General features: G+C 64.1%; 54 protein-coding genes and 7 pseudogenes (1 of these 61 cut by a window edge). 27 read left to right on the forward strand and 34 right to left on the reverse strand.

The window, feature by feature from the left end:
• Positions 1–35: 35 nt before the first annotated feature.
• Complete coding sequence (locus APH27_RS06935; protein WP_027919053.1) at positions 36–785, reverse strand: FadR/GntR family transcriptional regulator; 750 nt, start codon at positions 783–785, stop codon at positions 36–38.
• Positions 786–866: 81 nt separating this feature from the next.
• Positions 867–1,664: pseudogene (locus tag APH27_RS06940) on the reverse strand (cation:dicarboxylate symporter family transporter); the annotation flags it as partial.
• On the opposite strand from APH27_RS06940, the pseudogene APH27_RS25710 reads away from it, so the two are divergent.
• The 3 genes and pseudogenes from APH27_RS25710 to APH27_RS06950 all read left to right on the forward strand — a co-directional run.
• A pseudogene (locus APH27_RS25710) lies at positions 1,638–1,796 on the forward strand (GntR family transcriptional regulator); the annotation flags it as partial. The pseudogenes APH27_RS06940 and APH27_RS25710 overlap by 27 nt on opposite strands.
• Positions 1,797–1,961: 165 nt before the next feature.
• Positions 1,962–2,612: a DUF998 domain-containing protein gene (locus APH27_RS06945; RefSeq protein WP_060484395.1), complete on the forward strand. Its 651-nt coding sequence runs from the start codon at positions 1,962–1,964 to the stop codon at positions 2,610–2,612.
• A gap of 74 nt (positions 2,613–2,686) precedes the next feature.
• Positions 2,687–3,016 (forward strand): hypothetical protein, encoded by a 330-nt coding sequence (locus APH27_RS06950; protein ID WP_027918911.1) that lies wholly within the window; start codon positions 2,687–2,689, stop codon positions 3,014–3,016.
• Positions 3,017–3,069: 53 nt separating this feature from the next.
• Here APH27_RS06950 and APH27_RS06955 read toward each other — a convergent pair whose 3' ends face one another.
• Positions 3,070–3,540: an OsmC family protein gene (locus APH27_RS06955; RefSeq protein WP_027918910.1), complete on the reverse strand. Its 471-nt coding sequence runs from the start codon at positions 3,538–3,540 to the stop codon at positions 3,070–3,072.
• A 37-nt stretch (positions 3,541–3,577) separates the two neighbouring features.
• Positions 3,578–4,792 carry a YeeE/YedE family protein gene (locus tag APH27_RS06960; RefSeq protein ID WP_060484396.1) on the reverse strand — a complete coding sequence of 405 codons (1,215 nt, stop codon included), beginning with the start codon at positions 4,790–4,792 and terminating at the stop codon, positions 3,578–3,580.
• Positions 4,793–5,008: 216 nt separating this feature from the next.
• On the opposite strand from APH27_RS06960, the gene APH27_RS06965 reads away from it, so the two are divergent.
• Positions 5,009–5,917 (forward strand): LysR family transcriptional regulator, encoded by a 909-nt coding sequence (locus tag APH27_RS06965; protein WP_027918908.1) that lies wholly within the window; start codon positions 5,009–5,011, stop codon positions 5,915–5,917.
• On the opposite strand, the gene APH27_RS06970 is transcribed toward APH27_RS06965, so the two are convergent.
• The 4 genes from APH27_RS06970 to APH27_RS06985 form a co-directional block, all read right to left on the reverse strand.
• Positions 5,911–6,423, reverse strand: coding sequence for a DMT family transporter (locus tag APH27_RS06970; protein ID WP_027918907.1), 513 nt, complete (start codon positions 6,421–6,423; stop codon positions 5,911–5,913). The two genes, APH27_RS06965 and APH27_RS06970, sit on opposite strands and share 7 nt — an antisense overlap.
• Positions 6,424–6,632: 209 nt before the next feature.
• The gene (locus APH27_RS06975; protein ID WP_060484397.1) at positions 6,633–7,211 is read right to left on the reverse strand and encodes a hypothetical protein; all 579 of its coding nucleotides are present in this window, start codon (positions 7,209–7,211) and stop codon (positions 6,633–6,635) included.
• 280 nt (positions 7,212–7,491) lie between these two features.
• On the reverse strand, positions 7,492–8,781 hold the full coding sequence (locus APH27_RS06980; RefSeq protein ID WP_060484398.1) for a sorbosone dehydrogenase family protein: 1,290 nt from the start codon (positions 8,779–8,781) through the stop codon (positions 7,492–7,494).
• Positions 8,778–9,206, reverse strand: coding sequence for a DUF2231 domain-containing protein (locus tag APH27_RS06985; protein ID WP_027918904.1), 429 nt, complete (start codon positions 9,204–9,206; stop codon positions 8,778–8,780). The genes APH27_RS06980 and APH27_RS06985 overlap by 4 nt, the downstream gene beginning before the upstream one ends.
• 171 nt (positions 9,207–9,377) lie before the next feature.
• Between APH27_RS06985 and APH27_RS06990 the strand changes: the two genes are divergently transcribed.
• Positions 9,378–9,677, forward strand: coding sequence for a hypothetical protein (locus APH27_RS06990; protein WP_060484399.1), 300 nt, complete (start codon positions 9,378–9,380; stop codon positions 9,675–9,677).
• 3 nt (positions 9,678–9,680) lie between these two features.
• Here APH27_RS06990 and APH27_RS06995 read toward each other — a convergent pair whose 3' ends face one another.
• Both APH27_RS06995 and APH27_RS07000 read right to left on the reverse strand, forming a co-directional pair.
• Positions 9,681–10,463 (reverse strand): hypothetical protein, encoded by a 783-nt coding sequence (locus APH27_RS06995; protein WP_060484400.1) that lies wholly within the window; start codon positions 10,461–10,463, stop codon positions 9,681–9,683.
• 88 nt (positions 10,464–10,551) lie between these two features.
• A complete protein-coding gene (locus APH27_RS07000) occupies positions 10,552–12,738 on the reverse strand; it encodes an OsmC domain/YcaO domain-containing protein (RefSeq protein ID WP_027918902.1) in 2,187 nt (728 codons plus the stop codon).
• A gap of 343 nt (positions 12,739–13,081) precedes the next feature.
• Here APH27_RS07000 and APH27_RS07005 point away from each other — a divergent pair, with 343 nt between their 5' ends.
• Genes APH27_RS07005 through APH27_RS07020 form a run of 4 tightly spaced genes read left to right on the forward strand, consistent with a single transcriptional unit; the run spans position 13,082 to position 18,178 of the window.
• Entirely contained in the window at positions 13,082–13,537 is a 456-nt protein-coding gene (locus APH27_RS07005; RefSeq protein WP_027918901.1) for a (2Fe-2S)-binding protein, read from the forward strand.
• On the forward strand, positions 13,537–15,786 hold the full coding sequence (locus APH27_RS07010; protein WP_027918900.1) for a xanthine dehydrogenase family protein molybdopterin-binding subunit: 2,250 nt from the start codon (positions 13,537–13,539) through the stop codon (positions 15,784–15,786). Before APH27_RS07005 ends, APH27_RS07010 begins: the two co-directional genes overlap by 1 nt.
• Before the next feature lie 18 nt (positions 15,787–15,804).
• Positions 15,805–17,151 carry a cytochrome c gene (locus APH27_RS07015; protein ID WP_060484401.1) on the forward strand — a complete coding sequence of 449 codons (1,347 nt, stop codon included), beginning with the start codon at positions 15,805–15,807 and terminating at the stop codon, positions 17,149–17,151.
• Between the two features lie 13 nt (positions 17,152–17,164).
• Positions 17,165–18,178 carry an XdhC family protein gene (locus APH27_RS07020; protein ID WP_060484402.1) on the forward strand — a complete coding sequence of 338 codons (1,014 nt, stop codon included), beginning with the start codon at positions 17,165–17,167 and terminating at the stop codon, positions 18,176–18,178.
• 290 nt (positions 18,179–18,468) lie between these two features.
• Here APH27_RS07020 and APH27_RS07025 read toward each other — a convergent pair whose 3' ends face one another.
• From APH27_RS07025 to APH27_RS07055, 7 genes and pseudogenes are all read right to left on the reverse strand, one after another.
• Entirely contained in the window at positions 18,469–19,272 is an 804-nt protein-coding gene (locus tag APH27_RS07025; RefSeq protein ID WP_060484403.1) for an ABC transporter substrate-binding protein, read from the reverse strand.
• A gap of 144 nt (positions 19,273–19,416) precedes the next feature.
• Complete coding sequence (locus APH27_RS07030; protein ID WP_082435038.1) at positions 19,417–21,291, reverse strand: diguanylate cyclase domain-containing protein; 1,875 nt, start codon at positions 21,289–21,291, stop codon at positions 19,417–19,419.
• Between the two features lie 30 nt (positions 21,292–21,321).
• The gene (locus APH27_RS07035) at positions 21,322–21,858 is read right to left on the reverse strand and encodes a membrane integrity-associated transporter subunit PqiC (RefSeq protein ID WP_060484405.1); all 537 of its coding nucleotides are present in this window, start codon (positions 21,856–21,858) and stop codon (positions 21,322–21,324) included.
• A 28-nt stretch (positions 21,859–21,886) separates the two neighbouring features.
• Positions 21,887–23,527 carry an intermembrane transport protein PqiB gene (locus tag APH27_RS07040; protein WP_060484406.1) on the reverse strand — a complete coding sequence of 547 codons (1,641 nt, stop codon included), beginning with the start codon at positions 23,525–23,527 and terminating at the stop codon, positions 21,887–21,889.
• On the reverse strand, positions 23,511–24,155 hold the full coding sequence (locus APH27_RS07045; RefSeq protein ID WP_060484407.1) for a paraquat-inducible protein A: 645 nt from the start codon (positions 24,153–24,155) through the stop codon (positions 23,511–23,513). Before APH27_RS07045 ends, APH27_RS07040 begins: the two co-directional genes overlap by 17 nt.
• Positions 24,152–24,749, reverse strand: a pseudogene (locus tag APH27_RS07050) (paraquat-inducible protein A). Before APH27_RS07050 ends, APH27_RS07045 begins: the two are co-directional and overlap by 4 nt.
• Positions 24,750–25,045: 296 nt before the next feature.
• Entirely contained in the window at positions 25,046–25,366 is a 321-nt protein-coding gene (locus APH27_RS07055) for a hypothetical protein (protein WP_027918891.1), read from the reverse strand.
• Positions 25,367–25,634: 268 nt separating this feature from the next.
• On the opposite strand from APH27_RS07055, the gene APH27_RS07060 reads away from it, so the two are divergent.
• Together APH27_RS07060 and APH27_RS07065 are read left to right on the forward strand one after the other, a co-directional pair.
• Positions 25,635–26,297 (forward strand): TetR/AcrR family transcriptional regulator, encoded by a 663-nt coding sequence (locus tag APH27_RS07060; protein ID WP_060484408.1) that lies wholly within the window; start codon positions 25,635–25,637, stop codon positions 26,295–26,297.
• Between the two features lie 45 nt (positions 26,298–26,342).
• Positions 26,343–27,860, forward strand: a complete 1,518-nt coding sequence (locus APH27_RS07065; protein WP_060484409.1) for an MDR family MFS transporter — start codon at positions 26,343–26,345, stop codon at positions 27,858–27,860.
• A gap of 127 nt (positions 27,861–27,987) precedes the next feature.
• On the opposite strand, the gene ttdB is transcribed toward APH27_RS07065, so the two are convergent.
• From ttdB to APH27_RS07080, 3 genes are read right to left on the reverse strand one after another with little or no spacing between them, the layout of a single operon-like run.
• The gene (gene ttdB / locus APH27_RS07070; RefSeq protein ID WP_060484410.1) at positions 27,988–28,608 is read right to left on the reverse strand and encodes a L(+)-tartrate dehydratase subunit beta; all 621 of its coding nucleotides are present in this window, start codon (positions 28,606–28,608) and stop codon (positions 27,988–27,990) included.
• Positions 28,605–29,513, reverse strand: coding sequence for a L(+)-tartrate dehydratase subunit alpha (gene ttdA / locus APH27_RS07075; protein WP_027918887.1), 909 nt, complete (start codon positions 29,511–29,513; stop codon positions 28,605–28,607). The genes ttdB and ttdA overlap by 4 nt, the downstream gene beginning before the upstream one ends.
• 2 nt (positions 29,514–29,515) lie before the next feature.
• Positions 29,516–30,877: a dicarboxylate/amino acid:cation symporter gene (locus tag APH27_RS07080; protein WP_156335862.1), complete on the reverse strand. Its 1,362-nt coding sequence runs from the start codon at positions 30,875–30,877 to the stop codon at positions 29,516–29,518.
• A gap of 311 nt (positions 30,878–31,188) precedes the next feature.
• On the opposite strand from APH27_RS07080, the gene APH27_RS07085 reads away from it, so the two are divergent.
• From APH27_RS07085 to APH27_RS07100, 4 genes are all read left to right on the forward strand, one after another.
• Positions 31,189–31,665, forward strand: coding sequence for a YMGG-like glycine zipper-containing protein (locus tag APH27_RS07085; protein WP_027918885.1), 477 nt, complete (start codon positions 31,189–31,191; stop codon positions 31,663–31,665).
• Between the two features lie 243 nt (positions 31,666–31,908).
• Positions 31,909–32,874 (forward strand): aliphatic sulfonate ABC transporter substrate-binding protein, encoded by a 966-nt coding sequence (locus tag APH27_RS07090; RefSeq protein WP_027918884.1) that lies wholly within the window; start codon positions 31,909–31,911, stop codon positions 32,872–32,874.
• Positions 32,871–33,677, forward strand: coding sequence for an ABC transporter permease (locus APH27_RS07095; protein ID WP_060484411.1), 807 nt, complete (start codon positions 32,871–32,873; stop codon positions 33,675–33,677). Before APH27_RS07090 ends, APH27_RS07095 begins: the two co-directional genes overlap by 4 nt.
• Before the next feature lie 4 nt (positions 33,678–33,681).
• Positions 33,682–34,419, forward strand: a complete 738-nt coding sequence (locus APH27_RS07100; protein ID WP_050437216.1) for an ABC transporter ATP-binding protein — start codon at positions 33,682–33,684, stop codon at positions 34,417–34,419.
• A 28-nt stretch (positions 34,420–34,447) separates the two neighbouring features.
• On the opposite strand, the gene APH27_RS07105 is transcribed toward APH27_RS07100, so the two are convergent.
• Genes APH27_RS07105 through APH27_RS07120 form a run of 4 tightly spaced genes read right to left on the reverse strand, consistent with a single transcriptional unit; the run spans position 34,448 to position 38,200 of the window.
• A complete protein-coding gene (locus APH27_RS07105) occupies positions 34,448–35,239 on the reverse strand; it encodes a sugar phosphate isomerase/epimerase (protein ID WP_060484412.1) in 792 nt (263 codons plus the stop codon).
• The gene (locus APH27_RS07110) at positions 35,236–35,976 is read right to left on the reverse strand and encodes an SDR family NAD(P)-dependent oxidoreductase (protein ID WP_060484413.1); all 741 of its coding nucleotides are present in this window, start codon (positions 35,974–35,976) and stop codon (positions 35,236–35,238) included. The genes APH27_RS07105 and APH27_RS07110 overlap by 4 nt, the downstream gene beginning before the upstream one ends.
• Positions 35,973–37,331: an MFS transporter gene (locus tag APH27_RS07115; protein ID WP_027918879.1), complete on the reverse strand. Its 1,359-nt coding sequence runs from the start codon at positions 37,329–37,331 to the stop codon at positions 35,973–35,975. The genes APH27_RS07110 and APH27_RS07115 overlap by 4 nt, the downstream gene beginning before the upstream one ends.
• Positions 37,332–37,372: 41 nt before the next feature.
• Complete coding sequence (locus APH27_RS07120; protein ID WP_060484414.1) at positions 37,373–38,200, reverse strand: amidohydrolase; 828 nt, start codon at positions 38,198–38,200, stop codon at positions 37,373–37,375.
• Between the two features lie 146 nt (positions 38,201–38,346).
• Between APH27_RS07120 and APH27_RS07125 the strand changes: the two genes are divergently transcribed.
• Together APH27_RS07125 and APH27_RS07130 are read left to right on the forward strand one after the other, a co-directional pair.
• On the forward strand, positions 38,347–39,300 hold the full coding sequence (locus APH27_RS07125; protein ID WP_027918877.1) for a LysR family transcriptional regulator: 954 nt from the start codon (positions 38,347–38,349) through the stop codon (positions 39,298–39,300).
• A 111-nt stretch (positions 39,301–39,411) separates the two neighbouring features.
• Complete coding sequence (locus APH27_RS07130) at positions 39,412–40,113, forward strand: DUF3053 domain-containing protein (RefSeq protein ID WP_060484415.1); 702 nt, start codon at positions 39,412–39,414, stop codon at positions 40,111–40,113.
• Between the two features lie 145 nt (positions 40,114–40,258).
• Here APH27_RS07130 and APH27_RS27115 read toward each other — a convergent pair.
• A pseudogene (locus APH27_RS27115) lies at positions 40,259–40,399 on the reverse strand (two-component sensor histidine kinase); the annotation flags it as partial.
• Between APH27_RS27115 and APH27_RS27120 the strand changes: the two are divergent.
• The 7 genes and pseudogenes from APH27_RS27120 to APH27_RS07150 all read left to right on the forward strand — a co-directional run.
• Positions 40,392–40,487 (forward strand): annotated as a pseudogene (locus APH27_RS27120) (BamA/TamA family outer membrane protein); the annotation flags it as partial. The pseudogenes APH27_RS27115 and APH27_RS27120 sit on opposite strands and share 8 nt — an antisense overlap.
• A 225-nt stretch (positions 40,488–40,712) precedes the next feature.
• Positions 40,713–41,057: a hypothetical protein gene (locus APH27_RS07140; protein ID WP_027918874.1), complete on the forward strand. Its 345-nt coding sequence runs from the start codon at positions 40,713–40,715 to the stop codon at positions 41,055–41,057.
• A gap of 168 nt (positions 41,058–41,225) precedes the next feature.
• A complete protein-coding gene (locus tag APH27_RS07145; RefSeq protein ID WP_060484417.1) occupies positions 41,226–41,609 on the forward strand; it encodes a hypothetical protein in 384 nt (127 codons plus the stop codon).
• 112 nt (positions 41,610–41,721) lie between these two features.
• Positions 41,722–41,865 (forward strand): hypothetical protein, encoded by a 144-nt coding sequence (locus APH27_RS26340; RefSeq protein ID WP_156335864.1) that lies wholly within the window; start codon positions 41,722–41,724, stop codon positions 41,863–41,865.
• A 15-nt stretch (positions 41,866–41,880) separates the two neighbouring features.
• Positions 41,881–42,054, forward strand: a pseudogene (locus APH27_RS25715) (Rieske 2Fe-2S domain-containing protein); the annotation flags it as partial.
• Positions 42,055–42,160: 106 nt separating this feature from the next.
• Positions 42,161–42,334, forward strand: a complete 174-nt coding sequence (locus APH27_RS26345) for a hypothetical protein (protein ID WP_156335865.1) — start codon at positions 42,161–42,163, stop codon at positions 42,332–42,334.
• A gap of 117 nt (positions 42,335–42,451) precedes the next feature.
• Positions 42,452–43,072 (forward strand): TetR family transcriptional regulator C-terminal domain-containing protein, encoded by a 621-nt coding sequence (locus tag APH27_RS07150; RefSeq protein WP_033696191.1) that lies wholly within the window; start codon positions 42,452–42,454, stop codon positions 43,070–43,072.
• Here APH27_RS07150 and APH27_RS07155 read toward each other — a convergent pair.
• The 5 genes from APH27_RS07155 to APH27_RS07175 all read right to left on the reverse strand — a co-directional run bounded on the left by APH27_RS07155 (position 43,069) and on the right by APH27_RS07175 (position 46,782).
• Positions 43,069–43,806 (reverse strand): DUF2063 domain-containing protein, encoded by a 738-nt coding sequence (locus APH27_RS07155; protein ID WP_060484418.1) that lies wholly within the window; start codon positions 43,804–43,806, stop codon positions 43,069–43,071. The two genes, APH27_RS07150 and APH27_RS07155, sit on opposite strands and share 4 nt — an antisense overlap.
• Positions 43,799–44,644: a DUF692 domain-containing protein gene (locus APH27_RS07160; RefSeq protein ID WP_060484419.1), complete on the reverse strand. Its 846-nt coding sequence runs from the start codon at positions 44,642–44,644 to the stop codon at positions 43,799–43,801. Before APH27_RS07160 ends, APH27_RS07155 begins: the two co-directional genes overlap by 8 nt.
• A gap of 63 nt (positions 44,645–44,707) precedes the next feature.
• Positions 44,708–45,232, reverse strand: coding sequence for a hypothetical protein (locus APH27_RS07165; RefSeq protein ID WP_060484420.1), 525 nt, complete (start codon positions 45,230–45,232; stop codon positions 44,708–44,710).
• Positions 45,233–45,438: 206 nt separating this feature from the next.
• Complete coding sequence (locus APH27_RS07170) at positions 45,439–46,203, reverse strand: hypothetical protein (RefSeq protein ID WP_060484421.1); 765 nt, start codon at positions 46,201–46,203, stop codon at positions 45,439–45,441.
• A gap of 90 nt (positions 46,204–46,293) precedes the next feature.
• The gene (locus APH27_RS07175; RefSeq protein WP_027918868.1) at positions 46,294–46,782 is read right to left on the reverse strand and encodes an isochorismatase family protein; all 489 of its coding nucleotides are present in this window, start codon (positions 46,780–46,782) and stop codon (positions 46,294–46,296) included.
• 119 nt (positions 46,783–46,901) lie between these two features.
• On the opposite strand from APH27_RS07175, the pseudogene APH27_RS07180 reads away from it, so the two are divergent.
• Both APH27_RS07180 and APH27_RS07185 read left to right on the forward strand, forming a co-directional pair.
• Positions 46,902–47,526: pseudogene (locus tag APH27_RS07180) on the forward strand (diguanylate cyclase domain-containing protein); the annotation flags it as partial.
• A gap of 90 nt (positions 47,527–47,616) precedes the next feature.
• A complete protein-coding gene (locus APH27_RS07185) occupies positions 47,617–47,913 on the forward strand; it encodes a DUF3144 domain-containing protein (RefSeq protein WP_060484422.1) in 297 nt (98 codons plus the stop codon).
• Between the two features lie 3 nt (positions 47,914–47,916).
• On the opposite strand, the gene APH27_RS07190 is transcribed toward APH27_RS07185, so the two are convergent.
• Positions 47,917–49,542 carry a methyl-accepting chemotaxis protein gene (locus APH27_RS07190; RefSeq protein ID WP_060484466.1) on the reverse strand — a complete coding sequence of 542 codons (1,626 nt, stop codon included), beginning with the start codon at positions 49,540–49,542 and terminating at the stop codon, positions 47,917–47,919.
• Positions 49,543–50,051: 509 nt separating this feature from the next.
• Between APH27_RS07190 and mtlD the strand changes: the two genes are divergently transcribed.
• Complete coding sequence (mtlD, locus tag APH27_RS07195) at positions 50,052–52,226, forward strand: bifunctional mannitol-1-phosphate dehydrogenase/phosphatase (RefSeq protein ID WP_082435042.1); 2,175 nt, start codon at positions 50,052–50,054, stop codon at positions 52,224–52,226.
• Here mtlD and APH27_RS07200 read toward each other — a convergent pair.
• The 3 genes in view from APH27_RS07200 to hflC are tightly spaced (at most 37 nt apart) and all read right to left on the reverse strand, a layout consistent with a single transcriptional unit that may run on beyond the window.
• Positions 52,223–54,181 (reverse strand): heavy metal translocating P-type ATPase, encoded by a 1,959-nt coding sequence (locus tag APH27_RS07200; RefSeq protein ID WP_060484423.1) that lies wholly within the window; start codon positions 54,179–54,181, stop codon positions 52,223–52,225. The genes mtlD and APH27_RS07200 overlap by 4 nt on opposite strands.
• 37 nt (positions 54,182–54,218) lie before the next feature.
• A complete protein-coding gene (locus tag APH27_RS07205; protein WP_060484424.1) occupies positions 54,219–55,262 on the reverse strand; it encodes an SPFH domain-containing protein in 1,044 nt (347 codons plus the stop codon).
• Positions 55,249–55,351, reverse strand: the 3' end of a protein-coding gene (gene hflC / locus APH27_RS07210) for a protease modulator HflC (RefSeq protein ID WP_060484425.1). Its footprint extends 926 nt past the window's final position; 103 of the gene's 1,029 nt are visible here — the last part of the coding sequence; the start codon falls outside the window, past its right edge — the gene reads right to left on this strand; the stop codon is at positions 55,249–55,251. The genes APH27_RS07205 and hflC overlap by 14 nt, the downstream gene beginning before the upstream one ends.

Genomic DNA, 55,351 nt, shown 5'->3' on the forward strand with positions numbered 1-55,351 from the left:
CCCCGCCGCATCAATCACGGCAAACACCCTCAGCCTCATACCCCCTGCGCTTCGGCCTCTTCATGGGCCTGGCGCAAGCGCTCGCGGCTGTTGCTCAGGTGCATGCGCATGGCCATCTTCGCGCCTTCGCTGTCACGCCGGGCAATGGCTTCGTAGATCGCCTCATGTTCATGCATCAGGCGGCTCATGTAATGCGCCTGGTCATCATGGGCCAACCGTGCCGAATTCAGCCGGGTCCGCGGAATGATGCTGGTGCCCAGATGGTTGATGATATCGGCAAAGTAGTGGTTGCCGCTGGCCTGGGCAATACGCAGGTGGAACTGGAAGTCCGCCGACACCGCGTCAGTGGCATGCGCAGCACCCTCGTTGAGCTCGTCCAGTGCCGCGCGCATGCCGGCCAGCTCTTCGTCGCTGCGCCGTTGCGCCGCCAGGCCCGCCGACTCGATTTCCAAGGCGATGCGCAGCTCCAGCACCGCCAGCACCTCGCGCAAGGTCACCACGGTCGCCGGGTCGATGCGAAAGCCTCCGGTCGCCGGGGCATCCAGCACGAAGGTGCCAATGCCATGGCGCGTCTCGACCTGCCCGGCCGCCTGCAGCCGGGAGATCGCCTCACGCACCACGGTGCGGCTGACGCCCTCCTCGGCCATGATCTGCGATTCGGTCGGCAGCTTGTCGCCGCGCTTGAGCTGGCCGCTGCGAATGCGCTCGGTCAGCACCGTGACCAGTTCCTGGGCCAGACTGCGCGGTTTGCGCCGGGTCCTTGCCTGTACCTGCTGCTCTGTCATGCCCTGTATTTCACCTTGAAAGACAGCCGTCATGATAGCGCAAGCAGTTGTACGATCACATACACCCGACGCGGTATTTCATCAAAGCACTGCGCCAGGTGCACGCCCCAGCACGCGTGCGTATTCATCGCGAGCATTCTGCTCGGTGAACTCGCCCGCCCACTTCGCGACCACCACCGTCGCCACGCTGTTGCCGATGGTGTTGCACGCGGCCATGGCCATGGACATGAAGCGGTATACGCCAAACAACAGTGCCAGGCCTTCGACCGGCAATACCCCGATGGCGGTAACCGTGGCCGCAAACACCACGAAGCTACCACCCGACACTGCTGCCGCGCCCTTGGAGGTCACCAACATGATCGCCAGGATGCCCAACTGCTGCTCCCAGCCCAGCGGCACGCCGTAGGCATTGGCGATGAACAGCACGCTCAGCGACATGTACAGGGAGGTGCCATCGAGGTTGAAGGCATAGCCGGTCGGCAGCACCAGCCCCACGCTCTGCTTCGAGCAGCCGAACCGCTCGAGCTTCTGCAGCAGGCGTGGCAAGGCGCTTTCCGATGAAGCGGTGCCGAGCACGATGAAAATCTCGTCCTTGATGTACGCGAGGAAACGCAAGAAGCTGAAGCCGGACAACCGGCACACCGCGCCCAGCACCACGAACAGGAAAAACGCCACCGCGACATAGAACATCAGCACCAGGTTGGCCAGCGACATCAGCACCGCCGAGCCATTGCTGCCCACGGCGTAGGCCACCGAACCGAAGGCGCCCAGCGGGGCGAACTTCATGATCAGGTTGATGAACTCGAAGAAGCATTCCGAGACGCGGTTCAGCCCGTCCTCGATCACTTGCCGGCGCTCATGCTTGGGGCTGAGGCAGGCTCTCCGGGGCTGAAGATCATCCGCCATTACCGCGAAGAAAACGGCGACCTGATGGCGGTTTCCGAGACCGTGCACCCGGATGATCGCTTCACGCTGGTAACCCAGATGCGCCGGGACAAGGCGACTGGCTGAACGTTTTCATGGTCTGTCCTGGCCCGTTCGCAGGTAAACCCGCTCCCACAGCGATTGCGCAAACCGTGTGGGAGCGGGTTTACCCGCGAAGAGGCCGGGACAGGCCGCAACGATCGCGGTACTGTAAACGCTTGAACCGGCCATTCCACGGAAGGAAACCCGCTGATGAAACGTCTCGACCGCTGCCTGCTCACCTGCGGCCTGCTCATCCCATTCTGGCTGTTGTTGGGCGTCTGGCTCACCGCCCGCGCCTACCCCGGCTACGACCACCTGCAGCAGGCCATGAGCCAGCTTGGCGCGGTCGGTGCGCCCACCCAGCACTGGTCGCCCCTGCTCAATAACTTCCCGCTCGCGGTGCTGTTCGCCTTGTTCGCCTGGGGCCTTGCGCGGCGTTGGCAGGGTTCAAAACTCTCGATAACGAGTGCGGCATTGATACTGCTGCATGGCGTGGGCAGCCTGGGTACCGGCTGGTTTCCCTGCGACCAAGGCTGCACGCCTGCCCAACCTTCGCTTTCGCAGCAGCTGCATAACCTGTCGGGGCTGCTAATGTTCCTCTCGTTGACACTGGCCAGCGCGCTTTGGGTGTGGCTTGGCAGGCGCCTGGCCGGTTCGCCGGGCTTGGGCTGGTTTTCGCTGGTGTGCCTGGTTGCTGCGGTGGTGACCGTCGTGCTCATGGCCCAAGCCGCACAAAGCGGCCAGCTGTTCGGCCTGTACCAGAGGCTGAATTACGGCGTGTCGGTAGTATGGGTCGCCGGCTTGGCATTCGGTAGCCTGCGCCCCGCACTGGCAAATCGCAGCTGCATCGCCACTACCTGATGGGAAAATGCTGGCCCCCAGGCATCTGAAGCCAAGGCAAACTCCTTTCATCTTCAGATGCTTAGGACAGCAATATGCGAACAATTCTAGCTACGATGGCCGGCTGCCTGCTGGCCACTGTCGCCTTCGGTGCCCAGGCCAAGGCGCTGAACCAGAACGATCGCAACGTCTGTGGCTGGGGTTCGCAAATTGCCGCCGAAGCCCAGCAAGCCAAACTTTCCGGGGTCACCCTGTACGCAACGCGCAAGAAGCTGCAGGTACGCCGCTTCCCCAAGCCATGGATGCGCATGACCGCCTTCGGCATCACCGAACAGACCTATAACAGCCGGTCCAGGTTGCAGCCGGCGGCGATCAAGCAGACGTACTACGAACAGTGCGTACAGCACGCGGTAGCAAAGCGATAACTAAATAAAATCAACAAGTTAGATCATAAATCTGATCTAACTTGTTTAAGATTTCAGATGAGGTAAACGGGCTCGCAACGCACCTCGGTCTTCACCGAATTGGCGATGAAGCATTCCTCGTGGGCGAGGTGGTGAAGGTGCTCAAGCTGCTGCGCCGTAGGCTGGCGCTCGCCGGAGAATTCGACCCGTGGACGCAGGGTAACCACGGCCATGGCCATGCGCCCTGCCTCATTGCGCGCCATCACCCCCTCTGCGTCGTCGGCATAGTGCTCGACGCAAAAGCGCTGCTTGGCTGCCAGCGACAGGAACCACAGCATGTGGCAGCTGGACAGCGCAGCGATGAAAGCCTCTTCAGGGTCTACCGCGGTGGCATCAGACATCGGCAGTGGCACCACATGTGGCGATGACGACCCAGGCACTTCAATACCACCGTCGAAGCGCCACAGGTGCCGGCGGCTGTATTGGTTGCCGAGAAAGTCCTGGCCTTCTCGAGCCCAGGCCACGTGTGCGGTGTATTGCGCCATGCCAACCTCTTCAGTCAATTGATCGGGTGACTTCAGCTCAGCAGCCGTTGAGCGCCACCGGGCGGCGTTCGCCAGCGAAGAACAGCGGGCGCAGGCGCACACCGATCATGTTGCCGGCGTAAGCCGCGACCAGCCACAGCCAGCCGTGCACGCTACCCGATGCGATACCGCTGAAGTAGGCGCCGATGTTACAGCCATAGGCCAGGCGCGAACCATAGCCCAGCAGCAGGCCACCTATCACCGCGGCAATCAGCGAAGCCAGTGGGATCTTCAGGCTGGGCGCGAAGCGGCCCGCCAGGCCTGCCGCCAACAGGGCGCCGAGGACGATGCCGATATCCATCACCGTGGTGATGTCCTGCCACAGTGGAGCAGCCAGTGCCTTGGCATTGGCTGGAGCCTGCCAGAACACCCAGCTGCCGACGTCCACACCGAAGCTGGACAGCGTCTTGGCACCCCACAGCGCAAACGCCGAAGTGATACCCCAAGGGCGGCCGGCCAGGGCCAGAGTGGCGTAGTTCAGCAAAGCCAGAGCGACGGCGCCCCACAGCAGGGGCCACGGGCCACGCAGGAAACGGCGCAGGCCTTGGTGCTCGCTGGTGACCGGGGCTTCCAGGGCACCGTGGCGGCGCTTTTCCAGAACCACGGTGGCCCAGGCGATCAACGCGAATAGCGCCACGCTCACTGCCAGCGCCGGCCCAACACCCCACGCCTGCACGATTGAAGTGGCAGGGAACGACGGCAACGCAAACCACCAGTCAGCATGGTGCGTGGCCGTGACCGAGCCGATGATGAAGAACAGCAGGGTCACCAGCATCCGCGCATTACCGCCCCCTACGGTGAACAGCGTGCCCGAGGCACAGCCGCCGCCCAGTTGCATGCCAATGCCGAAGATGAAGGCACCGAACACTACCGACACGCCAGCCGGCGCGACCAGGCCGGTGACCGGGGTGCCGAACAGGCTACCGGCCGACAGTGCCGGGAAGAACAACAGCACGGCCAGGGTCAGCATGACCATCTGCGCGCGCAGGCCGGCGCCACGGCGTTCGTTGATGAATACACGCCAGGCCGAGGTGAACCCGAAAGCGGCGTGATAAAGCGTCAGGCCCAAGGCAGCGCCGACCATCAGCAGCAGCACCTGCTTGAAGCCGGCGTTGAGATTGAGGAACCAGGCGCCGGCCAGCAGTAGGACCAGGGCGATCAAGGGCGCACCGAGGCGGCGCGGTTCGGGTGTGGCGGTTGCGGAAAGACCCATTGGAGTACTCGGATTACAGTGAAACGGGGGGCGAGTATACCCTGCGCGTGCTGTGTATTGCCTGCACTGGCGCCTTCGCGGGCAAGGCCGCTCCCACTGATACTGCATAGACCTTGAAGCCAGAGGTAGTCCTGTGGGAGCGGGTTGCCCGCGAAGAGGCCGTTGCATCTGTTAGGCTGATAATCTTCTATTAAAGCCAGCCGAAGCATTCGCCCCATGGATGAACTGCGCAAGATCGACCTCAACCTGCTGCTGACCCTGCACGCCCTGCTCAGCGAAAAGCACGTGACCCGCGCCGCCCTGCGTCTGCACCGCAGCCAACCCGCGGTCAGCCACGCGCTGGCCCAACTGCGGGCACACTTCGACGACCCGTTGTTGATTCGCCAACACGGCCAGATGGCCCTCACCGCCCGCGCCCAGTCCCTCGCCAAACCCCTGCAGGACGCCCTGGGCAGCCTCAACGGCTTGCTGGCCGCTCCACAATTCGAGCCTGCCCAAGCCCGGCGCCGCTTCCGCCTGTCGCTGTCCGACTACGCCTCGCGCATCATCCTGCCGCCACTGGTCCGCCACCTGCGCCAGGTCGCCCCCGGCGTCGACCTGGCCATCAGCCAGGCCAGCCGCGAAACCATGCTCGCCCAGTTGGTTGACGGCGAACTCGACCTGGCCCTGGGCATCTTCCCGGACCTGCCAGCCGACATCACCGCCCAGACCCTGTTCGAAGACAGTTTCATCAGCGTCGCCGACCGCCAGGTGTTGCCGGCCAAGGGTGGGCTCACTCTGGATGACTGGCTGACGCGGGCGCATGTGCTCATGGCCATGCACCCGGATGCCCACGACGAGATCGAGCGCGCCTTGGCCGCACAAGGCCAACGCCGCCACATCGCCCTGGCGCTGCCGCACTGGAGCGCTGCCGTCGACGTGCTCGCCGGTACCGACCTGATCCTTACCGTGGCCCGGCGTGCGGTAGGCTCGATGCGCCAGCACCCCTCATTGCGCCAGTTCACTCCGCCGCTGCCGATCCCCGCCCTGGCCTATCAGCAGGCCTGGCATGCACGAAAGGACAGCGACCCCGGCCACCGCTGGCTGCGTGAAGCGGTCTGGGCCTGCAGCCAGCCCGGTCACTGATCAGCGCTCGACACAGCCTGGCCTGGCGCCGGGGTCGAGTTCCAGCCGCCCTGGACCAGCAACACGCCGCCAAGGATCAACAGCACGCCGGCAACCCTGGCCAGGTTCACCGGTTTGCTGGCAACCCCCATCAGCCCGAAATGGTCCACGATCACCGAGGTCAGGATCTGCCCTGCCACCACCAGTACCAGGAAGCCCGCCGTGCCCAGCTTGGGGGTCAGCGCTGCAGCGCCGGCCACATAGAGGGCGCCCAGCACGCCACCGATCCATAACCACCAAGGGCCCTGCACCGCCTTGCTCAGGTCTGGCATGGGTACGCGCAGGATCAGCAACGCCGTGATGACCACCACCGAGCTGACTGCCAACGAGGTGAAGGCACCCCACAGCCAGTGCCCCAGCGCACGACCGACGGCGGCGTTGCTGGCGGCTTGGTAGGGCAACACGAAGCCCGCAAGCAGGGCCATCGCCACGGGAAAGCATGCAAGCAGAAGGGTCTTGTAGGACATGGATGCACTCATCTGAAGACAGGATGAGCCCATGATGGTAAATCGACAGTGATTATGGAAATTGAAAAGGTGCACGCAGGGTATTCGTCACATGCATGTTGTTGCGTTGTCTGCACCGGCCTTTTCGCGGCTAAAGCCGCTCCTACAAGGATCGGCGGTTACCTGTAGGAGCGGCTTTAGCCGCGAAGAGGCCAGCCCTGTAGGCTATATCAGCGCCAGGTATCGACTCGTAGCACTTCGGTATAGATCGCATCGACGGTCTGGCCGACCTTGAGGTTCTTCATCCGCTTTTGCAGGTCAGGGTCTTCGACCTTGACCACCTGCAGCTTGCCTTCCGGCGGCAGCAGGCTGACTTCATGCTTTTTCAAGTCGATCTTCTTGATCTGCGAGGTCACCCGGACTTGGCGGAAGGCTTCGCCGCCAGGGTTGGGGTTGTCCTGGGTGGCACGGATTTCCCCGGATTCTTCAGTGGCCTTCGGCGCGCCACCCACGTCGCTGTTGAGCACATAGGCGATGGCCCGGGTGACGTAGATATCAACGTTGTCACCGACCTTCAGATTGGGCAGCGCCTTGGCCTTTTCCGTCAGTTGCAGGGTCACATCCTTGTCGTTCGGCCCCTTCACCGTGACTTGGCGGTTGGCCAGGTCGATGGCAGTGACCTGGGTTTTGACATGGCTTTCAAACGCCTTGCTGCCAATCGGAATCTCGGCAGCCTGCACCGTGAAGGTGGCAGCAGACATCAAGGTGGCGAGGGCAACAGCGCGAGCGAGCGTGCAAATAGGGTTCATAGGCCTGCTTCCATGTGATCAAGACCGGGTTGTGGGTGACATGTTCATGCGCAAACAAGCATAGCCATAACCCGCCACTCTGCTGGGCAGCGCCCCGCCCGCGATACCTTTCAACCCATTTGCGTCAAGGCCGGCCTTGTTTTGGCAAACATGAACCTGACGGTAAGGTGCTCTGCTTCGGCGCACGGTGCGTTGGCCCTGATCACCTTGGAAGGCTTGCACGCTACCGCTGCAGGAGCGGCCTTGCCGGGTCGCCGGACCGGCAAGGCCGCTCCTACACTCAGTTACGCGTCACACGCCAGACGGTGTTGGCCAGGTCGTCGGCGATGATCAACGCGCCACGCGGGTCAACCGTCACCCCTACTGGCCGGCCTCGGGTCTTGCCATCCTCCCCGCGGAACCCTGTGGCAAAATCGATCGGCTGACCGGCCGGCTTGCCCTCCTTGAACGGCACGAAGATCACCTTGTAACCCACAGGATTCGGGCGATTCCAGCTACCGTGCTCCCCCACGAATACCCCGTCGGCGAAGCGTTCGCCCATGGCCTGGCTGGAGAAATCCACCCCCAGCGCGGCAACGTGCGAACCCAGGCTGTAATCGGGCTTGAGCGCGGCGGCCACCTTGTCCGGGTTCTGCGGCCTGACCCGCTCATCAACGTTCTGCCCCCAGTAACTGTAGGGCCAGCCATAGAAGCCGCCCTCTCGTACCGAGGTGAGGTAGTCCGGCACCAGGTCCGGGCCCAGCTCGTCACGCTCGTTGACCACTGCCCACAGCTGCCCGCTGCCCGGTTGAATGGTCAGCGCCGTCGGGTTGCGCAAGCCGGTGGCGTAAGGCCGGTGCGCGCCGGTCACAGCGTCGATCTGCCAGACCATGGCGCGGTCCATCTCGACTTCCATGCCACGCTCGGTGATGTTGCTGTTCGAGCCGATGCCCACGTACAGGTAGCGGCCATCAGGGCTGATGGTCAGCGCCTTGGTCCAGTGGTGATTGATCTCGGCCGGCAAGTCGGTGACCTTGGTTGGCGGGCCGCCGGCCTTGGTCTGGCCGTCCTGGTAATCGAAACGCACCAGCGCATCCTGGTTGGCGACGTACAGCTTGCCGTCGGCAAACGCCAGGCCGTAAGGCGCGTTGAGGCCCTCGGCGAACACCGTCTGCAGCTCGTACGCGCCATCGCCATCGGCATCGCGCAGCAGGGTCAGGCGGTTGCCGCCCTTGACCTGGGTATTGCCCTTGGCCTTGATCTGGCTGGCGATCACGTCCTTGGGCTTAAGCTTGGCGGCACCGCCACCCCGCCCTTCGGCGACCAGAATATCGCCATTGGGCAGCACCAGGCTCTGGCGCGGGATCTTCAGGCCAGTGGCGATGGCAGTGATACTGAAGCCCTCGGGCACGGTGGGTTTGCGCTCACCCCACTGCGCCGGTTGCGCGATTTTCATGCTCGGCAGCAGGCCGCGCTCGGGCGCAGGCAATTTCGGGTCGGGGCCCAGGGCCTGGGTCGGCTCGCCGTCACCGCCACAGGCGGCCAGCAGCAGTGCCACGCTCAACAGCGACCCTCCATACAACGGCTTCATGCCTCACCTCCCGAACGCAGATTGCTCATGCCCAGCCATGCGGCCACACAGGCCAGTACGCTGACGATCAGCGACAGCACCAGGCCCGCCGGCATCACTGCCCAGGCGTCCTTGGCATGTTCGAAGGCATTGATCAGCCCCAGCCCCCAGGTCACCAGCAACAGCAGGAAGTACAGCGTCGGCCGCCCGCCCTTGCGTGGGGCGCGGATCAGGTTGGCCAGGGCAAATAACAGCGCCAGGCCGCAGAACAACAAGCCACCGGCAATCAGCCAGGCGGCGAAGTTGCTCCACTGGATCTGGTAGCTCTTCAAATAGGCAATGTCGCTCAGCAGCGCGCCGAGAAACAGCGGGACCGTGCCGGCCAGCAGGATCGCGTGCAGCGGGCTGGGCGTGCATCGGTAGAGGGTTTGCTCTGTAGCGGTCACGGCGCCTCCTTATCAGTCGGTGACCCGGGGCTGACAGACTGGCGCGGGGCCTGGTCCATCAGGCGTGCGCAGGGTGCGCTTAAGAAAGGATCACCTTGACGTTCGGATAGTTCACCGCTTGGCTTGATAGAAATATCCTGAAAGACTCTGCGCGTCGGAACGAGGGATACCATGAGAACTTGCAGCACACGACCTTATGCGTACTGGACCGCGCACGCCTTTCTGGCCATCAGCCTGGTGCTCAATGCCGGCTGTTCGAGCAAAAACAGCAAGGCGCGCCACTACGCCGCCGCGCCGGGCTCCAACTGTTATGCCAAGGCGCTGCCGAGCACAGGCGAAGGCGGCCTGGCTTGGGGCAACACCCTGGGCATTGCCAAGCAGAAGTCACTGAACAACTGCATCCGCTATGCCGGCCGCTCCGGTGGCACGCCAGACACGTGCCAGGTGGTGCTGGCCAAGTGCAAGAACTGACGGCTACGTCGGTTCTATGCTGTCGAGCAGCGCGTCGAGAACGCCTTCGAGTTCTGCCAGCTCGATTTCAGCCAACGCCCCCGCTTGCGCGTAGCGTTGGTCACAGTCGATGACTGCCTGCACGCTCCGGCGTGCCTGGTTTCCCGGGTATTTGCGCAACGTCAGCTCGACCGTCCCTGCGCTGAGCCAGGTGTCGCTGTCCACCGACCAGCGATTGTCATGGAATGCCAACAGGCAGGTCCCCTGCCTTGTATCGATGATCCGCGGCTGGTAGACCCAGTGCGTGTTACCTGCCTCCCAAGGGGTGAGCAACAGACGGTAGCGACCATCTGCCGAGCGCGATTGAATCTCCGTCTCGTCAGCGGGCACGCCGTTGGCAGCAACGTAGCGTTCGAACGCCTCGACCTGGGCACCGATGCGCCCCGTCCCCCGGTAGTAGTCGACATGCTTTCTGTATCCCGCGAATGCCGCAGACTCCGGGCCGTCGGCATGCAGCGAGACAATGGCGGCACACTGCACCAGCCAGTAGATTTCATCGGACAGTTCGTGGGCCTTGCTACTGCCCAGGTCGATCGCCTTTGACAGCAGCTCCCCGGCCAGTTGCTGGCCGAGCTCACGCAACCCAGCTTCATTCACCGACGGCCGTGTTTTCACAGCCTGAGCGACAAATGCCGCATAGCGCTGTTGCAGTGAATCGCCTGCCAGGCTCAGCACAGGGCATAGCGGCGGTGGCAGGTCGAGTGGTTCGAGCATGCTGTTGCGCGGCAGGTGGGAAAGGTTGATCACCGGTGACTTCCTTGTGAGGTACTGGACACCCGTCATGCTACCTCAAGCACCGCGAAGGGGGCGCAACGCGCCCCCGGGGGGGGGGCTGTCAGGCAAACTTGGCCCGGGCAGCATGCAGCTTCTTGTAGCTCTCGATCAGGCGCAGATGGCGGTCCAGCCCTTCGAGCTTCATGCTGGTCGGGGTCAACCCATGGAAGCGCACGCTGCCGTCCACCGAGCCCAGCACCGCGTCCATCCGCGGGTTGCCGAACATGCGGCGGAAGTTGGCCTCGTAGTCGGCCATTTCCAGCTCTTCATCCAGCTGCACTTCCAGCACCACGTTCAGCGCCTGGTAGAACAGGCCACGCTCGACCGTGTTGTCGTTGAACTGCAGGAACGCCTCGACCAGCTCCTTGGCGTCCTCGAAGCGCTTGAGCGCCAGGCAGATCAGCAGTTTCAGCTCAAGAATGGTCAGCTGGCCCCACACCGTGTTCTCGTCGAACTCGACGCCGATCAGGGTGGTGATGGTGGTGTAGTCATCCACCTCGCAGTTGTCCAGGCGCCGGCGCAGGGCGCGCAGGGCGCGGTCGTCGAGGCTGTGCAGGTTGAGGATGTCGGCACGGAAGTCCAGGGCGCGGTTGGTGTTGTCCCAGATCAGGTCCTCGACCGGGTAGATCTCGGAATAACCTGGCACCAGGATGCGGCAGGCGGTGGCGCCGAGGTTGTCGTACACAGCCATGTACACCTCTTTGCCGAGGTCTTCGAGGATGCCGAACAGGGTCGCGGCTTCCTGGGTGTTGGAGTCCTCGCCATGCCCGGAGAAGTCCCACTCGACGAATTCAAAATCGGCCTTGGCGCTGAAGAAGCGCCACGACACCACACCGCTGGAGTCGATGAAGTGCTCGACGAAGTTGTTCGGCTCGGTCAGCGCATGGCTCTCGAAGGTCGGCTGCGGCAGGTCGTTGAGGCCCTCGAAGCTGCGCCCTTGCAGCAGCTCGGTGAGGCTGCGCTCCAGCGCCACCTCAAAGCTTGGGTGGGCGCCGAACGAGGCGAACACGCCGCCGGTGCGCGGGTTCATCAAGGTTACGCACATCACCGGGAATTCACCGCCCAGCGAGGCGTCCTTGACCAGCACCGGGAAGCCCTGCTCTTCCAGGCCCTGGATGCCAGCGAGGATGGCTGGGTACTTGGCCAGCACCTCCTGCGGGACATCCGGCAGGGCCAGCTCACCTTCGAGGATTTCGCGCTTGACCGCGCGCTCGAAGATTTCCGACAGGCACTGCACCTGGGCTTCGGCCAAGGTGTTGCCGGCGCTCATGCCGTTGCTTAAGAACAGGTTTTCGATCAGGTTGGACGGGAAGTACACCACCTGTTCGTCGGACTGGCGCACGAACGGCAGCGAGCAGATGCCGCGCTCGGTGTTGCCCGAGTTGGTGTCGTACAGGTGCGAACCGCGCAGTTCGCCGTCCGCGTTGTAGATTTCCAGGCAGTTTTCGTCGAGGATTTCCGCCGGCAGCGCGTCTTTCGGGCCTGGCTTGAACCACTGCTCGTTCGGGTAATGCACGAACGGCGCATTGGCGATGTCCTCGCCCCAGAACTGGTCGTTGTAGAAGAAGTTGCAGTTCAAGCGCTCGATGAACTCGCCCAGTGCCGAGGCCAGTGCGGCCTCCTTGGTCGAACCCTTGCCGTTGGTGAAGCACATCGGCGACTGCGCGTCGCGCACATGCAGCGACCAGACGTTGGGCACGATGTTGCGCCACGAGGCGATTTCGATCTTCATGCCCAGCCCGGCGAGGATGCCGGACATGTTGGCGATGGTCTGCTCCAGTGGCAGGTCCTTGCCAGGGATGTAGGTGGTGGTGTCGGCCACCGGCATCAGCAGGCCCTGGGCATCGGCGTCGAGGTTGTCGACTTCTTCGATGATGAACTCGGGGCCGGTCTGCACCACCTTTTTCACGGTGCAACGGTCGATGGAGCGCAGGATGCCCTGGCGGTCCTTCTCGGAAATATCCTCGGGCAGCTCGACCTGGATCTTGAAGATCTGGTTGTAGCGGTTCTCCGGGTCGACGATGTTGTTCTGCGACAGGCGGATGTTTTCGGTGGGGATATCGCGGGTCTGGCAATACAGCTTGACGAAATACGCCGCGCACAGGGCCGACGAGGCGAGGAAATAGTCGAACGGGCCCGGGGCCGAGCCATCGCCTTTGTAGCGGATCGGCTGGTCGGCGATCACCGTGAAGTCGTCGAACTTGGCTTCAAGACGAAGGTTGTCGAGAAAATTGACCTTGATTTCCATGCGGGGATTACCGTGATTTAAGCGTGCAAAACGAAATTGAGCGGCATTATCCGGGTTTTCGCCCCGGAAGTCCTCTGCGTAACTCTATGGGAGCGGGTTTACCCGCGAACACGGGCAAGGCCCGTGCCATTCTCCGCGGCGCTTGCTTCGCGGGTAAACCCGCTCCCACAGGGACTGGGTCAGCAACGCTTGCGCATTTCAACGAATTGCTTGCCTGATCCTCTGAACCTGCACTCCCCACCAGACCAGTGGTCGTACCACTGTGCTAGCGTTTCTGGATTGGGGAACAACGTATTCCCCAGCAGACAGCAAACGCCATCAACCGATGATCAGCAGGTGAACCATGGAACTTCTTATCAACCAGAAGACCTATCAGGTCGATGCCGATGCCGACACACCCCTGCTGTGGGTGCTGCGTGACGACCTGGGCATGACCGGCACCAAATACGGTTGCGGCCTGGCCCAGTGCGGCGCCTGCTCGGTGCTGGTGGACGGCAACGTCGTGCGTGCCTGTGTCACCCCCGTGGCCGGCGTGGTCGGGCGCGAGGTGACCACCATCGAAGCCGTAGAGGCCGACGCGGTAGGCAAACGCGTGGTGGCGGCCTGGGTCGAGCACCAGGTGGCGCAGTGCGGCTACTGCCAGTCCGGCCAGGTGATGGCGGCCACGGCGTTGCTCAAGCATACCCCCAAACCCAGCGATGAGCAGATCAGCGCGGCGATGGTAAACCTCTGCCGCTGCGGCACCTACAACGCCATTCATGCCGCCGTGCATGCACTCGCCCAAGGGGAGCAGGCCTGATGAATACGCCCGTCGATACCCCCGCAGAACTGCTCAGGCTGCAGCTGGGCGAAACCGTCAACCTGTCGCGTCGGCGCTTCCTGGCCAGCACTGCAGTGGGTGCCCTGGTGCTGGGTTTCGGCCTGCCAATGGGTTCGGCCCGGGTGCAGGCAGCGGCGGCAGCCACGCCCGAGCGCGGCACCCAGGTGCCGGCGTTTCTGGAGATCCGCCCGGACGGCAAGGTGCGCCTGCTCAGCCCGTTCATGGAAGGCGGCCAAGGCCCGTTCACCGCCATGGCGCAAATCGTCGGTGAAGAACTGGACGTCGACCCGGCCAACTTCCTGGTCGACAGCGCACCGCCCGGTGAAGCCTATGTGGTGATGGAGAACGGCATGCGCATTACCGGCGGCAGCATGTCGGTGCGCATGAGCTACCCGACCATGCGCCGCCTCGGTGCACTGGCCCGGGCCATGCTGCTGCAGGCTGCTGCCGAGCAATGGAAGGTACCGGTCAGCGAGCTGACCACCGAGCCTGGCAAGGTCATTCACACTGCCTCTGGCCGTTCCCTGGCCTACGGCGAACTGGCCAGCCGTGCCATGGACCTGCCCGTGCCGGACCCCGCCAGCGTCAAGCTGCGCGACCCCAGCCAGTTCCGCTGGATCGGCAAACCGGTGCGGCGCCTGGACGCCTACGACAAATCCACGGGCAGGGCCCAGTACTGCATCGACATCCAGGTCGACGGCATGCTCCATGCCGCCGTGCAACACGCGCCACGCCTGGGCATGACCGTGGGCAGCCTGCGCAACGAGGAACAGGTCAAAGCCATGAAGGGCGTGCATTCGGTGCACCCATTGCCAGGCGCCGTGGCGGTGGTCGCCGAACGCTGGTGGCACGCCAAGCGCGCGGTCGAGGCAATTCAGGTGGACTGGCAAGAGCCGGGCGCCGACAGCAAGGTGCGGCCGATGCCAGCGGACTTTTCCAGCGACGGCTGGCGCGAGCACCTGGCCACCGTTGAAGGGCCGGCACGTGACGAGGAAAACGAAGGCGACATTGCCAGCGCCCTGGCCAATGCCAAGACCAAGGTCGAGGCCAGCTACCACAACCAGTACCTCAACCATGCCCAGCTTGAGCCGCCGTCCGCCCTCGCCCGCTTCAACCCCGACGGTACCTTGGACGTCTGGCTGCCCAATCAGGCACCCGACATGTTCCGCGACGACATCGCCAAGCGCACTGGCCTGGACGCAGCGCAGATCACCTTGCACTCGCCGCTGCTGGGTGGGTTCTTCGGCCGCCACTTCCTGTATGACTCGGCCAACCCGTACCCGCAAGCCATCGCCCTGGCCAAGGCGGTCGGCCGCCCGGTCAAGCTGATCTGGAGCCGCGAGGAAGAGTTCCTGCGCGACGTATTGCGCCCGGTCGCAGTGGTCAAGTTCCGCGCCGGGCTGGATGCCGACGGGCTGCCGGTAGCCATCGAGGCGGTCAGCGCCACCGAAGGCCCGACCGAAGCCCTCGCCGGCAAGCAAGGCGACAAGATCGACCCCACGGCCCTCGAAGGGCTGTCGGGCAAGTCCTACGCCATCGCCAACAAACGCATCGCCCAGATCTACGTCAAAGGCCCGGCGATGCTCGGCTACTGGCGCTCGGTGGGCAATTCGCTGAACGACTTCTTCTACGAGTCGTTCCTCGACGAACTGGCCGACAAGGGCGGCAAGGACCCTTACGAACTGCGCCTGCACCTGCTGCGCGACAATCAGCGCCTGACCAACCTGCTGCACGCGGTAGCCGAGTTGTCCGGCGGCTGGAAACGCGGGCCGTTCACGGCAGAAGACGGCAGCAAGCGCGCCCGTGGTATCGCCATGGCTTCACCGTTTGGCTCCGAGGCAGCGGCAATCGCCGAAGTGTCGATCGAGAACGGCCAGGTCAAGGTGCATGACATCTGGCAGGCGATCGACCCCGGCAGCATCGTCAACCCGGCGATCATCGAGCACCAGGTCAACGGTGCGGTGGCCCTGGGGTTGTCGCAGACGCTGGTGGAGGAAGCGGTGTTCATCGACGGCAAGCCCCGTGCGCGCAATTACGACCTGTACCCGATCCTGCCGCCCTCGCGCATGGCCCGGGTGCATGTGCGCATTGTCGAGAGCGGCGCGAAGATGGGCGGTATCGGCGAGCCGCCGCTGCCAGCGGTGGCGCCTGCCGTGGCCAACGCCGTGGCGCAACTGACCGGCCAGCGGGTGCGTAGCCTGCCGCTGAGCCGCCATACCTTCAGCTGACCGGACAAGGACTGCCCCATGACCCACAGTCGTTTTGCCAGAACCGCTGGCTGGCTGGCAGTGCCGTGCCTGGTCGCGGCCGGCCTGCTGGCCTGGTATGTGACGCGCGAGCCCGCATCCCCCTTCACCGCAGCACAGCCCGCAAGCTTCGACCCCGCACTGGTCAGCCGCGGCGAGTATGTCGCCCGGCTGAGCGACTGCGTGGCCTGCCACAGCCTGCCTGACGGCAAGCCATTTGCCGGTGGCCTTGAAATGGCCACGCCACTGGGTGCGATACACGCCACCAACGTCACGCCTGACCGCCAGACCGGCATCGGCAATTACAGCCTGGCCGATTTCGATCGCGCCGTGCGCCATGGCGTGGCGCCGGGTGGCCGGCGGTTGTACCCGGCCATGCCCTACCCGTCTTACGCCAAACTCAGCGATGACGATGTGCAGGCGCTGTACGCTTTCTTCATGAAAGGCGTACAGCCGGCGCAGCAGGCGAACGTCCCCAGCGATATCCCCTGGCCGTTGAACCTGCGTTGGCCTATTGCCCTGTGGAACGGCCTGTTCGCCGCCGATGCGCCTTATGCCAGCAAAACTGGCCAGGACGCACTGTGGAACCGCGGCGCCTACATCGTCCAGGGGCCCGGCCACTGCGGCAGCTGCCACACGCCACGGGGGCTGGCGTTCAACGAGAAGGCCCTGGATGAAGCCGGTGCGCCGTTCCTCGCTGGCGCCCTGCTCGATGGCTGGTACGCACCCAGCCTGCGCAGCGACCACAACACCGGGCTCGGCCGTTGGAGCGAGGCCGAGATCGTGCAGTTCCTCAAGACCGGGCGCAATCAGCATGCCGTGGTATACGGGTCGATGACCGAGGCGTTCAACAACTCCACGCAGTTCATGAGCGATGACGACCTGGGCGCCATCGCCCGCTACCTCAAGTCGCTGCCCGGTGACCCGCAGCGTGACGGTGCGCCCTGGCAATACCAGGCGGTTTCCGCGGCCACGCGCCTGGACAGCCCTGGCGCTCACACCTACGTCACACGCTGCGCCAGCTGCCATGGCCTGGACGGCAAGGGCCAGGCCGAGTGGATGCCACCGCTGGCCGGTGCGACCTCGGCACTGGCGCGGGAAAACGCCTCGGCAATCAACATCACCCTCAACGGCTCGCAGCGTATCGTCGCCGCCGGCATGCCGGATGCCTACCGCATGCCGGCGTTCCGCGAGCAGCTGTCGGACCAGGAGATCGCCGCAGTGCTGAGCTTCGTGCGCAGCACCTGGGGCAACTCTGGTGGAGCGGTGGATGCACAGGCAGTGGGCAAGCTGCGCGGGCACACCGACCCGGCCAGCAGCAGCCCGATCATCCTGCACATGCGCTGAGGAGGTACGGCCCATGGAAAGCATCGACCTGCTGGTCTTGCGCACCGCCCGTGACTGGCTGCTGGCCGGCGAACACGTATTGCTGGCCACCGTCGCCCGCACCTGGGGGTCATCGCCACGGCCAGTGGGTTCGATGATGGCCTTGCGCGGCGATGGCCGGGTGGTCGGCAGCGTCTCTGGCGGCTGCATCGAGGACGACCTCATCCACCGCTACACCACCGCCTACCAGGGCGACGGCATGCCGGCGGGCCTGCCGCAGGTGGTGCAATACGGCGTCAGCGCCGAAGAAGCGCAACGCTTCGGCCTGCCGTGCGGCGGCACCCTCGAACTGGTCCTAGAGTTTGGCCCGGCACTGGCGAGCCTGGAGCAACTCCTGCCGTTGCTGGACAGCGGCAACCTGGTACGCCGCGAACTGGATCTGCAAAGCGGCCAGGTTCAACTGACCACCAGCCGCGCGCCAGAGCAGTTCAGCTTCGATGGCCGACGCATGCTCAACACCCTGGGCCCTGGTTATCGCATGTTGCTGATCGGTGCCGGAGTGCTGGCCGAGTACCTGGCGACCATGGCGCTGTTCAACGGCTTCAAGGTGGCGGTCTGCGACCCGCGCCCCGAGTACATGGGCGGGTGGAATGTGGCTGGCGTGGAGAAGATCGTCGGTATGCCGGATGACGTAGTGCGCACGTTCGCCCCGGACCTGCGCAGCTGCATCGTCGGCCTCAGCCACGACCCCAAGCTGGACGACCTGGCCCTGCTCGAAGCCTTGCAGAGCCCTGCGTTCTACATTGGCGTGATCGGTTCGCGGCGTAATAATCAGATGCGCCGTGAGCGCCTGATCGAGCATTTCGGTGAAAGCGAAGCTTCGTTGCAGCGCCTGCACGGGCCAATTGGCATCTATATCGGCAGCAAGACCCCCGCGGAGATCGCCGTCAGCGTCATGGCCGAGATCCTGGCGATCAAGAACGGCGTCGCCTTGCCCGGCGAGGCCAATGTCAGTGCAGCCAAGCGGGCGCTGGAGGTCGATGCGTAGGCTGGCGGGTGTTCGCCTTGAGGTTTTTGTCGCCTGTGAGATCGAGCGCCGCCCGCGCGGCGCATCGCGGATGAATCCGCTCCTACATTTGTTGCAACGTGGCCATGCCTGTGAGGCCATGGTTGCCAGCCTTGTTTGCAAGGCTCAAGACATGCGCCAAGGCTGGCGGCCATGGCGTAACAGGTTCGGCACGTTGCAACAAATGTAGGAGCGGATTCATCCGCGATGCGCCGCGCGGGCGGCGCTCGATCCGACCGGCGCTAAAAAACTCAAGACAAACACCTTCCAACCTACTCTCCCACCTGCTGTTTCCAAAGCTCCAGATTTTTTTCCACCAGTTGCTCCGGCACCGGCCCGGCAACCATCTCTTTCATTTTCTGCGCCAGCCTCTGGCGCAGTTCGGCTCGATTGCACTTCGACTGATGCGACAGCGCCAGGTACAACCCCTCGCTGGACACCGGCGGATCGAGCACTTTCAATTGCCCCTCCCAACCCTGCATCCGCACCAAGGCCATGCCCGGATACTGCTCATAGATCACATAGTCGTTGCGCTTGAGCAACAGCTTCTCGAACGCCTGCCTGGCGCCGGGCACCGCTTCGAGTTGCAAGTTGTCCCTGGCATAGTCGTCGAACTGCTGGCCGTGGGTGTTGCTGACCAGCGTTCCACCTGTGTGGCCCTTGAGGTCCGCCCATTCGCGATAAGCAAAAGCGTCGCCCTGGCGGACCCAGACCACGCTGCGGGTACGCAGGAACGGCGGGCTGATGAAATCCATCTGCTGCTGGCGCTCCTGAGTCATGAAGTACCCCGCCATCAGGTCGATGCGCCCGGTGCGCACCTCCTCCTGCGCCCTTGACCATGGCCCGCCGTACACCACCTTTACCTCCAGCCCAAGCGCCTTGCCCACAGCCTTGAGCAGGTCGGCATTGGCCCCGATCAACTGCTCAGGGTTGTGCAGGTCACGCCAGAGGTAAGGCGGGTATTCCGGATTACCGGTGGCGGTCAGCTGGCCACACAACGCCTCTGCCAGCGCATGCGCGGGCAGCAGCATGAAGAGCGACAGCAGCAAAGACCGGCAACGACAACGCTCGATCATCTACACCCCTCGCAAGCGGTGGCATTCAGCGCCCAGGCCTGGTCGCAGAGGCTGCCACATCCCGTGGGCGACAGCGGCATCGATGGCCGCGCGCTGCCAACAGTCTGGCCCAGGATTGGCCATGCGCCAGCCTCCCAGGGCTGATCACTGGCCCTGCTGATACACGCATACCCGCCCGCGTTGGCGCTTGGCTTGGTACATCGCCTGATCGGCTGCCTTTACCAGCGCGTCCATCTCACTGGCATGAGCAGGCGCAAGGGCCAGGCCGATGCTTGGCGTGACGAAGTCGATGGTTACCCCGCTGACGCTGACCGGCTCGGCCAGCAGCTTGAGCAAGCGCTCGGCCAGCGCACTGGCTGCCTGAAAGCGGGTGGCCGGAACGATCACGGTGAACTCGTCGCCCCCCAGGCGATAGGCCTTGTCCGGTTGGCGCAAGGCATTGCTCAGGCGCTCAGCCATGCACGTCAGCAAGGCATCGCCGACATCGTGGCCGAAGCGGTCATTGACGTCCTTGAACCGGTCAAGGTCTAGAAAGATCAGCGCCAGTGGCATGGCGCCGCTCTGCAGGTGCCGCGCTAGGTCCTCATGGAACGCCTTGCGATTGGCCAGCCCGGTCAGGGCATCCTGATGGGCCAGGTCAAACAGCTGACGCTGATGCAGCACATGGTCACTGACGTCATGCAGGATGCCGCGATAACCGATCAGCCGGCCCCCGGCGTTGTGCCGCCTGGAAATCTGCGTCTCAAAATGGCCGATACTGCCGTCGGCACGCCGCAACCGGGCCGAAAGTGGCGCACCGGGCTCGGTTTCGGCAATCACTGGCTCTGCCGTCGTGGGGGCCTCTTGTTCTTCCTGCAGCGAGGCAAAGGTGCGCCCGAGCACCTGCCCCGCCGGGAAGCCGAGCAGCCTGCAGAAAGCCGGGTTGACCGACTCGATCCTGGCCAGCTCGTCCAGTTCGAAGTAGCCGTCTTCCATGGCGTCGAGAATCGCCCGGTCGCGGGCTTCGCTCTGCTCCAGGCGGTCCAGTGCACGGTTCGCTTCGCGCGCCAGCTTGCCCAGCTCATCGCCCCCGTCATCGGTCAGCCGGCGCCCTGCCGCAGCCGGGCCAATGGCCAGAAGCTCACGGTGCAACCGCGCAATGCGCCGTAGCAAGGTGACGTCCAGGGCGAGGTAGATCAGCAGCCAGGCCAGGCCGATGAGTCCTCCCGTCACGCCGAGGAAAATATTGAGCTGTTGCTCACCTTCGAGGTACAGATGGCGCTCGCGGGTCAGTTGCAGGCGCAGCTGTGGCTCGCCCAGGCTGTCCTGAAACAGCAGGTCGATACTCTGATGGCGGGCATCGACCACCTGGCGGTTGCCGATGCTCATCAATTCCGCCTGCAGCGCCGGCCGCTCATGCTCGCCGACCGACGGCAACCAGGTGAGCTCACCGCCCAACTGTTGTTGCAGCATGGCGATGCGCTTGCTGTCCAGAAACGTCCCCGCCAGCAATACCCCGCTGGCACTTTCGCCGCTGCGGGCGGTATCCACTGCCACCAGAATCAGCGGCACACGGAGCACTGCCAGCAGTTGCGCAGGCGGTGCCACATCCTGTGCCTGCAGCAAGTGCGCCAACTGTTGCGCGACGCCCTCATGCAGCGCCTGCAGGCTCAGGGGTTGAGCACCGGCCGGGCGCTCCAGCTTCGCCAGGTCAAGTGGGCGCCAACTCACACGCTGTTCACCTTTGGCGAAATAAAGAATGAAGTCGAAGCCACTGCGGCCCAGCGTGGCGGCATCGAGCGGGAAAGCCGCCGGCACCGAACCTGGAATCGCCTGCGCCCATTGCCGCAGGCGGTTGGCATCACGCTCGATGCTGTTGCCCAGCAAAGCTCGCAGGCGTTCGGCCTCAGCGACCAGCAGGCGCTCGTCCTGCTTGTCCAGCCGCGCCAGCAGCATGCCTTGGGCCGCGAAGTACACCAGCAGCAACACCAGCAACAGCGGTGGTACGAACAGCCAGAGCAATCTCGTACGTAACTTCATGCGGGCTCCCCGTACCCTTGTTCGGCCGCCTCAGGTGGTTGGGCAAGGCCTGCCTGGCGCCGCTGCTGCCCGCACGGCCTCGGCCAGCTTGCGCAGGTTGGCCTGGTGCGCGTTGACCAGATTGTTGATGCTGTTGTCGGCAGCGGTCTGTACTGACGTGCGGCAGGTGAGTTCAGGCTCGCCCGGGCGCTTCAGGCGCCACAGCGTATCGAGCGAGGCGTACTGGCCGGGCACGCTGTCAAAGCGCTGCACATCGACCCTCAACACACTGCTGGCGCCCGCCACCGGGCCGCCGAGCATGTCCTGCAGGGCACTGCGAAACTCATCCACCAGGTTGGCACCCCACCACTCCGTTTCCAGAATGGCCAGGCCACTGCTGCCTTGGCGCACCACCAGTTGCGGGCGATCCACCTGGGGCGGCAGGCTGACCCGGGTCACCTGCACGTGCTGGCTACCACCTTGCACCGGCTGGGCCGGGACCAGGGTGTGGTAATTGTTCGGGGTACTGCTGCAGCCGCTCAGCCAGATCAGCAGGCTGGCCCCACACAGGTTGCGCACTCGATGCATCAGCTGACACTCCTTTGGCCTTTCACTTTCAAGGTCTCAAGTCTTTCGCCCCGGCCGCTTTCGGCCGGCCTTGGATCAGCGACTCAGGGTGGCGCCCCAGGTAGTCTGTCAGGTCGCGCAACGAGCGCGACATGCGCTCCAGCTCGTCCAGTGTTTCACCCAGCCGTTCACGCTCTGGCGAATCGTCGGCGATGGTCGCATTGGCCGTCTTCAAGGTCTTCTGCAGGTCGTCGAGGGTAGCTTTCACCCCAGGCAATGTCTGGCTGTTGATCTGCTTGAGGTTGGCACGCAGGTCACGCAGGGTGCCATCGAGGTTGCTGGCAATGCTTTCCAGCGGCAACTTGCTGATGCGCTCGACAAAATGCTGCAGCTGTTCCTGCAGCATCTCCAGGCTACCGGGCACGGTAGGAATGACGATCGGCTCTGCAGCCCTATCGAACACGACCTTGGGCGCTTCCGGGTGGAAGTCCAGGGAGATGAACATCTGCCCGGTGATCAGGTTGCCACTGCGCGCCTGAGCCCGCAGGCCATGCTCGACGAAGGTGCCGATCAACTCCCGTGCACCGTTCAGGTCGCCTTCTGTGTGCTTGAACACCGCCAGCATCTTGCGGTGCACCGGGCCAAGGCGCTGCGGGTAGATCACCGCATCCACCACCACCGGGAAGATCTGCTTCACCGGGTCGTAATCCAGGTAGACCGAGGTGACCTTGCCGAACTCCACCCCCTTGAACTCCACCGGGGCCCCCACCGACAGGCCACGCATGGACTGGTCGAAGCGCAGTTGCAGGTACTGCCCCTGGCCGTGGGGCGGAGCCAGCGCGCTTTCCCGGTCGGCGAACAGCTGGAACTGCGCCTGGTCATCGGCTGCCAGGGCGTCCGGGGCAAAATCGGGGGAGCCAAAAGCCAGCCCGCCGACCAGGATGGACGACAGCGACTCGGTATCGACCTTCAAGCCATTGGCGCCAATCTGCATGTCGACACCGCTGGCGTTCCAGAACCGGGTATCACGGGTGACAAAGGCGTCGTAGGGCGACTGCACGAAAATGCCAATGTCCACGCCCTTGCCATTGTCCTGCAAGGCATAGGACACCACTTCACCCACCGGGATCTTGCGGTAGTAGATTGATGCGCCGATATCCAGCGAGCCAAGGTCGCTGGCGTTCAGCACGAATCGCTTGCCCTTTTCGCCATAGGTGATCGCCGGCGGCAGCTCCAGGCCGGTGAAGTTCTTTTCGGCGCTTTTCGATTCACCTGCATCGGCGCCAATGAAGCTGCCAGAGAGCAAGGTATCAACGCCAGACACCCCGCCCGCCCCGATGCGCGGGCGCACCACCCAGAAGCGCGCCCCTTGGGTAGCGAACGAGCGTGCATCATTGGCCAGCTGCACTTTGACGATGACGCTGTCGTGGTCCTCGGCAAGGTCCACGGTGGTCACTTCGCCAATCACCACGCTCCGGTACTTGACCTGGGTCTTGTGTGCCACCAGCCCTTCGCCAGAACGAAAGGAAATCGAAATCACCGGCCCCTGCTGCATCCAGTTGCGTACCACCAGCGAGGCCCCCACCAGAATCGCCAGGATCGGCACGATCCACACCAATGAAACATTCCAGCGCCGGGTGCGTACCTCCGCCTGCCCGGCTCCTTTTCGCGCGTCACTCGCTTGCGCCATCAGTGCGGCCTCCATCGTTGCCAGGGTGATCCCAGATCAAGCGTGGGTCGAAGCTCATTGCCGAAAACATGGTCAGCACCACGACCAGGCCGAAAAACAGAATGCCCGCGCGCGGCTCGATGGTGCCAAGGCCGCGCAACTGCACCAACGCGGCCACCAGCGCCACGACGATCACATCGAGCATCGACCAGTAACCGACCAGCTCGACGCCGCGATACAGTTGCGAGCGCTGCCGGCATGCCCAGCTTGACCGACGCTGGGCGGTGAACAGCAGCAAGCACAGGGAAAAGAACTTGATCGCCGGCACGCCCATGCTGGCGATGAAGATGATCAAGGCGATGTCCCAGGCACCGGCCTCCCAGAACTCCACCACACCGCCACCGATGGTGCTGTCGCTGCCACTGCCGAGCATTTCGGTGTGCATCACCGGCAGCAGGTTGGCCGGTATGTAGAACACCAGCGCGGCGACCAGAAACGCCCAGCCTCGGGCGATGGCGTTGGTCTTGCGCCGGTGCAGGGGCGCGCCGCAACGCTCGCACACATGCACATGGCGGCCCACTTCGCAGGCATGGCCACAGCCGTGGCACAGGCACAGGCCCAGCTCGTCGGCCAGCGCCGGCGTACTCATACCTGCTCCCACAGGTCGCGGATATCGCGCCCGGCAATGTAGATGATCAGCATGCTCAGTGCCGCCAGGGCGACCAGGCCGATGCCGGGGATCACCTCAAGCAGCCCCGCCAGTTTGATCACCGCCACCAATGCGCCCAGCAGGCCGACTTCCAGCATGCTCCAGGGCCGCAGGCCTTCCAGGCAGCGCATGCTGGTGGCAAACCCCGGCGCCCGGCGCCCCGCCACGGCAAAGCTGAGGACCCAGCAGAGCAAGGCAATCTGCAGCACCGGGGCAACGATGATGGCCAGGGCCATGACCAGGGCAATGAAGGTAATGCTGCCACTGCTCAGGATCAGTACCGAATCCCATAACGTCGCGGAGTTGCTCAAACCCTGCATGCCAATGGTCATGACCGGGTAAGCATTGGCAAAAATCAGCAATACCGCGCCCGTGACACTCAGTGCCAGGCGTTGCTGGATGGTCAGGCTTTTATGGCGGTACAACACCCCCGCCACACCGAACGCATCGTGCCTGTTGATGTTTGTGCACCGGCCGACGCTGATACACCGCGTCGCAATACTCACAGATGATCAGTACCTGGCTCTGGCTCATGGTCTCCCCCCAACGGGCTGCGTCACTCCATGGCGTTACTCAAAGCCAATACTCAATGCGCTCGATTCATGAAGAGTTGGCATCAGCGCCTGTCAGTAAAGTCGAGAAACGGCTAATGCGCTCGTCGTTGCGGGGCTGGGCAGGAAAGATTCGAATGGTCAGATTGAAATGTCGGGCAGATAGGCAAAGGGGCGGTTATCACCGCAGGCTCTACATGCCACCGCTGGCACAGGCGTTCGGGAATGGGCAGGTTGCCGCTGCCCATTGCGGGCAGCGGCAGGGTCAATACGTTGTACTTAACGGCACATGCGCGTGATCGCACGTTCGGCCGCGGCCTGGAACACCCGACGCAGCGCTTCCAGATGCTCCTGCGAGAGTGCCTTGGCGCAGGTCAGCCCCTGCAAGAAGCCGATGCCCCAGCCTTTGGTCTCAGCCAGTTCCTGACGGTTCTCGGCGTCGGCGATGTCACCCAGGTGCAGGGCTGCAGGGTGTTCGTAACGGTCTTCCAGCGCCAGCTTGCGCAGCTCCTCCAGGGCCACCTTGAATTCGGCAGCGGCAACATCGTCCAGGCCCAGGTGCTCGTACTGCAGCAGGCTCAGACGGTCGGTGGCGGTCATCTTCGAATCTCCGTTTCACAGTAAAGGAAGCAGGTGCAAGGAAATCACCAGTCAGCCGCGACGCATCCAAATGCCAGCGAAGGTGATGTGGGTTACCGCGTTGTATACCACAACCAAGGCCTCTCCCCCTAGTGGCGTGCGCCATCCGGTGCAACGCAGCGACACCTTCCGTCGCCGGGCGGCGGTACGCCTTAAATTTAAATTGAATTTAATTTAATTTAAAACTGAATCAGGCTGCCTGTCATCGCACCGATTCGAGCGCCCCATCATGGCCACCACACAGCGCGAACCGCGCAAGGATGGCGAAGCCACCCGCACCCGCATCCTCCAGGCCGCTGGCGAACTGTTCGCCGCCGTGGGCTATGCCGAGGCCAGCAACAAGGCCGTCGCTGCCAAGGCCGAGGTCGACCTGGCCTCGATCAACTACCACTTCGGCAGCCGTAATGGCCTGTACCTGGCCGTGCTCGACGAAGCACGGCGGCGCTTTCTGGACATCAGCGACCTGCAGCGGATCATCCTCGGCGAGCAACCGGCGGCGGAAAAATTGAGGGCGCTGGTCGAACTGGTCGTGCGCAAGGCCACGCAGCGTCGCGACAACTGGCACCTGCGCGTGCTGGCCGCAGAAATCCTCGCGCCCAGCCCGCACGGCCAGGCGCACATGCAGGCCGAAGCACCGTTGAAGCTGTCGCTGCTCAAGGCCCTGTTCAGCGAGATCACCGCCATCCCGCGGGACGACCCGGCACTGACCCGCTGCATCCTCTGTGTCACCGCACCCTGGGCGATGCTGTTGATCGGCCCGCGCGGGTCCACCGGGACCCTGCACGAAATCCTCGGCATGCCGGCCGAAGACGTGTCTGCCCAGCTGTTCAGCTTTGCCCTCGCCGGCCTGCAGGAAGCCGGCCGCCAGCACGCCCAAGGCATAGGCCGCTGACCGCACATGGACGCTCAATCGCACTCACAGGCTCAAGGCAACCGTATGCAACCGACTTGCGCTGACGCGCCCTCCTCCGTACAGACCGAACCGGGTACCCAGGCCTCCATCCCGCTGCTGCTCGGCGCGTTGATGCTGGTGATGTTCCTCGCGGCACTGGACCAGACCATCGTCTCCACCGCACTGCCGACCATCGTCAGCGACCTCGGCGGGCTGCGCTGGCTGTCCTGGGTAGTCACCGCCTACCTGCTGGCCTCGACCGTGGTCGTGCCGCTGTACGGCAAGTTCGGCGACCTTTACGGGCGCAAGCGCGTCCTGCAGATTGCCATCGCGTTGTTCCTGCTCGGCTCGGCGCTGTGCGGGCTGGCCCAGGACATGACCCAGCTGATCCTGTTCCGCACGCTGCAGGGCCTGGGCGGTGGCGGCCTGATGGTGGTCGCCATGGCGGCCATCGGCGACGTCATACCGCCTGCCGAACGCGGCCGCTACCAGGGCCTGTTCGGTGGCGTGTTCGGCCTGGCCACTGTGGTTGGCCCGCTGATCGGCGGGTTTCTGGTCGAGCACCTGTCATGGCACTGGATCTTCTTCATCAACCTGCCGCTGGGCCTGCTGGCAGTCGTGGTGATCGGCAGTGTGTTCCGCCCGCACGTGGCCCCGGTCAAGCATGTGGTCGACTACATCGGCGCGTTCTTCCTGACCATCACCCTGGGGGCGCTGGTGCTGATCACCAGCCTGGGCGGCAGCCTGCTGCCTTGGGCTTCGCTGGATATCCTGTGCCTGGCACTGTTCGCCGTCATCGGCCTGGTCGGCTTCGTGTTCGAGCAACGCCGCGCGGCCGAGCCGATCATGCCGCTGCACCTGTTTCGTCACCGTACCTTCGTGCTCGCCGGGTTGATCGGGCTGATCGTTGGCGTGTCGCTGTTCGGCTCGGTGACATTCCTGCCACTGTACATGCAGGTGGTGAAGGGCGCGTCGCCCACCAGCGCCGGCCTGCAGATGCTGCCGCTGATGGGGGGATTGCTGGTGGTGTCGGCGATTACCGGGCGGCTGATCAGCCGCTGGGGGCGCTACCGGATATTCCCGATTGTCGGCACGCTGCTGCAGGTGGTCGCCCTGGGGCTGCTCAGCCGCCTGGAACTGGATACACCGATGTGGCGCATGAATTTGTACATGGGGCTGCTTGGCGCAGGCCTGGGCATGGTGATGCAGGTGCTGATCCTGGCCGTGCAGAACAGCGTCGAGCGGCGGCACCTGGGTGTGGCGACTTCCGGGGCCACGCTGTTCCGTTCGATTGGCGGCTCGGTGGGGGTGTCGGTGTTCGGGGCGTTGTTTTCCCATGCGCTGCTCGCTGGCCTGCCGAGTGATTTCGCGGCCAGCAGCGGCGGCGCGGCGAGCCTGTCGCCTACGGCGGTGCATGCCTTGGCACCCGCGCAACAACAGGCGTATCTGCAGGCATTTTCCGGCGCCATGCATGGGGTGTTTCTGGTGGCGGCGGTGATTACCTGCGTGGCTTTTGCCTTGTCTTGGTTGTTGCGGGAAGTGCCGTTGCGAACGGCCCATTGAGCCCTGTATTGCCTGTACTGGCCCATTCGCGGGTAAACCCGCTCCCACAGGCCCATGCAGCCTTGAGGACTGTGATTATTCGTGTGGGCGCGGGTTTACCCGCGAATGGGCCGGTACAGGTAAAACATTACTTGATGAAGCGCACCTGGCTGTTGATCTTCTCGATCACCGCCCCCTTGCGCTCGTTGAAGCGGGCTTTGTTCTGCTCGAACAGGTTGTTGCCCTTGGTGTCGATGGAGATGATCAGTGGCCCGAACTCACGCACGCGGTTGACCCACAAGGTCTCCGGCATGCCCAGGTCCTGCCATTCGGCGCGCTCGATTTCCTCGACCTGGGTGGCCGCCAGTACCGCGCAGCCGCCAGGGAACACCGCATGCACCGCTTTGTTCTCCAGGCAGCCGGTGGTGGTCTCCGGCCCCATGCCGCCCTTGCCGACGATCAGTTTCACACCGGTCTGCTCGATGAACTGCTTCTCGAACTTTTCCATGCGCATGCTGGTGGTCGGGCCGATGGAGACCATTTCGAAGCTGCCATCATCTTTCTTCCTGACGATGGGGCCGGCATGGAAGATCGCGCCTCCACGCAGATCCACCGGCAGCTCGCGCCCCAGCTCGATGAGCCGGCGGTGGGCCACATCACGGCAGGTCACCAGCTGGCCGCTGAGGTAGACGACATCGCCGACGTTGAGGCTGGCCAGGTCTTCGTCGCTGATGGGGGTGCTGATGATCTTTTTTACAGGGCTGTTCACAGGGTCACACCTTCGTGGGAGAGGATGTCGTAAGAGAGGTCGGCATTGATGCGGATCTTGCCGCGCCGGTGCGCCCAGCAGCCGGTCGACACGGCGACACCGATGGTCGACGGGTGGCGCGCCGAGGACTCGATGTTCACCCCCATCACGCTGCTGTTGCCGGTCAGGCCCTGGGGGCCGATGCCGATCTCATTGAGGCCGTCTTCCAGCAGTTTCTCCATCATCGCCGCGCTTGCGTTGGGGTGGCTGGAATCCACCTCCCGCAGGATGGCCTTTTTCGACAGGCGTGCAGCAGTCTCCACCGAGGTCGATACCCCCACACCCACCAGCAACGGCGGGCAGGCGTTGACCCCGCGCGAGGTGATCACATCGAAGACGAACTCGGTCACCCCTTCGTAACCCTGCCCGGGCATCAGCACCTTGGCCGACCCCGGCAAGGTGCAGCCGCCACCGGCCATGTACACATCGACGATGGCGTAGTCGGCATCGGGGATGATTTCCCAGTCCAGCCACGGGATCTTCGAGCCGGTGTTGGTGCCGGTGTTCTTCTCGATGAAGGTTTCCACCGCATTGTGGCGCAATGGCCCGTGGACAGTGGCTTCCTTGGTGGCGTTTTCGAGGATGCCTTCCATCTCGCCCAGCAACGGGAAGCGCGCGCCAGCTGAAATGAAGTACTGGATCACCCCGGTGTCCTGGCAACTGGGGCGGTTCAGTTTGTCGGCATAGTCCTGATTGTCGGCCATCGAATCGTAGACGGCGATGGCCAGCGGGTTGGTCTCCGCCGCGCGCAGTTTGGCGGTCTTTGCCTTGACGTCCTTGGGCAGGCGCTTGCCGATGTAGGCGGTGAACTTGGCCAAGGTGTCGGTCAGCGATGAGACGGCATTGTCTTTTTCTACGGTATCCACGGTTATCTCCTCAGTGCATCACAAGGCTTTTCTTGTCTGTATGCGGGGTGGCTGGCTGGCTCTGCGGCTGGGCTGGCGCTGGCTGGCGCTTCGGGCTGGGTAACGGCCTGGCCGTCGAGCACCTGGTTCATCCGTACGCTGTCCAGGGCGCCGACCCACTTGGCGATGGCCATGGTGCCGACGGCATTGCCAATGGTGTTGGTGATGGCGCGGGCTTCGGACATGAAGCGATCGACGCCGAGCAGCAGGACCATGCCGGCCACCGGGATGTTGTCCATGGTCGCCAGGGTCGCGGCCAGGGTGATGAAGCCCGAGCCGGTCACGCCTGCGGACCCTTTGGAGGTGAGCAGCAGCACGCCGAGCACGATCAGCTGGTCCATCAGGGTCAACGGTGTATTGGTGGCCTGGGCGATGAAGATCGCCGCCATGGTGTAGTAGATGCACTGGCCATCGGGGTTGAAGGTCAGCCCCGACGGGATTACCAGGCCGACTACCGGCTTGGACACGCCAACCTTCTCAAGCTTGTTCATCAGTTGCGGAACCACCGACTCGGAGGAGCTGGTGCCAAGCACGGTGAACAGCTCTTCGCGCAGGTACTTGAGGAACTTCCAAAGGCTGAAGCCCGACATCCGCGCGATGCTGCCCAGGACCAGGACCACGAACAGGAAGCAGGTCAGGTACATGGTCGCCATCAGCTTGCCCAGCGACACGATCGAACCCAGGCCGTACTTGCCGACCGTGAATGCCATGGCGCCACAAGCCGCCAGCGGCGCAACCCGCATCACCAGGCCGACGATGTAGAACATGCCGTGGGAAAACGCTTCGAGCACATCGACCATCGGCTTGCCGCGTTCGCCGAGGTTGGCCAGGGCAATGCCCAGCAAGGTCGAGAACAACAGGATCTGCAGGATTTCGTTCCTGACGAAGGCTTCGGCCACGCTGCCGGGGATCACATGCAGGAGGAAGTCGGTGAAACCACCCGAACCACTGGCGGCCGCCGCGGTGTAGGTGGAAATGGCCTGGGTATCGAGGGTGGCAGGGTCTACATTCATGCCCTGCCCCGGCTGCACCAGGTTGACCACCACCAGGCCGAGCACCAGGGCGAAGGTCGACAGCACCTCGAAGTAGATCAGCGCCCGGGCGCCGACCCGGCCCAGTTCTTTCATGTTTTCCATCTTGGCGATGCCCAGCACCACCGTGGCGAAGATGATCGGTGCGAAGACCATCTTGATCAGCTTGATGAAGGCGTCACCCAGCGGCTTCATGTCGGTGCCGACTTCAGGCCAGAACACCCCCAGCACGATGCCCAGGGACACGCCTATTAACACTTGTACGTACAGCTTGCCTAACAGTCGCTTGGCCATTGCCGTCTCCGAATTATTGTTGTGAGTCGGATGAATGTGGCGGCTGGGCCAGCTGATGCGTACAGGCAGAACGCGCTTTGGCCCAGATTGCGTGTGGTTATCACGTGGGCTAACGGTAAAGGCTTTTCCAAATTGCAGTAATACAATGAAATTCAACTCATTGTTTACCTTAAGTTACCAATAACCCTTTGTTCGCCGGGCGAAATTCTTCACAGGAAACTGTCCGACCCCATGAAGTGCACGCGCGCAGCGGACGCGGCTGCAGGCAGCTATCCTGTGAGATGCAATCCCCCTTCCAGTGGAGGTGTGCGATGCGTGCGTTCACATGGAGTTACCTGCTGATGCTGCTGTGTGCGGCGTCGGCAGCCCAGGCCCAGTCGGTGGTGCCACTCAAGGGCCAGAGCAGTCAGCAGATGCAGTTGGACATCAACGACTGCAACACCGTGGCCACCAACGCCGCGAACAGCGCCGGCAACAGTACTTCTGGCAGCCATGTCGGCGGCAGGGTCAAGGGCGCGGCGGCCGGTGCCGCAGCGGGTGCGGTAGGCGCCCAGGTGCGGGGTAATCAGCATGACGCGGTGTACGACCGCGCCAGCGACAATGCCAAGCAGGAATACCGGCAGAACCGCGCAGGCCAGGGGGCCGCTGCCGGTGCTGCGGTAGGTGCCTCGCGGCAACGCCAGGAGCGCCGCGAAGACCGGCGCAACCAGGGCCAGGCGCAAAGCTCGGCGCATGCCAGTGCCTATAGCGGTTGCCTGCAGGGGCGTGGATACCAGGTCAACCCTTGAGTGGCCTGCCACTGTCTGCGCAGCAACAGCCGATCAGCAGAAAGTGCCTGCACGCACAGCCCGGCGGCCAGGCACATGACCTGTGGGAGCAGGTTTACCCGCGAATGTGGCAGCGAATTTACAGACGCATTCGCGGGCAAACCCGCTCCCACAGGGTTTGCACCGCTTCGCCGGGCAAGTAGCTGGCCAAATGGCATGTCCCCTGCAATCGAATGAACACACTTCATTCGACTGGATCCTGCAATGCGCCTGCTGCCCCTGAAAACCCTCACCGCCGCCTTGGCCGCCCTCCTCCTCAACCCCGCCGCTCACGCTGAGACCGCGCCAAAGGAAGTGCGCCTGGACTACGCCTATTACTCGCCGGTGAGCCTGGTGCTCAAGCACTTCGGCTGGCTGGAACAAGCCCTGCCCGACTCCAAGGTCAGCTGGGTGTTCAGCCAGGGCAGCAACCGCTCGCTCGAATACCTCAACAGCGGCGGTGCCGACTTCGGCTCCTCTGCCAGCCTCTCCGCGGTGCTGGCCCGCGCCAACGGCAGCCCGATCAAGTCGGTGTATGTGTACAGCCGTGCCGAATGGACCGCGCTGGTGGTGGCCAAGGGCTCGCCGCTGAACAGCATCGCCGACCTCAAGGGCAAGAAGATTGCCGCCACCAAGGGCACCGACCCCTATCTGTTCACCTTGCGCGCCCTGGAAAAAGCCGGCCTGAACAAGGACGACGTCGAACTGCTGCACCTGCAGCATCCAGACGGCCGTACCGCCCTGGAAAAAGGCGATGTCGACGCCTGGGCAGGCCTCGACCCTCACATGGCCGCCAGCGAGCTGCAAGCGGGTTCGCGCCTGCTGTACCGCAACAAGGACTTCAACAGCTACGGCGTGATCAGCGTCACCGAGGGCTTTGCCAAGCAGCACCCGCAGACCATCGCCACAGTCATCAAGGCTTATGAAAAGGCCCGCCACTGGGCGATCGCGCACCCGGATGAATTCGCCCAGCTGCTGGCTGACGCGTCCAAGCTGCCGCTTGATGTGGCCAAGCGGCAGCTGTCGCGCACAGACCTCTCCGCTCCACAGCTGACGGCCGAGGATGCGACCGCCTCCAAGGCCGCAGCACCGATCCTGGTTTCCGAAGAGCTGGTCAAGCGGGGGGCGAACGTCGACCAGGTGATTGACCACCTGATCGATCCGACCTTCGGCAAGGCCAACATCGAATGACCACCAACACCCTGCCCGTGCCTGCACCGCGGCAATGGCCACGCCGACTGAAGGGCCTGGCATTGCCGCTGGCACTGATCGCTCTGCTGGAGGCAGTGGTGCGCCTGGGCTGGATCGCGTCTTACCAGATGCCAGCCCCCAGCGAGGTTGCCCTGACCCTGCTGCAACTGGCAGACGGTGCGTTATGGAAGCACATTGGCGCCAGCCTGGGTCGGGTGCTGGCCGGGTTCGCCATCGGTTCCTTGCTCGGCCTGCTGTTCGCCGCCTGGGTCGGGCTCAGCCGTGAAGCCGAAGCCTGGCTCGAGCCGACCTTCGCCAGCCTGCGCGCGATTCCCAGCCTGGCCTGGGTACCGCTGTTGCTGCTGTGGCTGGGCATCGGCGAAACCTCCAAGGTCACGCTGATCGCCATCGGTGCGTTCTTCCCGGTGTACCTCAACGGCGTGGCGGCAATCCGCAACATCGACCGCAAGCTGGTCGAGGTTGCCCGCATGTACGGCTTCGGCCCGCTGCGCCTGGCCCGGCGGGTGCTGCTGCCTGCCGCAATCCCGGGGGTTTTCACCGGGTTGCGCAGCGCACTGAGCCTGAGCTGGATGTTCCTCGTTGCTGCCGAGCTGATCGCCGCCACCCGCGGCCTGGGCTACCTGCTCAGCGATGGCCGGGAAACCTCGCGGCCAGACCTGGTGCTGGCGGCGATTATCGTCCTGGCCTTGCTCGGCAAACTCAGCGATGGGCTGCTGGCCGGGCTGGAAAAGCGCTGGCTGGCCTGGCGCGACACGTTCGATGGCACCGACACAAAGGCTTGAACCGATGAATCAACCCTTACGCACGCAACCCATTGCGCCTCTGCTCGACCTGCAGGTCGAAGCCAAGTCCTTCGGCAGCACCCCTGTACTGGGGCAAATCGACTTGCAGCTGCAACCCGGCGAGATCGTCAGCCTGCTGGGCCCCAGCGGCTGCGGCAAGAGCACCTTGCTGCGGCTGGTGGCACAGCTCGACCCACACTTCAGCGGCCTCCTGCACCGGCGCCCCGAGCACGTTGGCTTGGTGTTCCAGGAGCCCAGGCTGATGCCTTGGCTGAGCGTGGCCGACAATATCGGCTTCAGTGAAGACAACCGCTACGACCGCGTCAGGGTGGCTGCGCTGATCGAAGAAGTCGGGCTCACAGGCTTCGCCGATGCCTTGCCCAAGGCATTGTCCGGCGGCATGGCCCAGCGTGTGGCCATCGCCCGCGGCCTGTATGGCCAGCCACACTTGTTGCTGCTCGACGAGCCGTTCAGTGCAGTGGATGCATTTACCCGTTTCAAGCTGCAGGACTTGCTGCTGCAGCTGGCCCGCCGGCACGGGATTGCCTTGCTGGTGGTGACCCATGATGTGGACGAGGCGCTGTACCTGAGTGATCGAGTGCTGGTGATCGGCAACCGACCCGGGACGGTCCGCCGGGAACTGCGGGTCGGGCTGGGGTATCCGCGGGAGCGGACGGACGAGCGCCTGGCGCGGCTGCGCGGGGAGGCGCTGGAGGCGTTGCACAACGCCCGGGTAATCTGATCGTTGGGGCCGCGCTGCAGCCCCTGATTCAACTCCGGCTCAACCAGGATCGGGTCGCTTCATAGGCGGCCTTCAGCCGCAGATCAGGCGCGAGCAGCGCCGAGGGTGTTTCAACGCTGACCTGCACATCGGCGGGCAACGCATTCAACAGTGCCGCCAGCGGCAACTGCCCGCTCCCTGGCAACAATCGCCCTTCCCGTGCCTCCTGAATGATCAACGCCTCGGCCGGCGCCTGCAGCGGTGCATCGCACAACTGCACAGCCCGCAAAAACCGCGAGTCCAGCTGGGCAAGCGCCTGCTCATCCCCACCCGAACGATACAGGTGCAGCGCATCCACCAGCACGCCGGCATTCCTCTGCCCGGTCGCGGCCACCGCGGCCACGGCTTGCTGCACGTTCGCCACTGCCCGCCAGCGCATGAATTCCAGATCCACACGCAGGCCGTAGCCGCTGGCCAGTTCGCACAAGGCCGCGAGGTTGTGCACGAGGCGTGCGTTATCCAGATCGTCACCCGAAACCGTGAGGCTGCTTGCGCCGAGCTCCGCGCCAGCGGCAAGCAAGCCTTCATGGTCGGCAAGCTGGAATGCAGGCGTCAGCGAAACGAACTCGATATCACTGACCTGCACGCTCTCGCCCGCTATCGCTGCCTTCAGCTCACGTGCAGCCGCGCTGCCCGCCTCCAGAGGGTAGCCTGTGGCACCCGGCTGCACCGGATGCAGCCTGAGCCCCACTGCACTGAAGCCGACCTGCGCTGCCTTGCGCAGCAACTCGACCGGCGCCAAGTCCAGCGCCGTCAGGTGGGCAACCGCCAGCGGCCTCAATAGGTCGCCCTCCCGCCACTGAGGTCGAACACGAAGCCGGTGGTGAAGCTGCATTCCGGCCCGGCGATCCAGGTCACCATGTTGGCAATCTCTTCGACCTTGAGGAAGCGCCCCATGGGGATCTTGGCCTTGCTGGCGGCGATGTGTTCCGGGGTCATTTCGGCCATCAGTGGCGTCTCGACCATGGCCGGGGCGATACAGTTGAGCAGCACGCCGTCCTGTGCCAGCTCCTTGGCCGCCGCTTTGGTGAACGCGATGACGCCGGCCTTGGCCGCCGAGTACGCCGAGATGTACTGCACGCCATCCTTGCCAGCCATCGAGGCGACATTGACGATGCGCCCGTAGCCCCGCTCGCGCATGTGCGGGATGGCAGTGCGGCAGCAATAGAACACGCCGTTGAGGTCGATGGCGATGACCTTGTCCCACGCTTCAGGCGGGTATTCCCACGAAGCCACCACCGGGCCGTTGATACCGGCGTTATTGACCAGGATCTCGATTGGCCCGACCTGGGCCAGCGCCGCAGCGAACGCAGCCTCCACCGATGCCAGCGAAGCCACATCCACCGCTTGGCGCAATACTGGCTCGAAACCGTTTTCAACACTGTTCCAGCCATCGACCGCAAGGTCCCAGATCACCACCTGGGCGCCGGCCTGGTGCAGGCGCTGGGCGATTGCCAGGCCAATGCCGCGCATGCCTCCGGTGACGATTGCAGTTTGCCCGTGCAGGAGTTGGCTCATTGTCTTGCTCCATTTTCAACAGAAGGAATATCCGGCAGGCGACGCAGGTCGCGCACCATGAACAGGTAACACAGCGCACCGAGCGCGGTGATCGACGACACGAAGACCAGCGCCCATACAAACGAACCAGTGGCGGTGACGATCAGGCCGATGGTCAGCGGGGTGACGATGCCGGCGGCGTTGGCGAACAGGTTGAACAAGCCGCCGCTCAGGCCCAGCAGGCCCTTTGGCGCAATATCGGAAACGATCATCCAGGCCAGGGCCGACATGCCTTGGGCGAAATAGGCGACACACAGGATGGTGATCACCAGCGCGTCGGACTCGACATAGTTGGCCAGCACGATGATCGATGCCGTCAGCAGCCCGGCAATCACCGGCAGCTTGCGCGCCAGGTTCAGCGAATAGCCACGGCGCAGCAGCGCATCGGAAATCCAGCCACCCACCAGCGTGCCCAGCGACGCGGCAATGAACGGCAGCACCGCCACCCAACCTACCTTCAGCCAAGGCATGTGCCGCTCGGTGACCAGGTAAGTGGGGAACCAGGTGAGGAAGAACACATTGGTCGAGTTGCAGGCGAACTGCCCCAGGCAGATGCCAAGCATGTTGCGGTGCTTGAGCAACGCCGGGATCTGCGACCAGCTGAACTTCGTGGCCTTCTGCCCGCCGTCCACCACCCCGCCGCCAGCGGCGATATGGTCGAGCTCTGCCTGGTTGGCGGAGGTCGACTGGTGCGGCTCGTGGTATTTACGCCACCACACCAGGCCATAGACGATGCCCAGCAGGCCCACCGCCATCAGCAGGAAGCGCCAGCCATAAGCATGCAGTACCCAGAACAGCAACGGTGTCAGGAACGCCAGCCCGGTGTACTCGGCAAAGGTGTAGATCCCGGTTGCCCGGGCTCGCTCGCTCTGTGGGAACCAGGTCGCCACCACACGGCTGTTGGTGGGGAAGCACGGCGCTTCGGTCACGCCGACCAGAAAACGCATGCCAAGCAGCGACAAAAAGCCCTGGGCCAAGCCCTGCAGGCCAGTGAACAGCGACCATAGGGTCAGCGCCAGCCAGTAGGTGAGCTTGGTGCCGAGGCGGTCGATGAGGATGCCGCCGGGAATCTGCGCGGCCGCGTAGGTCCAGGAAAATGCCGAGAAGATCACCCCCATCATCGCCGCGTTCAGGCCCAGGTCGGCACTGATGCTCGGGGCGGCGATACCCATCACGCTGCGGTCCAGGTAGTTGATCATGGTGCCACCGGAAATCAGCGCCAGGATCATGAAACGGGTACGGGTGCGTTGTTGCGCGCGCGCGGGGGTGTCGAGGGTATCGAACACCCCGGCGCCGATTGGCTGCTCAGTGCTCATGGCGATTGCTCTCTTGTTATTGGAATGGCAAGTGCAAGGAATCAGGCGAAGCCGAACAACCGCCTCGGGGTGTCCCACATGACCTTGCGGCGCAGGCGGGCGTCGGGCATCAGGCGCTCGGCCAGTTTCAGCAGCGGGCCGTAGTCGACCCGCGCATGCTGGCGGATGAACGGCCAGTCCGAGCCCCACACGCAGGCATCCGGCCCGAACGATTCGAGCAGTACGCGTACGTAGTCGTGGCTTTGCTCATACAGGCCATCGGCCTCGGCGAACTTCTGCATGCCTGACAATTTCACCCAGGCCCGCCCGCTGCGGGCCAGCCGCAGCAGGGCCTGGAAGCCGGCTTGCTGCAGGCCGCCAGCGGCATCCGGGCGGCCGCAGTGGTCGATCAACAGGCGCGCCGAGGCGTTTTCGATCAGCCACTGCAGGTCCAGCAACTGATCTTCGCAGACCTGCACCTGGGCGAACATGCCCAGTTCCGCCAGCTTGCCGAACAGCGGCTCGGCATCGCGCATGCTCCCCACGCCGTACAGCGCCGGGTTGAAGGCCACACCGACCACGCCCTGCTCGCGCAGCGCGGCCAGTGCGTCCAGGCTGATCTGCCGTTCGACCACCGCGATCCCCTTGAAGCGCCCCTGGCCGGCAGCCAGTGCGTGCAACAGCAGGGCATTGTCGGTGTGGTAGCCACTGTTCGGCCCCACCAGCAAGGCGTGGCGCACGCCATAGGCATCCATCACCTGGTTGAACTGGGCCAGGGTGGCGACCTCCTGGCCGGACGGCGCGTAGGGGGCGTCGGGGTGGTAAGCGAAGCGTGCAGGGTCAAACAAATGGTTATGGCAGTCGATCTTGGGTTCGTCGTAGATGTTCAAGCGCGGTTCCTTCAAGCGCCAATGCGCTTGCCTGCAGATCTTGTTATTGTTCGCCGCCAGGGCGATTTGCCTGGGCTCACGATACTGCGGGCGGTTGCACAGCGCTCATACACAGATGGCGAAGACCATAACCGAAGGTAATAGGCATGACCCCCGCTCAGGAAAACCCGGACGGCACGACGATGGTCTTCAAGCTGCGGCACATGGAAGTGTTCCGCGCGGTGATGCTGACTGGCTCGATCAGCGCGGCAGCGAAGATGCTCTACGTGTCCCAGCCGGCCGTGAGCAAGTTGATCGGCTATATCGAGGGGCGCCTGAACTACCGGCTGTTCGAGCGCATCAACAACCGCCTGGTGCCCACGGCCGAGGCGCAGGTGCTGTACCGCGAGGTCGAGCGGGTGTACCAGGCGGCCTTGCAGGTGAACGAGTGCGCCCACTCCCTGGCCGCCGGTACTCACCGCACGCTGCGTATCGCCTGCAGTGCTTCGCTATCTACCGTGGTGATCCCCGCCGCGCTGGCCCAGCTCAAGCGCGAAGCGCCGTCGCTGCAGATCGAGTGGCAGACCTCGCTGATGCACGCCATGCCCAATCAGATCCTGTCCAAGACCGTCGACCTGTCGATCGCCGCGTTGCCGGTGATCCACGACCACCTGTACTCCCAGGCCTTCATGCGCGGGCGCATGGTGGTGGTGATGCCGGCCGGGCATGCCTTGGCACAGCAACCGTCCTTGGCCCTGCAACAGCTGCAGGGCCATGCGCTGCTGCTGTTCCGCCCGGACATGCCGTTCGGCCAACTGTTGGCCGGCCATATCCAGCGGCGCGGCCTGCAGCTGGATTCGCTGCTGTCATTCACCAATGCCAACGAAGCCGTGGCACTGGTCAAGCAGGGCATGGGCATCAGTGTGATCGACGAGTTCGTCGCGCAGGACAGCGGCCTGCATGTGGTGCCCTTGGCCGACGAGATCCATTTCGATATCAGCTTCGTGTATTCGCGCTTCGAGCCACCCTCGCAGTCGGCGCTGCACCTGATGCGCGTGCTGCATGGCCAGGCGCTCAAGCTCGGGCGGGGGATTGACGGGTTTACGCTGGCACTGGCTTGAATGGAGTGATGGCTTGCGGCGATTGGAGCCACACCTGAAATAGCGCTACCCTTGCACGCTGCGCGAGCCACAGCGCTGGCGTGCCTCAACCACATATGGAGTTTCATCGACATGAACGTCTCATTCCGCCCCCAATGGCTGCTTGCCCTCGCCCTGCCGTTGGCCCTCGCCGCCTGTGGCGACAATGAACCCAAGCAGCGGGCCGCCTTCAGCGAATTTCTGCAAACCCGTATCGTCGACAAGCCTGGCGTTCACGTGCCCAAGCTGAGCTCCGATGAATCCAAGGCGTTTGGCCCCTATACCGGCCATTACGCGGTGATCACCGACTTCAACGGCGCCATGGATACCGCCGTGAAACCACTGGGCAGCCTGCTGCAGAAAGGCGCGGTGCGTTCGCTGAACGATATCACCCGCCGCCGTGACGACATCAAGGCGGTACAGGCCGGCCTGAATGACATGGGCATCCAGCTGCAGGAGCAGAAAGCCAAGGCCGACAGCGCGCATGCCCAGCTCAAGCAGCCTGATGACCTCAAAGTGGTCTACGACAAGGCCTACGACCGCACCGTCAGTGTCCCGGCCGATACCTTCCTGCAGGTGCTACCGCAGATCAACGGCACCCTCGACAGCAGCCTGAAAGTCGCCGACTACGTGGACGCGCACAAGGCGCAGATCGAGATCAACGGGCCGATCGTCAAGGTCAACGACCCGAAAGTACAGGCTGAACTGAATGGCTTGCTGCAAGACCTGACGACCCAGGCGAAGACCGTGCAGCAGGCTCAGGCGCAGCTGCAGACCGTGATGCTAGGCCGCTGATTGACCGTTGTGGGAGCGGCCTTGTGCCGCGAAAGGGCCGCGCAGCGGCCTCGGCATTATCGCGGCGAAGCAAAAAACCTGGGGCTGCTGCGCAGCCCTTTCGCGACACAAGGCTGCTCCCACAGGCTGTGGCGGGGTCGCCACTTCAACCCAGGCGTGGCAACAGGATTGCCACGCTCAAGCCACCCGCCTCGCTCGCCTTCGCGCTGATACTGCCCTGGTGCAGCCCAATGGCGCGGCGGGCGATCGCCAGCCCCAGGCCGAAGCCATCGGCGCCGATGGGGCCGCTGAGTTTCAGCCTGGCCGCGACGCTGAAGAAGCCGGACAACGCCGAGACGCAGATCTTCCTGTTCTCCCTGGGGCAGACCTTCTGATTCAACGCCTTTGCGCTTATGTGGGAGCGGCCTTGCGTCGCGAATGGGCTGCGTAGCGGCCCCAGGATCCACGCGCCAACTGGCCGATTGCCGGTGCCGCCCTGTGGCCCTTTCGCGGCACAAGGCCGCTCCCACAAATTACCGGTTTTTACCCTCGCTTAAACCAGGTTCACAGTCGCCTTGGCTAAGCTGAGATCAATATGAGCAAGCCTTTCAGGTAACCCCATGCCCCCCTTCGCCCCCACCGCGCTGGCCACGGCACTGCACGATGACATTCACACCTCGCTGCTCGACCTGGTGCAAAGGCGCCTGGCCGCAACACTCGGCCCGCACTACACCGTCATTCTCGCCGCCAGTGCTGACGCGCCCAGCCATTACCACCTGGCCATCCAGCACAGCCAGAGCGGCGTGTCGCTGGAAGACAGCGGCAGCATCGACCCAGGCTTCGCCGAACGGCTGCTGGCGCTGGGCGCCCAAGCGAAAGCCATGCTCGAGTCGGACACCTTCGCCCGCATGGGCAGCGATGACCCGACACGCCCGCTGGTATGGCTGCGCGAGCGCACGTCTTGACCGCGAAATAACCACCCACCGACCTTGCGAAAATCACTAAACCGCTGAATGGTCAGAACTTTTCCCCATTTACTTGTCTATTGGGACATGCACACGCGTGCACCGGCCGCAGGCCGAAGGTGCCGCGCCGGTGCATGTCCCTATGTCAACCTGGGGTTGTCCTGGCACATGAACATCAAACTCCCGAGACTGCTGCTTACCAGCCTGTTCGCACTGGCCGCCATCGGCTCGGCGCAGGCGAATACGATGCACACCTCGAACCCTGCCCTGGCCCACGAAACGGCTGCCCAGGCACCTGCACGCGCAGCCGGAAGCCCTTGGCCCAGCCTGGCCAGCGTGGCCAATGCGCAACCTGCCACGATGCTGGCCCATGACGACCGCTACTGGCGCGATGGGCGCTGGCACTACCGCAGCGAAGACCGCCGCCGTGAAGAGTGGCGCCGGGCCCAGTGGCGCCGCGAGCAAGCCCGCCGCGAAGCCGAGCGCCGCCGTGACTGGGAGCGTCACCATGATCGCGGCCACCATTACGACCACCGCGACTACCGCCGTTGAGGCCTTGGGCCTCATAACCGATCACACATGACCAACATGCCTGGCGCGCCATGGGCGCGCCGGCAGCGCTTCTCTAGGATGGCCTGGCCATTCGAAAACAAGGAGAAGCGAAATGCCCGATACCGCCCCAGCCTGCCAGAGCGTGACCTGGAACCTGATCACCCAGACCCGTTCCTTCAGCGCCCACGACCGTGAAATCCTCACCCACCACTGGCACCCCGTGGCCGTCAGCGCCGAGGTGGCAGACAAACCCTAGGCCGTCACCCGGCTCGATGAGCCCATCGTGCTGTACCGCGCCGGCGGCAAGCTCAACGCTGCCCGCGATATCTGCAGCCACCGTGGCGCCGCACCGCTGAGCCGCGGCTGGGTGCAAGGCGAGAACATCATCTGCCCGTACCACGGGCTGCACTTCGGCACCGACGGCCGCTGCAGGGTTTTGTGCTGATGGGCGCGGCTACTGGCGAGAAAACCGTACTGCTCAACGCTCTGCCGGACTGGAGGTAGCTGCACGAAACCAAGCATCGATATATTCTTTAGTATATAGCGACAAAATGAACAGAACCGGCCCGGAGCATTGCGCGGATGCCCCGGGCCTGAGCGAGGGCGCCGTGGCCAAAGCCATGCCCAATTGCGATACCCAACTGCTGCGCACGCGCAAGCACCGGGCGCAGTCTTCCAAGTGGCTGCGTGGGTTGGTGCTGACGGCAGCCAAGGCGATCACCTGACCGTCAGGGCAATATTCCTGCGCACAATCGCTGTATATTTTTGTATATTGCGATTCTCATTTGTTCAGCGCCCAGGTAACCGCACCGGCGCAGCCAGGAAACGTTGCCGTGTACATCATGCCGTTCGAACTGCCGCGAGGAACCGAGGACACCCTGAGCGCGCCGGTGCGCCGAGTCATTCTCGACGCCGCCGGCGAGGCTTTCGCCCAGCAGGGCTATGCCGCCACCAAGCTATCGGCGATTGCCTCGCTGGCCAGCCTGCCCCGCTCCAACGTGCTCTACTACTTCAAGTCCAAGGCCAACATCTACAGCAAGGTGCTGGAGGATATCGCCCCCTGCTACCTGCAGGCCTGCGCGCCGTTCACTGGCGAAGACGAACCGCTGCAGGCGCTGGGCCGCACGGTCACAGCGCTGATCAGCCTGTTCGAGCACCGGCCGTTCGCCTCGAAAGTGCTGCTGCAGGAGCTCAAGGAGGGAGGCCAGCGTATTCCTGGCAACTTTCTCGAGCACTGGGCGCAGCAGGCACGGGAAAACACCGGGCATGTGCGCCAGTGGATCAGCAGCGGCAAGCTGGCGCCGGTGAACCCGGAGCATGTGTTGCCGTCGGTGTGGGCCATCGCCCAGTCCTGCCTTGGCCTGGGCTGGCACGCCCCCAGCCAGGCCGGGCAACGTATCGACTACCAGGCCGCAGCCGACGCTTCGCTGCGCCTGCTGCTCAATGGCCTGGCGCCGGCCTAGCCCCAGCGGCTACCGAGCACGACGCCTTGGGCTTTCAGGCTGAGCAGCAGTGCAAGGCCCGGCGCCTGGATGGCGGCGGGGGCGACGCCGACAGCCTCGGCCAGCGCTGCCAGGTGTTCACGCCCGCTCAGTGGCTGAGCTTGCAACGACGCCAACAGTGCATGGGCCAACGGCGCAAGGCGCGAGAAGGTCACCTTGTGGCCTGCACCTCGGTGGGCAAGCAACAGTGTCGGCTCGGCGGATGCCGCAGCCGGCAGATGCTGCGGCCCGATGTGACTGACCGGCCAGGCATAGGCCAGCGGCAGGGCGAGACTGGACAACACCGGTACACCCTCGAGCAGATTGCCTTCAGGGTCATGCTCAGGTTCAGCGGCATCGCTCAGCAACAACGCCGTCTCGACCCATTCGTAATGAGCAAGTTCGGCGACCCAGCCGGGCTGATCGGTACGCCCTTGCAGGTAGCCGACCCACTCGCCGCCCACTTCGGTGAACAGCGGCGTCTGGCAGCGATGGTTGGCATAGAAGTCTTCGCACAAGGCTTGCCAGTGCGTGGCAGCGAGGCTGGCATGCAGCACCGGAAAGCTACCGGCCAGTAGCGACTGCAGGTTGCCAAAGAACAGTTGCCGGTACACCGCCAGGCGCCGCGCGTCGATACCGGGCGGCGGCGGGTTGGCCTGCGGGTCGCGGATATGGCCGGCCATGCGCAGTTGCTGTTCGCGCAACGCGTCAGCCATGGCGCACCGCCAGGGCCTGCGCCATGGGTTGCAGGCTGCGAATATGCTGTACTTCGGCCAGCAGTTCGGCCAGCGGTGGCAGGTTGAAGTCGCGCTCGAGCAAGGTCGGTATCGGCCCAAGGTGCTGGTAGGCACTGGCCAGCAGGCTCCAGACATCCGCCTTGACGCTGGCACCATGGGTATCGATCTTAAGGTCAGGCGCTTCGTCGTAGTGCCCGGCCACATGCAGGCAGACCACCCGCTCGGCCGGCACCTGGGCGAGGAACTGGGCGGCGTCGTAGCGATGATTGCAGGCATTGACCACGATATTGTTGATGTCCAGCAGCAGGTCGCAGTCAGCCTCGCTCAACACCGCCTGCAGAAACTCGATCTCGCTCATCGCCTGGTACGGCGCGGCGTAATACGAGATGTTCTCCACGGCAATGCGCCGGCCAAGGGCATCTTGGACTTCAGCAATCCGCTGGGCGGTATGGCGCACAGCTTCGTCAGTGAACGGCATCGGAATGAGGTCGTAGAGATGACCGTCATCGGCGCAGTAACTCAAATGTTCACTGAATAGCGGTACCTGATGACGGTCGAGAAATGCGCGGATCTGGCGCAGGAAGCCATGGTCCAGCGGTGCCGGCCCGCCCAGCGATAGCGACAGGCCATGGCAGGCCAGCGGATAGCGCTCGGCCAGTTGCGCCAGGCCTTCGCCGAAGGCACCGCCGACACCGATCCAGTTGTCCGGGGCACATTCGAGAAAATCCACCGCACCGGCGTCCATGTTCAGCAGTTCGGGCAACAGCGCGCGGCGCAAGCCCAGGCCCGCACCCTGCAGGGTAGATGAAGGGTTCATCGGCATGCTCCTTGAGGTACAGCGCCCTCCCCGACCTGCGCCTGGGGAGGATGCTGTCGAGGTTCAGTTCTTCGCCTGGCTCAGCTTGCTGTACAGGTCGGTCGGGAAGGGATTGCCGTTGGCGTCGAACTGGTGCTTGCGGAACTGGTAGACCTCGGCCTCGGAAAGGTAGCCGTCGTGGTTGGCGTCGATCGCATCGAACTCAGCGCCGGCAGCCGGGGCGACCGCCAGCAGTTCGGCACGGGAAACGCGGCCGTCATGGTCAGCGTCGGTGCGGGCAAACGAAGCATCGCCACACTTGCCTTCACCGCATTTGCCTTCAGCCTGAGTAACCTTGGCCTTGCCGCTGGCACCACACTTGCCCTCACCGCACTTGCCTTCGGCCTGGGTGGCTTTGGCCTTGGCGCCGCTGGCGCCGCACTTGCCTTCCCCACACTTGCCCTCCCCGGTCTTTTCCGCAGCCGCCAGTTGATAGCCTTGTGGCAATGCCTCGACGGCAAAGGCCGAGGACGCCAGGTTGATACCCCCTACCAAGGCGATGCCGAGCAGGCCGAGACGGGTCTTGTTGGGGAACTGGATACGGGTCATGGTGTTTCTCCTGATAGTCATACGGTCATGCCTCAAAGGCGAAAGAGCCAGGGAACGCGGGCCGTAAGGCGTGTTCGTTCGGGCTGGCTCATTTGGCCCCAGGCATGTATCCCGGGCGTATCAGGCGAGCGCAGGATTTGTAAGCGAGTAGCGGTGGCAGGCGCATTGATACAAAGCGATACACGCACCCGCCCGATGTGCAGAAGTCAGCGGCGGTCGAGCAACTTGGCCAGGGCGAAGGTTGCCACCACGGCCAGCACCACGGCGACGGCAATGGACGGCACGCTGCCCCACTGTGCGATGGTGCTTTTGACCGCCAGGTAGAAGCCCAGTACGCCTACCGCCCCAATGGCGTTGCCACGCACGATGGCACCCAGTTCGTGGTGCCCACCTTGAACATGGGCGAACACCGCCAGCGGCCAGGCAATCACCGGGATCGGCGCCAACAGGCCGCTGGCCACCGGCCCCAGCCACTCGGCGCTGGCAGTGATCGCCACCAGCAGCGCGGTGGCCGTGAGCATGCGCATCGGGATCACCCAGCGCGGCAGTTGCACCACCTTGGCATTGCCGGTGGGCGCCGGTTGCGAGGTGACGACGATGATCAAGCTCAGCAGCACCAGCGTCACCGCCACCGACAACCCCACCCAGCCCAGATGGCTCATCAGTGCTGCCGTCGCGGCATACACCGCCAGCGCAGTGACGCAGCCGGGCAAGGCGCCAACCCGTCGCGTCACCAGGTAGTAGAACAGGTAGGTCGCCTGCACTGCCGCCAGGCCTGCCAGTGCCCCGGGCACCGCCTGCAAGGCAAAACCCGGGCCCTGCTCAAGGCTGAGAAACAGCACAACCAAAGCTGACGTGACCGGCAGCCCGGAAAGCAGGCCGCCAATTTGCGTACCCCAGCGCCTGGCTGCCAACGAGATGGCCAGCATGAGCGTGGGGGTGATGAGGAACTTGAGGTAGAAGGCAGTCATGGGGGAGCTAACGCGTTTCGACAAGGATGGGGTGCCAGGTGCATCGGCGCCCCCATGCTAAACGATGCGCGCTGGCTTTTCGCAGTTTTCTCAGTAGCCCGACTGTGCGACCTCGGCCATCACCTCGGCCCGTGTGGTCACGTTGCCGAAGTGGTGCTTCCAGAGGTCGGTGCCCAGCTTGCCGGAGCGGTCCAGCGAGGAACCGACGGTGAGGTCGGTCACCAGTGTCGGGCACAACCCGGCATCGAACAGCGCAAAGCCTGCCGCCAGCACGCAAGTCTCGGTCTGCATGCCGCAAACCAGCACGCGCTCCACGCCCAGTTGCCTGATATGGGCGATGGTCTCGGCAGTCTGGCCATAGCCATGCTTGATGAACACCTGGTCCACTTCGACCAGGCACTCGTCTTCGGCCGCTGGGTGCCAGCCGAGCTGGCGTTGGAACGGCGTCACCTGTTCATCGTGCAATTCGACCGAGGCAACCGACGGAATCCTCGCTGACAAAAGACGAATGCCGTCCACCAGCCACTCGGGGGGGCTGAAGGTGGACTGGACATCGACGATGAGCAGAACCTGCTGCATGAACGACTCCTGAATACTCAAAACGACCGCGCAGTATATCTGCATCAATGGCCGCGGGTGGAACCTGCCCGCCACTGTGTAGGCTGGCCACGCCCGAGCCCGACGCACCGGACGCCCCTATGCCCGTTGACCTGCAAGCTCTTTACCCCAAGCTGATCCAGCTGATGCTGGACACCGTGTTCGTGGTCGACCGGGACAACACCATCGTGTTCGTCAGCAATGCCTGCAAGGCGTTGCTCGGCTACCGCGCCGACGAGCTGATCGGCACCCCGATCACCCACTACATGCACCCCCGACGACCTGGAAACCACGCGCGCCTCGATCATCCGGGTGATGAACGGCCAGCCGCATTGCAACGTCCGCAATCGCTACCTGCACAAGGACGGTGGCGTGGTGCACATCCTCTGCTCGGCCTTCTGGTCCGAAGAAGTGGGCGCGCGCATCGGCGTGGCGCGCAACGCCATGGCACTGGCCCAGGCCGAACAGGAACTTCGCTTTCTCGCTCACCACGACCCGCTGACCCGGCTGCGCAACCGCTCGCTGTTCAACCAGCGGCTGGCCAGTGCGCTGCACCATGCCCGCCCGTTCTCGCGGCTGTTCCTCGACATCAACGACTTCAAGGGCATCAACGATGTGCACGGGCATGCCGTCCGTGACCAGGTGCTGCGCGCGATCGCGCGGCGCCTGGAAGACTGTGTCAGCCAGCAGGACACGGTGGCGCGCAGGGGCGGCGACGCGTTCACCCGGATAAACCGCCACCGGTAAATGCTGCCGGCGGGGTACCCGCTGTGGCATGCTTTGCGCCCTGCACGACACGCCCACACAGGTATTCCCATGACCCAAGCCACCGACCAGGCATTCTACGACCGCGCCGATGCGCATATCGACCTGGCCAACCAGCAGATCGACACACTCGCCGACGTCGGCAAGGTCAGCGCCTCGATGACCTTTGCCGCCAGCCGCTTCAGTGCCTGGCTCAGCGCCCGCAACTTCAAGTCCGGCGCCGAAATGGCGGCGGCGCGCGAGGAAATCCTGAAGTACTTCAGCGAGCAGTACCGGATGATGCTGGAAGACAACGTCGACGAGTACATCGAGCAGTTCGACCGTTACGTATTGGGCAAGGAAAGCTGAGCCTCAGACCTTGAACCGCCCCACCAGCGCCGTCATCTCCCCGACCAGCCCGGACAACGCCTGGCTGGCCTCGCTGGTCTGCTGCGCACCCGCCGCCGAATAGCTCGACAGCTCGCGGATGTTCAGCAGGTTGCGGTCCACCTCGCGCGCCACCTGCGCCTGTTCTTCCGCTGCGCTGGCAATCACCAGGTTGCGTTCGTTGATCTCGCCGATGGCGCTGTAGATGCCTTCCAGTACCTGGCCTGAGGCCAGGGTGACGTCGAGTGTCGACTGGGCCCTGCTGGTGCTGGCTTGCATCGAGGCGACAGCCGCTTCGGTGCCCTGTTGCACACGGCCGATCATTTGCTCGATTTCCTGGGTCGAAGCCTGGGTGCGGTAGGCAAGCGTACGCACTTCATCGGCCACCACGGCAAAGCCGCGCCCGGCATCCCCGGCGCGGGCCGCCTCGATGGCTGCGTTGAGCGCCAGCAAATTGGTCTGCTCGGACACCGAACGGATCACTTCAAGCACCTTGCCGATATCCCGGACCTGGCCCACCAGCTGCGCCAGGTGGGCGCTGCTGGTCTGGATCTCTTGGGTCATGGCCTGGGTGCCATCGATATTTTCGCTGACTTGCTGACGGCTTTTTTCCGCCAGCTGGTTGGACGCGTGGGTAGCCTGGGAGGTGGTGACGGCATTGCGCGCGACCTCCTCCACCGCCGTGGTCATTTCGGTGACGGCGGTGGCGGCCTGCTCCAGCTCCTGGCCCTGCTGGCGCAGGTGGTTGGCGCTTTGTTCGGTGACCGTGTTCAAGGCAGTCGCTGCATCGGCCAGTTGCCGGGTGCAGCTGCTGATCCCGCTCAGGGTCTCGCGCTGGCTCTGCTGCATGCGCTGCAGTTCATGGAACAACTGGCCGATCTCGTTGCGCCGATGCCCTTCGACTGGCACGCTCAAGTCGCCGCCGGCAATCCGCTGAAAGTGCCGGCCAGCCTCGCGCAGTGGCTGCAGCACGCGCTGCGCGATGAACGCCCAGCACAGCCCGGCGAGCAGCAATGTCGCCGCCAGCAGCCCCAGGCTCAGCAGTTGCGCACGCCCAAGGCGGCGGTCGGATTCCAGCATGATCTGCTGGCCGCGCTCGCTCAAGGCGGCGACCAGTTGCTGGCGCAGCGCCTGCAGCCGGCCCATGGCGTTACCGGCATCGGTGTTGACCTTGAAGTATTGCTCCAGCGAACGTTGCTGCGTGGCTGCGCGTTGGCCGGCCACTGCCTTGGCATACTCACCGAACGTGGCTTGCAGCTCCTGGGCCACCGCGTGCAACGCAGGCTCCTGCACCTGGTTGACGAATTCATCGATCAGCTGCTGGCTCTTGTCGTTCAGCTCGACCGAGAGCGCCATGCGCTTGTTCGCGCTGTCGTCGTGGCCACCCAGTTGCTCGATAAAGCCCGAAGACACGTTGGCACTGGAGCGGATGGCCATCAGCAGGGCATTGTTCAACCGATCCGACTGGTGTGCGGTCTGGTCCAGCTCGGTGATCTGCTCGTCGCTGCCCAGCGCCGCCCGCCAGGCACTGACGGTGGAGAACAGCAAGGTCAGGCTGAACAGCAACAGCACCCAGAACATTCCGGTACGGATCTTCAGGTCGGCAAACATGCGGGCAGTACTCCTCTTGTGCTTGTTGGCGCCACGTCTGGTCGAGGTTTCGACGGCGGGTGAGCAGCTATCGGAGTTGCCGCTAAAGGCTTGAGTGCGCGAATGCGGCTTCTGTTCGGTAACCGAACGGATGTTGCTTGCGCCTTGCATCTGCTTGCGCATACATGCAAGGGTAAAAAAGGAACGTCAGTCACCAGAAAAGGAAGAACAGCACCTCATGCTTGGAATCACACGTATCCATCGCTATGTGCGCCCATTGTCTGCCAGCAAGGCTGCAGCCAGTGGGCGTGAATCCAAAGTCAAACGCAGCACCCGCATTGCCTCGAAGCTCGTCACCCTCCTCTGCACGCCCCGCGCCGTACCGCCCTACCTCTGGGTAAATCCCGAGCGCCCCCCTGTAGATCGCATGCCCCCTACCTGACTGCCCACACTGCAGTCGACGCGCATTGACTCGCCATTCAGTTGCTGGAGGCGAAGGATTTCACGCAAATAATCAGGGGCAACCACCAATGATCTTGTTTCAGGGTAAAAAAATTCTCAGCGCCATCTTCGATATGGATGGCACGATGTTCGACACCGAGCGCTTGCGTTTCAAGACGTTGAAACAGGCCTCACTGGAAATCTTCGGCAAGGCCTTGAGCGAGCAGACGCTGATCGGCTCGCTGGGCTTGAGTGCGAAGAAAGCCGAAGCCCTCGCCAAGGCCCACAATGGCGAAGACTTCCCCTATGCACAGATTCGCCAGCGAGCCGATGAGCTGGAGCTGGAATACGTGCGCAGCCACGGCGTGCCGCTGAAGGCTGGCTTGCTGGAAGTACTGGAGCGGCTGCGCAAGTCCGGCCTGACCATGGCGGTGGCCACCTCCAGCCGCCGGGCGATTGCCGAGGAGTACCTGATCAACGCCAACGTGCTCAAGTACTTCGACATCACCGTCTGTGGCGATGAAGTCAGCCAAGGCAAGCCGCACCCGGAAATATTCCTGCGGGCGGCCCGCGCACTCAATTGCGACCCTGCCCAGTGCTTCATGATAGAAGACTCGGAAAACGGCCTGCTGTCGGCCATCCGCGCCGAAGGCCAGGCCATTCTGATCGAAGACATCAAGCCGCCTGCACCTGAGGTGAAGGCAGGCGCGCTCAAGGCCTACCGCAGCATGCCCGAATTCCTCGCCGACCTGAGCGAGTGCGTGCCCGACCTGGGCATGCCGGAACTCACCGAGCCCTTCCCGGCCTCTCTCAACCAGTTTCGTGTGGGCATCCATGGTTTCGGCGCCATCGGCGGCGGCTACCTGACCCAGGTATTCGCCCACTGGGACGGCTATACCCGGCCCTGCGAAATCATCGCCGCGACCCGCTCGCGCATGCTCCGGGAAACCGTTGCCGCGTTCGGCAGCTACAGCGTGCGTTACGGCGCCAGCGCGTTCGACCAGACCCTTGAAAATGTGCGCATGATCGACATGGACGATGAGCACGCGGTGATCGAGATGTACAACGCCGCTGAAATCATCGGCCTGAGCCTGCCCGAGCAGGCGATCCAGCAGCAAGCCAAGGTGATTGCCAAGGGCTTGCTGCAACGTTTCGAACGCCGAGGCCGCGAGCTGACCCTGTTGATCGTGCTGAACAAGATCGGCGGCGCCGCGTTTGTGCGCCGGCAGGTACAGGCACAACTGGCGTTGCTGTGCGCACCCGATATTGCCAGGCAGGTGCTGCAGAAGACCCATTTCGCCGAAACGGTGGTCAGCCGCATCGTCTCGAAAATCAGCAATGACGCCCTGGTTCGGCAATTGCGTATCAAGTCGCAGATGTTCCAGAACAGCCTTGAGGATGAACCGGCACCTGCGGCGCCGACGGCTGAATACCAGCGCCTGATCAGCCGCTTCCGGCCCTTCACCCAGTCCAGCAATGCCCTGAGCCAAATGCATCTGGTGCTCTTTAACAGCGAACCCGACATGCCGCTGTATGTCGAGCGTGGCGGCGACCTGCTGGAACGGCTGCGGCAGGTGAAAACCGTCACCGACATCACCCAGATCCAGATCATCAAGAACCGCTTGTGGAATGGCCCACATGCCATCATCGCCTGGTACGCCAGCCTGCTGGGCTACACCTGGGTTGGCCAAGGCATGGGGGACGCCCGCGTGAGTGCGCTGGCCGAGCGCCTGATCCACCAGGAAGTGGCGCCTGCGCTGGTGGCCGAGTACCCACAGATGGCCGAGGTGGTCGAGCGCTTTGCCGCTGCCTTTCTTGACCGCTGCAAGCGTTCGTTCAAGGACCCTTGTGCCCGCGTGGGGCGCGACCCGATGCGCAAGCTGCAGCGCAACGAGCGCATCCTGAGCAGCATCGACCTGGCCCGCAAGCATGGAATACCGGCACCGGCCCTGGAGCTGGGCGCGGCCCTGGCGATCCATTATGCGTTGCGCTGTAACGCCAGCAAGGACCGCGAGGCGCAACGGATGAAGCAGCTGTACAGCGCCAGCGGCGAACGAGTCGAAGCGGTACTGACCCATGACGGCGATTACCACGGCAAGCCTTACCCGGGGCTGGACCCGATTGATGATGCGCCGCTCATCGACAGCATCGCCGCCAACTTCCGCCGCCTGCAGCGACGCGATAGCGCCGAGTGGAGCACCACACCTGGCGCAAGCAGCAGCTCGGCCAGGCACGAACCTGGCCCTGACGCCGTGCTCCGCTAGGGCTGCAGCGCCGCTGCCGGGCTGCTCTGCGCCAGTCGCTCGTCATAGCGCAACAGGCGCCCGGCATTGGTCAGCACCAACAGCGTGCTGAGGTTGTGCAACAGCGCGGCGATCATGGCGCCCGCCGCGCCCAGCAGGCCGAAGGCGGCAGCGACGACAATCGCCAAGGTCCAGCCCAGGCCGATCAGCACATTCACCTGCAATGTGCGTCGGCACTGGCGGCTGAGGCGGATGCAGGTAGCCAGGCGCCGCAGGTCGCCGTTGATCAGCACGATATCTGCTGCCGCCAGGGCAATATCGGCACCGTTGGCGCCCATTGCCACCCCCACCACACCGGCCTTCAGGGCCAGTGAGTCATTGATGCCATCCCCCACTACCAAAGGGCGGAAGCCCAGCTGCAGTTCCTGGTTGACGTGGTGCATCTTGTCTTCCGGCAGGGCTTCGGCCACCACGCGGGTCATGCCGACCTGGGCGGCGATGGCGTCGGCGACTCGGCTGCGGTCACCGGTCAGCAGCAACTGACGCTGCAGGCCGAGCTCACGCAACTGCTGCATGGCCTCTGCAGATTCCGCGCGCACGTGGTCGGCCAGCAGCAGCCAGGCGAGGAATTGCCCGTTCAGCGCCAGGCCGGCAATCGGCCCGTCATGCTCGGGCACTGGTGGCACCTGCATGCCCAGCTGGCGGAACAGCTCAGGGCGGCCCAGGGCCGCTTCACCCTCGGCCGTGTGCGCCACCACACCAAAGCCCTGGCGCTCGTGAATGTCCTGCAGCGCCAGATGCTCTTCATGCGGTACCAACGCCGCGAGGGCCCGGCTGACCGGGTGGCTACTGGCAGCGCCAAGGCTGGCTGCGAGCTTGACCATAGCGGCCTGGGGCAATGCCGCCGCAGTGCCGACCACGCTGCGCAGGCGCAGGTCGCCGTAGGTCAGCGTGCCGGTCTTGTCGATCACCAGCGAAGACAAGTCGGCCAGCTCTTCGAGAAAGGCCGAACCGCGAATCAGGATGCCATGCCGGGCTGCGACGGCAATCCCCGCCACCGCCGTCGCCGGTGCCGACAGCACCAGGGCGCAGGGGCAGGCAGCCACCAGCACGGCCAGCATGGCCTGGGCGTCGCGGGTGATGAACCAGGTGACTGCAGCAATCAGCAAGACCAGCACCAGGTAACGCCCTGCGTGGCGTTCGAGCAACCGGGTGATCGGCGGCTTGGCTTGCTCGGCGCGCTGCATGAGGGCGATGACCTTGCCCAAGGTCGAGTCATCACCAACACGGGTAACCTCTACCCGCAGCAAACCATCCAGGTTGATCGAGCCGCCATGGATATCCATGCCACTGGCCACTTCCAGCGGCACCGCCTCACCGGTGATGGGCGCGGTATCGAGGCTGGCCTGCCCCTGCAGGACACGGCCGTCGGCCGGCACACGGTCGCCGGCGCGCACCTCGACCTGGTCGCCTGGCTTGAGGCTGGCGTTATCGACCTCGCGCACCTGGCCATCGGTATCGATCAGCCGCGCGTTACTGCGGGTCAACTGCCCCAGCGCGGCAATGGCCTCTTGCGAACCCAGCACACTGCGCTCTTCGAGCATGTGGCCGAAGATCATGATGATCGGCAGTAATGCCGCGGTGGCCAGGTCGCCGGTTGCCCAGGCACCCAGCATGGCCAGCGCGATCAGCTGATCGGTGAGGCCATGCAGGCTGGGATGCAGCAGGCTGTACCAGGCCGAGCGCAACACCGGCACAGCCACCAGCAACGAGGCAGCGCCCAGCAGCAACTGGCTGACCCCCTCTTGTGTCGGCGCCAGCCAGCGCCACACCAGCCCCAGCCCCAGCAACCCCAGGGCCAGCATCGCCAGGCTCAGCTGGCGGGCGGCAGTGCGCTGCTCGGCCTGCGACAGCAAACCGGACGTGAGGTGGGTATGGGCATGGTGATGGTGCCCCTGACAATGATGAGTACTCATCGCGAGCAGCTCCAGAAATGGCAAGTAGGCGTCGTGTTCATTGTGCTGGCCCCTGCAGGATCATGTGCCCGGCGTCATCTTTGTTGACGGTGGTGACCGACCCGGCGCGCGCCAGTATCGCCGGCACCCGCTCACGGTAGAGGCGCAGCAACAGCTGCGGATCCTGCTGCTGGCTCAAGCCGACGATCATCGCGGTCGCGGCCTGGGCGCGTGACAACCGCTCACTCGCTTCGGCCTGGGCCACCTGCACGGTGCGGTCAGCGGCCTGGGTGGCCTGTTGCAGTTGCCGAGCGGCATCATTGCGGGCCTTGGCCACTGCCTGCTCGGCCTGCTGGCTGGCAGTGAGCACCGCGTTGAACGCGCTGACGGCCGACCACGGCAACGACGACTGGATGTCGACCCGCACCACCTCGATCCCCAGGCTGGCACCGGCTGAACTCAGCCGGGCCAGGCTGCCATTGATGCCGTGCTGCAGGTCACCGCGCAGCCGCTCACGTTGATCGGCCAGCCCGGCATCGCCGCCGACCAGCTCCGGGCGTGCGACCAGGATGGCATCCATGTCGCGCGAGGCGCAGATCTGCACGGCGTTACGCTCAACCAGGCGGTCCAGCGCCGGTTGCACGTGTTGGCCCTGGCGCGCGTAGGCGTACGGGTCACTCACCGTGTAGAACACCCGCACGTCCAGCTGCACGGCCCCGGCATCGCCGGTCAGCAGATAACCCGAGCCTGCCGTGGCATCGCTGGCCAGCGCGCCGTCCTTGTCGGATTTCTGCGCAAGCTCCGAGCGCAGCAGCAACTCGACCCGGCGTTCGGTCACCCGCGCTGCCGAGGGCAACATCACCACCTGCTCGAAGGGCTCAGGCCAGGCCAGCAACAAGCCTGCGTTCTGGATGCGCGCCTCGGCCCCCATCCGCAAGACCACCGCACGGTTTTCCGGCCCGACCTGACGCACATTGCCAAACAGCCAACCCACTGCCGCCAGCAGCGCCACCGCGTACAACGCCAGAAAGCCTATACGCCCTGCTTGCAGCCAGGGGCCTGTGGGCAACCTGGCCGACACCTGTTGCTCACGGCTGGCCATGGTCAGCCCCCGCAGGCAGCGCAGGCCCCTCGACCAGGGCGCGGAACGGCGCTGCGTCGGTGCGCAACACCAACCGCGTGCCGGGGTTG

It is taken from the genome of Pseudomonas sp. NBRC 111123, from assembly GCF_001320205.1.
In the GTDB taxonomy this organism is placed as follows: Bacteria; Pseudomonadota; Gammaproteobacteria; order Pseudomonadales; family Pseudomonadaceae; genus Aquipseudomonas; species Aquipseudomonas putida_J.

Bases quoted from the DNA above. Each gene is read 5' to 3' on its own strand.
- APH27_RS07185 (WP_060484422.1), top strand. From the start codon at position 47,617: ATGACCCAAGCCACCGACCAGGCATTCTACGACCGCGCCGATGCGCAT.
- APH27_RS06950 (WP_027918911.1), top strand. From the start codon at position 2,687: ATGCGAACAATTCTAGCTACGATGGCCGGCTGCCTGCTGGCCACTGTC.
- APH27_RS07170 (WP_060484421.1), bottom strand. From the start codon at position 46,203: ATGACTGCCTTCTACCTCAAGTTCCTCATCACCCCCACGCTCATGCTG.
- APH27_RS07095 (WP_060484411.1), top strand. From the start codon at position 32,871: ATGACCACCAACACCCTGCCCGTGCCTGCACCGCGGCAATGGCCACGC.
- APH27_RS07165 (WP_060484420.1), bottom strand. From the start codon at position 45,232: ATGACCCGTATCCAGTTCCCCAACAAGACCCGTCTCGGCCTGCTCGGC.
- mtlD (WP_082435042.1), top strand. From the start codon at position 50,052: ATGATCTTGTTTCAGGGTAAAAAAATTCTCAGCGCCATCTTCGATATG.
- APH27_RS06970 (WP_027918907.1), bottom strand. From the start codon at position 6,423: ATGTCCTACAAGACCCTTCTGCTTGCATGCTTTCCCGTGGCGATGGCC.
- APH27_RS07160 (WP_060484419.1), bottom strand. From the start codon at position 44,644: ATGAACCCTTCATCTACCCTGCAGGGTGCGGGCCTGGGCTTGCGCCGC.
- APH27_RS06965 (WP_027918908.1), top strand. From the start codon at position 5,009: ATGGATGAACTGCGCAAGATCGACCTCAACCTGCTGCTGACCCTGCAC.
- APH27_RS07205 (WP_060484424.1), bottom strand. From the start codon at position 55,262: ATGGCCAGCCGTGAGCAACAGGTGTCGGCCAGGTTGCCCACAGGCCCC.
- APH27_RS07010 (WP_027918900.1), top strand. From the start codon at position 13,537: ATGAATACGCCCGTCGATACCCCCGCAGAACTGCTCAGGCTGCAGCTG.
- APH27_RS07040 (WP_060484406.1), bottom strand. From the start codon at position 23,527: ATGGCGCAAGCGAGTGACGCGCGAAAAGGAGCCGGGCAGGCGGAGGTA.
- APH27_RS26345 (WP_156335865.1), top strand. From the start codon at position 42,161: ATGAACAGAACCGGCCCGGAGCATTGCGCGGATGCCCCGGGCCTGAGC.
- APH27_RS07025 (WP_060484403.1), bottom strand. From the start codon at position 19,272: ATGATCGAGCGTTGTCGTTGCCGGTCTTTGCTGCTGTCGCTCTTCATG.
- APH27_RS07090 (WP_027918884.1), top strand. From the start codon at position 31,909: ATGCGCCTGCTGCCCCTGAAAACCCTCACCGCCGCCTTGGCCGCCCTC.
- APH27_RS07140 (WP_027918874.1), top strand. From the start codon at position 40,713: ATGCCCCCCTTCGCCCCCACCGCGCTGGCCACGGCACTGCACGATGAC.
- APH27_RS07005 (WP_027918901.1), top strand. From the start codon at position 13,082: ATGGAACTTCTTATCAACCAGAAGACCTATCAGGTCGATGCCGATGCC.
- APH27_RS07055 (WP_027918891.1), bottom strand. From the start codon at position 25,366: ATGACCGCCACCGACCGTCTGAGCCTGCTGCAGTACGAGCACCTGGGC.
- APH27_RS07015 (WP_060484401.1), top strand. From the start codon at position 15,805: ATGACCCACAGTCGTTTTGCCAGAACCGCTGGCTGGCTGGCAGTGCCG.
- APH27_RS06955 (WP_027918910.1), bottom strand. From the start codon at position 3,540: ATGGCGCAATACACCGCACACGTGGCCTGGGCTCGAGAAGGCCAGGAC.
- APH27_RS07020 (WP_060484402.1), top strand. From the start codon at position 17,165: ATGGAAAGCATCGACCTGCTGGTCTTGCGCACCGCCCGTGACTGGCTG.
- APH27_RS07155 (WP_060484418.1), bottom strand. From the start codon at position 43,806: ATGGCTGACGCGTTGCGCGAACAGCAACTGCGCATGGCCGGCCATATC.
- APH27_RS06990 (WP_060484399.1), top strand. From the start codon at position 9,378: ATGAGAACTTGCAGCACACGACCTTATGCGTACTGGACCGCGCACGCC.
- APH27_RS07145 (WP_060484417.1), top strand. From the start codon at position 41,226: ATGAACATCAAACTCCCGAGACTGCTGCTTACCAGCCTGTTCGCACTG.
- APH27_RS07110 (WP_060484413.1), bottom strand. From the start codon at position 35,976: ATGAGCCAACTCCTGCACGGGCAAACTGCAATCGTCACCGGAGGCATG.
- APH27_RS07175 (WP_027918868.1), bottom strand. From the start codon at position 46,782: ATGCAGCAGGTTCTGCTCATCGTCGATGTCCAGTCCACCTTCAGCCCC.
- APH27_RS06935 (WP_027919053.1), bottom strand. From the start codon at position 785: ATGACAGAGCAGCAGGTACAGGCAAGGACCCGGCGCAAACCGCGCAGT.
- APH27_RS07130 (WP_060484415.1), top strand. From the start codon at position 39,412: ATGAACGTCTCATTCCGCCCCCAATGGCTGCTTGCCCTCGCCCTGCCG.
- APH27_RS07125 (WP_027918877.1), top strand. From the start codon at position 38,347: ATGACCCCCGCTCAGGAAAACCCGGACGGCACGACGATGGTCTTCAAG.
- APH27_RS06960 (WP_060484396.1), bottom strand. From the start codon at position 4,792: ATGGGTCTTTCCGCAACCGCCACACCCGAACCGCGCCGCCTCGGTGCG.
- APH27_RS07190 (WP_060484466.1), bottom strand. From the start codon at position 49,542: ATGTTTGCCGACCTGAAGATCCGTACCGGAATGTTCTGGGTGCTGTTG.
- APH27_RS07065 (WP_060484409.1), top strand. From the start codon at position 26,343: ATGCAACCGACTTGCGCTGACGCGCCCTCCTCCGTACAGACCGAACCG.
- APH27_RS07150 (WP_033696191.1), top strand. From the start codon at position 42,452: ATGCCGTTCGAACTGCCGCGAGGAACCGAGGACACCCTGAGCGCGCCG.
- APH27_RS07000 (WP_027918902.1), bottom strand. From the start codon at position 12,738: ATGGAAATCAAGGTCAATTTTCTCGACAACCTTCGTCTTGAAGCCAAG.
- APH27_RS07080 (WP_156335862.1), bottom strand. From the start codon at position 30,877: ATGGCCAAGCGACTGTTAGGCAAGCTGTACGTACAAGTGTTAATAGGC.
- APH27_RS07060 (WP_060484408.1), top strand. From the start codon at position 25,635: ATGGCCACCACACAGCGCGAACCGCGCAAGGATGGCGAAGCCACCCGC.
- APH27_RS07085 (WP_027918885.1), top strand. From the start codon at position 31,189: ATGCGTGCGTTCACATGGAGTTACCTGCTGATGCTGCTGTGTGCGGCG.
- APH27_RS07045 (WP_060484407.1), bottom strand. From the start codon at position 24,155: ATGAGTACGCCGGCGCTGGCCGACGAGCTGGGCCTGTGCCTGTGCCAC.
- APH27_RS07200 (WP_060484423.1), bottom strand. From the start codon at position 54,181: ATGAGTACTCATCATTGTCAGGGGCACCATCACCATGCCCATACCCAC.
- APH27_RS06980 (WP_060484398.1), bottom strand. From the start codon at position 8,781: ATGAAGCCGTTGTATGGAGGGTCGCTGTTGAGCGTGGCACTGCTGCTG.
- APH27_RS06975 (WP_060484397.1), bottom strand. From the start codon at position 7,211: ATGAACCCTATTTGCACGCTCGCTCGCGCTGTTGCCCTCGCCACCTTG.
- APH27_RS06945 (WP_060484395.1), top strand. From the start codon at position 1,962: ATGAAACGTCTCGACCGCTGCCTGCTCACCTGCGGCCTGCTCATCCCA.
- APH27_RS07100 (WP_050437216.1), top strand. From the start codon at position 33,682: ATGAATCAACCCTTACGCACGCAACCCATTGCGCCTCTGCTCGACCTG.
- APH27_RS07115 (WP_027918879.1), bottom strand. From the start codon at position 37,331: ATGAGCACTGAGCAGCCAATCGGCGCCGGGGTGTTCGATACCCTCGAC.
- APH27_RS07035 (WP_060484405.1), bottom strand. From the start codon at position 21,858: ATGCATCGAGTGCGCAACCTGTGTGGGGCCAGCCTGCTGATCTGGCTG.
- APH27_RS07030 (WP_082435038.1), bottom strand. From the start codon at position 21,291: ATGAAGTTACGTACGAGATTGCTCTGGCTGTTCGTACCACCGCTGTTG.
- APH27_RS26340 (WP_156335864.1), top strand. From the start codon at position 41,722: ATGCCCGATACCGCCCCAGCCTGCCAGAGCGTGACCTGGAACCTGATC.